This is a genomic window from Delftia sp. RIT313, from assembly GCF_000632165.1.
In the GTDB taxonomy this organism is placed as follows: Bacteria; Pseudomonadota; Gammaproteobacteria; order Burkholderiales; family Burkholderiaceae_C; genus Comamonas; species Comamonas acidovorans.
The window spans coordinates 1-56824 of sequence record NZ_JFYT01000038.1 but is presented as its reverse complement, the minus strand read 5'-3'; the positions used below and the strand labels follow the sequence as shown (position 1 = coordinate 56824).

46 protein-coding genes (1 of these 46 cut by a window edge) are annotated in these 56824 nt (G+C 68.1%); 12 read left to right on the top strand and 34 right to left on the bottom strand.

Annotation, left to right across the window (positions count from 1 at the left end; translation table 11 throughout):
- From BW39_RS09955 to BW39_RS09940, 4 genes are all read right to left on the bottom strand, one after another.
- A protein-coding gene (locus tag BW39_RS09955; RefSeq protein WP_043821477.1) for a beta-ketoacyl-ACP synthase III crosses the window boundary here: on the bottom strand, positions 1-873 show its 5' portion. The gene continues 105 nt to the left of window position 1, outside the view; only the first 873 of its 978 coding nucleotides appear in the window; it begins with the start codon at positions 871-873; the stop codon falls past the left edge of the window.
- A 5-nt stretch (positions 874-878) separates the two neighbouring features.
- Entirely contained in the window at positions 879-1919 is a 1041-nt protein-coding gene (gene plsX, locus BW39_RS09950; protein ID WP_043821475.1) for a phosphate acyltransferase PlsX, read from the bottom strand.
- Positions 1920-2032: 113 nt separating this feature from the next.
- Positions 2033-2215 (bottom strand): 50S ribosomal protein L32, encoded by a 183-nt coding sequence (gene rpmF, locus BW39_RS09945; protein ID WP_012207072.1) that lies wholly within the window; start codon positions 2213-2215, stop codon positions 2033-2035.
- Positions 2216-2352: 137 nt separating this feature from the next.
- Entirely contained in the window at positions 2353-2910 is a 558-nt protein-coding gene (locus BW39_RS09940) for a YceD family protein (RefSeq protein ID WP_034396686.1), read from the bottom strand.
- A 25-nt stretch (positions 2911-2935) separates the two neighbouring features.
- On the opposite strand from BW39_RS09940, the gene BW39_RS09935 reads away from it, so the two are divergent.
- Positions 2936-3556, top strand: a complete 621-nt coding sequence (locus tag BW39_RS09935; RefSeq protein ID WP_043821473.1) for a Maf family nucleotide pyrophosphatase — start codon at positions 2936-2938, stop codon at positions 3554-3556.
- On the top strand, positions 3553-4344 hold the full coding sequence (locus BW39_RS09930; protein WP_043821471.1) for an SAM-dependent methyltransferase: 792 nt from the start codon (positions 3553-3555) through the stop codon (positions 4342-4344). The genes BW39_RS09935 and BW39_RS09930 overlap by 4 nt, the downstream gene beginning before the upstream one ends.
- An 85-nt stretch (positions 4345-4429) precedes the next feature.
- Here BW39_RS09930 and BW39_RS09925 read toward each other — a convergent pair whose 3' ends face one another.
- Genes BW39_RS09925 through BW39_RS09910 form a run of 4 tightly spaced genes read right to left on the bottom strand, consistent with a single transcriptional unit; the run spans position 4430 to position 7668 of the window.
- Positions 4430-5476, bottom strand: a complete 1047-nt coding sequence (locus BW39_RS09925; protein WP_012207076.1) for a S49 family peptidase — start codon at positions 5474-5476, stop codon at positions 4430-4432.
- Between the two features lies 1 nt (position 5477).
- Positions 5478-5846: a Rieske (2Fe-2S) protein gene (locus BW39_RS09920; protein ID WP_013800985.1), complete on the bottom strand. Its 369-nt coding sequence runs from the start codon at positions 5844-5846 to the stop codon at positions 5478-5480.
- Positions 5847-5895: 49 nt separating this feature from the next.
- Positions 5896-6582, bottom strand: a complete 687-nt coding sequence (locus BW39_RS09915) for an HAD family hydrolase (protein WP_043821468.1) — start codon at positions 6580-6582, stop codon at positions 5896-5898.
- Positions 6583-6606: 24 nt separating this feature from the next.
- The gene (locus BW39_RS09910; RefSeq protein ID WP_034396692.1) at positions 6607-7668 is read right to left on the bottom strand and encodes an RluA family pseudouridine synthase; all 1062 of its coding nucleotides are present in this window, start codon (positions 7666-7668) and stop codon (positions 6607-6609) included.
- Between the two features lie 535 nt (positions 7669-8203).
- Between BW39_RS09910 and BW39_RS09900 the strand changes: the two genes are divergently transcribed.
- From BW39_RS09900 to queF, 4 genes are all read left to right on the top strand, one after another.
- Entirely contained in the window at positions 8204-11329 is a 3126-nt protein-coding gene (locus tag BW39_RS09900) for an Rne/Rng family ribonuclease (protein ID WP_043821466.1), read from the top strand.
- Positions 11330-11447: 118 nt separating this feature from the next.
- Complete coding sequence (gene yaaA / locus BW39_RS09895; protein ID WP_043821465.1) at positions 11448-12233, top strand: peroxide stress protein YaaA; 786 nt, start codon at positions 11448-11450, stop codon at positions 12231-12233.
- Between the two features lie 78 nt (positions 12234-12311).
- Positions 12312-13196: a 2OG-Fe(II) oxygenase gene (locus tag BW39_RS09890; RefSeq protein WP_043821464.1), complete on the top strand. Its 885-nt coding sequence runs from the start codon at positions 12312-12314 to the stop codon at positions 13194-13196.
- Positions 13197-13352: 156 nt separating this feature from the next.
- On the top strand, positions 13353-14201 hold the full coding sequence (gene queF / locus BW39_RS09885; RefSeq protein ID WP_043821500.1) for an NADPH-dependent 7-cyano-7-deazaguanine reductase QueF: 849 nt from the start codon (positions 13353-13355) through the stop codon (positions 14199-14201).
- 23 nt (positions 14202-14224) lie between these two features.
- On the opposite strand, the gene BW39_RS09880 is transcribed toward queF, so the two are convergent.
- The 5 genes from BW39_RS09880 to BW39_RS09860 form a co-directional block, all read right to left on the bottom strand.
- Positions 14225-15784: a methyl-accepting chemotaxis protein gene (locus tag BW39_RS09880; protein ID WP_043821463.1), complete on the bottom strand. Its 1560-nt coding sequence runs from the start codon at positions 15782-15784 to the stop codon at positions 14225-14227.
- A gap of 191 nt (positions 15785-15975) precedes the next feature.
- Positions 15976-17295: a DNA polymerase IV gene (gene dinB / locus BW39_RS09875; RefSeq protein WP_043821462.1), complete on the bottom strand. Its 1320-nt coding sequence runs from the start codon at positions 17293-17295 to the stop codon at positions 15976-15978.
- A gap of 41 nt (positions 17296-17336) precedes the next feature.
- Positions 17337-18275 (bottom strand): DMT family transporter, encoded by a 939-nt coding sequence (locus tag BW39_RS09870; RefSeq protein ID WP_043821460.1) that lies wholly within the window; start codon positions 18273-18275, stop codon positions 17337-17339.
- A gap of 232 nt (positions 18276-18507) precedes the next feature.
- Positions 18508-19335, bottom strand: coding sequence for an anti-sigma factor (locus BW39_RS09865; protein ID WP_043821459.1), 828 nt, complete (start codon positions 19333-19335; stop codon positions 18508-18510).
- A 37-nt stretch (positions 19336-19372) separates the two neighbouring features.
- Positions 19373-19957, bottom strand: a complete 585-nt coding sequence (locus BW39_RS09860) for an RNA polymerase sigma factor (protein ID WP_012207088.1) — start codon at positions 19955-19957, stop codon at positions 19373-19375.
- Positions 19958-20270: 313 nt separating this feature from the next.
- On the opposite strand from BW39_RS09860, the gene BW39_RS09855 reads away from it, so the two are divergent.
- Positions 20271-20819: a DUF3455 domain-containing protein gene (locus BW39_RS09855; protein ID WP_043821458.1), complete on the top strand. Its 549-nt coding sequence runs from the start codon at positions 20271-20273 to the stop codon at positions 20817-20819.
- A 17-nt stretch (positions 20820-20836) separates the two neighbouring features.
- On the opposite strand, the gene BW39_RS09850 is transcribed toward BW39_RS09855, so the two are convergent.
- Positions 20837-21688 carry an AraC family transcriptional regulator gene (locus BW39_RS09850; protein WP_043821499.1) on the bottom strand — a complete coding sequence of 284 codons (852 nt, stop codon included), beginning with the start codon at positions 21686-21688 and terminating at the stop codon, positions 20837-20839.
- 297 nt (positions 21689-21985) lie between these two features.
- Between BW39_RS09850 and BW39_RS09845 the strand changes: the two genes are divergently transcribed.
- Positions 21986-23686 carry a 2-isopropylmalate synthase gene (locus BW39_RS09845; protein WP_043821456.1) on the top strand — a complete coding sequence of 567 codons (1701 nt, stop codon included), beginning with the start codon at positions 21986-21988 and terminating at the stop codon, positions 23684-23686.
- Between the two features lie 63 nt (positions 23687-23749).
- Here BW39_RS09845 and BW39_RS09840 read toward each other — a convergent pair whose 3' ends face one another.
- Positions 23750-24925: an alpha-hydroxy acid oxidase gene (locus BW39_RS09840; RefSeq protein ID WP_043821454.1), complete on the bottom strand. Its 1176-nt coding sequence runs from the start codon at positions 24923-24925 to the stop codon at positions 23750-23752.
- A gap of 219 nt (positions 24926-25144) precedes the next feature.
- Between BW39_RS09840 and BW39_RS09835 the strand changes: the two genes are divergently transcribed.
- Positions 25145-26803 (top strand): L-lactate permease, encoded by a 1659-nt coding sequence (locus tag BW39_RS09835; protein ID WP_013800968.1) that lies wholly within the window; start codon positions 25145-25147, stop codon positions 26801-26803.
- A gap of 155 nt (positions 26804-26958) precedes the next feature.
- Positions 26959-27960, top strand: coding sequence for a bifunctional helix-turn-helix transcriptional regulator/GNAT family N-acetyltransferase (locus BW39_RS09830; RefSeq protein WP_043821452.1), 1002 nt, complete (start codon positions 26959-26961; stop codon positions 27958-27960).
- 1 nt (position 27961) lies between these two features.
- On the opposite strand, the gene BW39_RS09825 is transcribed toward BW39_RS09830, so the two are convergent.
- Positions 27962-28513, bottom strand: coding sequence for a cupin domain-containing protein (locus tag BW39_RS09825; protein WP_012207095.1), 552 nt, complete (start codon positions 28511-28513; stop codon positions 27962-27964).
- Between the two features lie 25 nt (positions 28514-28538).
- Entirely contained in the window at positions 28539-29483 is a 945-nt protein-coding gene (locus BW39_RS09820; RefSeq protein ID WP_012207096.1) for a tripartite tricarboxylate transporter substrate binding protein, read from the bottom strand.
- Positions 29484-29611: 128 nt separating this feature from the next.
- Between BW39_RS09820 and BW39_RS09815 the strand changes: the two genes are divergently transcribed.
- The gene (locus tag BW39_RS09815) at positions 29612-30280 is read left to right on the top strand and encodes a TetR/AcrR family transcriptional regulator (protein ID WP_043821450.1); all 669 of its coding nucleotides are present in this window, start codon (positions 29612-29614) and stop codon (positions 30278-30280) included.
- Positions 30281-30297: 17 nt separating this feature from the next.
- Here the strand turns inward: BW39_RS09815 and pbpC are convergent, their stop codons facing one another.
- From pbpC to BW39_RS09745, 14 genes are all read right to left on the bottom strand, one after another.
- Positions 30298-32634: a penicillin-binding protein 1C gene (gene pbpC, locus BW39_RS09810; protein WP_043821448.1), complete on the bottom strand. Its 2337-nt coding sequence runs from the start codon at positions 32632-32634 to the stop codon at positions 30298-30300.
- Between the two features lie 33 nt (positions 32635-32667).
- Positions 32668-33228 (bottom strand): HdeD family acid-resistance protein, encoded by a 561-nt coding sequence (locus BW39_RS09805; RefSeq protein ID WP_043821447.1) that lies wholly within the window; start codon positions 33226-33228, stop codon positions 32668-32670.
- 94 nt (positions 33229-33322) lie between these two features.
- Positions 33323-34192 (bottom strand): endonuclease/exonuclease/phosphatase family protein, encoded by an 870-nt coding sequence (locus tag BW39_RS09800; RefSeq protein WP_043821445.1) that lies wholly within the window; start codon positions 34190-34192, stop codon positions 33323-33325.
- On the bottom strand, positions 34189-34578 hold the full coding sequence (locus BW39_RS09795; protein ID WP_012207101.1) for a VOC family protein: 390 nt from the start codon (positions 34576-34578) through the stop codon (positions 34189-34191). Before BW39_RS09795 ends, BW39_RS09800 begins: the two co-directional genes overlap by 4 nt.
- Before the next feature lie 48 nt (positions 34579-34626).
- Positions 34627-35475: a carbohydrate ABC transporter permease gene (locus BW39_RS09790; RefSeq protein WP_043821443.1), complete on the bottom strand. Its 849-nt coding sequence runs from the start codon at positions 35473-35475 to the stop codon at positions 34627-34629.
- Complete coding sequence (locus tag BW39_RS09785; RefSeq protein WP_043821441.1) at positions 35472-36368, bottom strand: carbohydrate ABC transporter permease; 897 nt, start codon at positions 36366-36368, stop codon at positions 35472-35474. The genes BW39_RS09790 and BW39_RS09785 overlap by 4 nt, the downstream gene beginning before the upstream one ends.
- A gap of 21 nt (positions 36369-36389) precedes the next feature.
- Entirely contained in the window at positions 36390-37685 is a 1296-nt protein-coding gene (locus tag BW39_RS09780) for an ABC transporter substrate-binding protein (protein WP_013800961.1), read from the bottom strand.
- 100 nt (positions 37686-37785) lie between these two features.
- Positions 37786-38853, bottom strand: a complete 1068-nt coding sequence (locus BW39_RS09775) for an ABC transporter ATP-binding protein (protein ID WP_043821440.1) — start codon at positions 38851-38853, stop codon at positions 37786-37788.
- 94 nt (positions 38854-38947) lie between these two features.
- Complete coding sequence (locus BW39_RS09770; RefSeq protein ID WP_043821438.1) at positions 38948-40348, bottom strand: amidase; 1401 nt, start codon at positions 40346-40348, stop codon at positions 38948-38950.
- Positions 40349-40479: 131 nt separating this feature from the next.
- Positions 40480-41424 (bottom strand): helix-turn-helix domain-containing protein, encoded by a 945-nt coding sequence (locus BW39_RS09765; RefSeq protein WP_043821497.1) that lies wholly within the window; start codon positions 41422-41424, stop codon positions 40480-40482.
- Positions 41425-41519: 95 nt separating this feature from the next.
- A complete protein-coding gene (locus BW39_RS09760) occupies positions 41520-43616 on the bottom strand; it encodes a BCCT family transporter (protein ID WP_013800957.1) in 2097 nt (698 codons plus the stop codon).
- A 186-nt stretch (positions 43617-43802) separates the two neighbouring features.
- Positions 43803-44099, bottom strand: coding sequence for a hypothetical protein (locus tag BW39_RS09755; RefSeq protein WP_081816177.1), 297 nt, complete (start codon positions 44097-44099; stop codon positions 43803-43805).
- A 39-nt stretch (positions 44100-44138) separates the two neighbouring features.
- Positions 44139-44645 carry a DUF2867 domain-containing protein gene (locus BW39_RS09750; protein ID WP_043821495.1) on the bottom strand — a complete coding sequence of 169 codons (507 nt, stop codon included), beginning with the start codon at positions 44643-44645 and terminating at the stop codon, positions 44139-44141.
- Between the two features lie 89 nt (positions 44646-44734).
- On the bottom strand, positions 44735-50797 hold the full coding sequence (locus tag BW39_RS09745; RefSeq protein ID WP_043821436.1) for an alpha-2-macroglobulin family protein: 6063 nt from the start codon (positions 50795-50797) through the stop codon (positions 44735-44737).
- Positions 50798-51217: 420 nt separating this feature from the next.
- On the opposite strand from BW39_RS09745, the gene BW39_RS09740 reads away from it, so the two are divergent.
- Entirely contained in the window at positions 51218-52543 is a 1326-nt protein-coding gene (locus tag BW39_RS09740) for a tetratricopeptide repeat protein (protein ID WP_043821435.1), read from the top strand.
- Here the strand turns inward: BW39_RS09740 and BW39_RS09735 are convergent, their stop codons facing one another.
- The 3 genes from BW39_RS09735 to argH are packed head-to-tail and all read right to left on the bottom strand — an operon-like array spanning position 52544 to position 56561.
- On the bottom strand, positions 52544-54034 hold the full coding sequence (locus tag BW39_RS09735) for a rhomboid family intramembrane serine protease (protein ID WP_043821431.1): 1491 nt from the start codon (positions 54032-54034) through the stop codon (positions 52544-52546).
- A gap of 21 nt (positions 54035-54055) precedes the next feature.
- Positions 54056-55054, bottom strand: coding sequence for a Bug family tripartite tricarboxylate transporter substrate binding protein (locus BW39_RS09730; RefSeq protein WP_043821430.1), 999 nt, complete (start codon positions 55052-55054; stop codon positions 54056-54058).
- A gap of 25 nt (positions 55055-55079) precedes the next feature.
- Positions 55080-56561, bottom strand: coding sequence for an argininosuccinate lyase (gene argH / locus BW39_RS09725; RefSeq protein ID WP_012207114.1), 1482 nt, complete (start codon positions 56559-56561; stop codon positions 55080-55082).
- Positions 56562-56824: the final 263 nt, after the last annotated feature.

The following is a 56824-nucleotide window of genomic DNA, read 5'->3' as shown; positions in this document are numbered from 1 at the left end:
CGCCAGCGGGATCGAGGCGGCCGAGGTATTGCCATGCTGGTCCACGGTCACCACCACCTTGTCCATGGACAGCTTGAGCTTGCGCGCCGTGCTTTGCATGATGCGGATGTTGGCCTGGTGAGGGATCAGCCAGTCGATGTCGGCATCGGTGAGCCCGGCCTTGTCCAGCGTAGCGCGGGCGGCCTTTTCCAGCACGCCGACCGCCAGCTTGAACACGGCCTGTCCATCCATCTTCAGCAGCGGATCGCCGAGCACCTGGCCGCCGGACACATTGCCCGGCACGCAGAGGATGCCGACATGCTTGCCATCGGCATGCAGGTCGGACGCCAGGATCCCAGGCTGCTCGGACGCCTCCAGCACCACCGCGCCGGCGCCGTCGCCGAACAGCACGCAGGTCGTGCGGTCGTTGAAATCAAGGATGCGGCTGAAGACTTCGGAACCCACCACCAGCGCGCGGCTTGCGGCGCCGGACTGGATCATGGCATCGGCCACCGTGAGAGCGTAGACAAAGCCGCTGCACACAGCCTGCACGTCAAAGGCCGCGCAGCCATTGGCGCCAAGCTTGTTCTGCAGGATGCAGGCCGTGGACGGGAAGACCATGTCGGGCGTCGAGGTGGCGACGATGATCAGGTCGATGTCCTGCGGCTGGCAACCAGCGGCCTCCAGCGCCCTCTTCGACGCCTCCAGGGCCAGATCGCTGCTGGCCACGTCGGGCGCGGCAAAGTGACGGGCATGGATGCCGGTGCGCTCGACGATCCACTCGTCCGAGGTCTCGATGCCACGCTGGGCCAGTTCGGCTGCCAGATCGTGATTGGTGAGTCGGCGGGGTGGCAGGTAGCTGCCCGTGCCGGTGATGCGTGCGTAGCGTCTCATCTGTATTAGGGCGCCGACGGTCCCGATTCCGACTGCGCAGCCAGCAAAAGAGGCAGGACTGCGGAGATGCGGGTACGGACACGGTCGAGCAGGTTGTTGCGGGCCGCATCATACGCGCGGTTCAGCGCGTGCTCGAAAGCCAAGGCATCGGCTGACCCATGGCTTTTGAACACCAGCCCACGAAGGCCCAGCAGCGCCGCACCGTTGTGACGCCGATGGTCCACGCGATTCATCAGCGCAGTTAGCACCGGATAGGCAACGATTGCAGCCATTTTGGTGAAGATGTTGCGCTTGAACTCCTGCTTGAGGGCATTGGAGATCATGGACGCCACCCCCTCGGAAGACTTGAGGGCCACGTTGCCCACAAAGCCGTCGCAGACCACGACCTGGGTCGTGCCCTTGAAGATATCGTTGCCTTCGACGTTTCCGTAGAAGTTCAGGTGACCGGCCTTGCCTGCCGCGCGCAACAGTTCGCCCGCACGCTTGATGACTTCACTGCCCTTGATCTGCTCTTCGCCGATATTGAGCAGGCCCACCGAAGGCGCCTCTTCGTTGTTCAGCGCAGACACCAGAGCCGAGCCCATGACGGCGAACTGCAGCAGATGCTCAGCCGAGCAATCCACGTTGGCACCCAGGTCCAGCACCGTGGTGGCACCACCCTTGGCATTGGGCAACTGGGGAGCGATGGCGGGACGATCGATGCCATCCAGCGTCTTGAGCAGGTAGCGCGAGATGGCCATCAGCGCACCCGTATTCCCAGCCGACACGGCAGCAGCAGCCTGGCCATCCTTGACCTGCTGGATGGCGACGCGCATCGAGGAATCCTTCTTCCTGCGCAGCGCCACCTCGATCGGGTCATCCATGCCGACGACTTCCGAGGCCGGCACCACGCTGGCGCGCTCATGCGCAAAGCCAGCCAGCGCATCGGGCTGGCCGACCAGCAGCAGCCGGGCGTCGGAATGGGAATCGAGGAACTGGCGGCACGCCGCGAGCGTGACGCGGGGGCCGTGATCACCCCCCATGCAGTCAACGGCCAAAGTGATCATGAGCGACTGGCAAGCCTGTTGCGAGGCCTGGAAAGATAGGAACGGCCATCAGAAAAAACAAAAGCCCGCGCTACGAAAACTGTAGCCGCGGGCTCTGCGGGAACGGTCGAAGGTCAGGCTTCGGACTTGTTCTTCAGCACTTGACGGCCGCGGTACACGCCGTTGGGGCTGATGTGGTGACGCAGGTGGGTTTCACCCGTGGTGGGTTCCACGGCGATGCCAGGCACATTCAGTGCATTGTGCGAACGGTGCATACCGCGCTTGGAGGGGGACTTCTTGTTCTGCTGAACAGCCATGATGGCTCCTGTGTATCTGAAAAGGGTTGGTAAAAAACGCGATCAGCCCATTAAAGACACGAGGGGGTTTCGCGCGAAGCCCTTGATTATAGCGCAATCGCTTTTCCCGGCCTCGACCTTTTTTCCGGGCATCTCGATCAGTCTGCGGATTTGCCCACATCCAGGCCGCGAAGGACGGCGAACGGGTTGGGCTTGTCCTCGATGGCCTGCTCGAAGTCCGCGTCGCTGGACTGCAAGCTCACAGACTCGGGGCAGACATCGTGACGCGGCACCACGGGCAGTTCCATGAGCAACTCGTCCTCTATGAGTTCGAGCAGATTGAACTCGCGGCTGAGCACCAGCAGGTCCTCATCGCTTTCGTCGTCCTCGGACTCGGCTGTGGCTTCATCCGCAACAAAGCGAAAAGACCGATCAACCTGCAGGGTGATGGGCGCCAGGGCCAGGCAGCGCTGGCACACCATGGGCACGACGGCATCGGCCTGCAGATGCAGCCACACCTGACCGGGGCCGCCGGTCTGCTCGACCAGCTCGCCGTCCGCCTGCCAGTGCACCTGGCCGTGCGTATCACCGGCATCCGGCTGCGCATCCTGGGCCAGACGCGGGAAGACTGACAGTGTTGTCTGGTCCTGAAGATGGCCCTGCGATTGCGCGAAAGCGCGAACATCGAGGCGGGCCGCAGAAAATTCCTTGCTCATGCGGGCAGTGTAAGAGAATCCGGGCATGCAAGCTCCCCACCCCGCCTTAGCCCAGGCTCCCGGCCTGGCGCGTCCCCTGATCCTTGGCTCCACCTCACGCTACCGCCGCGAACTCCTGGAGCGGCTGCGGCTGCCATTCCAGACCGTCTCCCCGGAAGTCGATGAAACACCTCTGACCGGAGAGACACCGCACGCCCTTTCCCTGCGCCTGGCCCTGGCCAAGGCCCAGGCCGTGGCTGCGCTGCACCCCGGCGCCGTTGTCATCGGCTCCGACCAGGTGCCCGAGCTCGATGGCCTGCCGCTGTCCAAGCCCGGCAACCATGAACGCGCCACCGAACAGTTGCGCCAGATGAGCGGGCGCCAGATGAATTTCCACACTGCCGTGAGCGTGGTCTGCCAGGAAACCGGCTTTTCCGAGACCGACGTGGTGACGGTTCAGGTGCGCTTTCGCGATCTCAACGATGCGGAAATCGAGCGCTACCTGCGCGCCGAGCAGCCTTATGACTGCGCAGGCAGCGCCAAGAGCGAGGGCCTGGGCATTGCCCTGCTCGACGCCATCGTCAGCGACGACCCCACGGCACTGATCGGCCTTCCGCTGATCCGCACATGCCAGTTGCTGCGCGCCGCAGGAGCCGTGCTGCCATGAGCGATGCCATCACCAAGCCCCTGACAGGAACGCTCTACCTGGTGCCCGCGCCGCTGGACTTCGGCTGCGATGAGCAAACGCCGCTGACGCAGGTCCTGCCCGATGGGACACTGCGCACCGCTGCACGGTTGACCCACTGGATCTGCGAAAACGCCAAGAGCACACGCGCCTATCTCAAGCGCATCGACGCGCTGCATGCACTGGCCCAGCCCTTGCAGACACAGCAGATCACCGAGCTGCCGCGCGAGGCCCACAAGAAGGGGGACCATGGCGACAAGGGTGCCGCCGTCTTTGACGCCAAGCCACTGCTCGCCCCCTTGCTGGCCGGACACGACATGGGACTGGTCAGCGAGGCCGGAATGCCCGCCGTGGCCGACCCCGGCAGCTCCATCGTGCGCGCCGCGCACGATTTGGGCATACGTGTCGTGCCGCTGATCGGACCCGTATCGCTGCTGCTGGCACTGGCCGCCAGCGGGCTCAACGGACAGAACTATGCCTTTGTGGGCTACCTGCCCCAGGATGCCGGCGGACGGGTACAGCGCATCAAGGAGCTTGAAGCCCTGGCATTGCGCCAAGGCCAGACCCAGCAGTTCATCGAGACGCCCTACCGCAACGCCGCGCTTTGGCAAGCCCTGCTGCAGACGCTGCAACCCCATACCCGTTTGGCGTTGGCCTGCGGCTTGACGCTGGAAAGCGCCCGCATCGAAAGCCGGCTGGTGCGCGAATGGCGCCAGCACAAGGACGCGCCGGACAACCGCACGCCGGTGGTGTTCTCCATCGGCCGCTGAAGCCGCCCACCAGCGAAAAAGCCCGCCTTCGACAGGAAGGCGGGCTTTTTCGTCTTGGCAGGCCGAGCGGGAAACCCCGCAAGAATCAGCGCAGAGCCGGGAGGCTGGAACGCAGTGCCTGCACCGCACCACCGCCAAAGGCCGCGCCGAAACGCTTGGCCAGGCGCTCGGCCACGTTGTCGCGGCGCGTGTAATCCACCACCTCTTCCGCCTTGACCACTTCACGGGCCACATAGTCAAGACTGCCCAGCTTGTCGGCCAGGCCCATCTCCACCGCCTGCTGGCCGGTCCAGAACAGGCCGCTGAAAGTCTCGGGCGTCTCATGCAGGCGGTCACCACGGCCAGCCTTGACCACGTTGATGAACTGCGAGTGGATCTGGCCCAGCATCTTGTGGGCATGTTCGCGCTGCCCTTCGGACATGGGGCTGAACGGGTCCAGGAAACCCTTGTTCTCGCCAGCCGTCAGCAGGCGGCGCTCCACGCCGAGCTTTTCCATGGCGCCGGTGAAGCCAAAGCCATCCATGAGCACGCCGATGCTGCCCACGATGCTGGCCTTGTCCACAAAGATCTCATCGGCGGCAGCAGCAATGTAGTAGGCGGCCGAAGCGCAGGTCTCTTCCACCACGGCATACAGGGGCTTGTCGTACTTGCCCTTGAGCCGCACGATTTCGTCATTGATGATGCCGGCCTGCACAGGGCTGCCGCCCGGCGAGTTGATCAGCAGCACCACGGCGCGCGAGCCCGAATCCTCGAAGGCACTGCGCATGGCGGCCACCACGAATTCCGCGCTGGCGTCGGCACCTGCGGCGATCTCGCCCTTGACCTCGACCACGGCCGTGTGCGGGGAGGAACTGGTCGTGGTCGCCGTGTCCTTGGCAAACAGCACCCACAGCACCACGAGGATGAGCGCCGTCCACAGCAGGCGGCCAAACAGGCGCCAGCGGCGCGAGGCACGCTGCTCGTTGATGGTGGCGAAGACCAGCTTTTCCAGCACCTCCCGCTCCCAGCCGCTCGATGCCGCCGTGCGCGCATCGGCAGCCGCCGTGGCGGGCGTGGCCCGGGCCCACAGGTCCGCCCCCGGGGATGGGTGCGATGCGGAGCCAGGATTTTCCGGAGGTATGGGGGAAGTCATGTCAGAACTCGACGGGTTTCAGGTTATCGGCAGTATGCCAGTGCACCACCCCCGCGCTTTCGCTCAGGGAGATTTTCACAAGGCCGCCACGGCAGGGCCCGCCAGCGCAGGCGCCGCTGTCGGGCGCGTAGGCCGCTCCATGGGTTGCGCACAGCAGCCAGCGTCCGGTGTCATCGAAAAAGCGGTCCGGCTGGTAGTCCATCTCCATGGCCACATGGGTGCAGCGATTCAGATAGGCGTGCACCTGTCCCTCGAAGCGGATGGCGAATGCGCGGCAGGCATGACCCGCGTAGACCACGTCGAAAGGCACGGCATTCGCCCCTTCCTGCAGGGCATCGCTGGCGCACAGAACGATGCGTTCAACGGTCAACGGCACACCTCACGAGCATGAATCCACGCGCTGACGCGGGCATGACGACTCAGCCATGGGCCAACAGCCACTGATGCAAATCCGCAACACTCTGCGCCACATGCAACGGCTTCAGCACGCCAAAGCCGTCGGTGGGATGCGCGCCATAGCCCACGCCTACGCTGGCACAGCCTGCATTGCGGGCCAGTTCCAGGTCGTGCGTGGTGTCGCCGATCATCAGCACCCGCGAAGGGTCCGCACCAAATTCGGCCATCAGCTCCTGCAGCATCAGCGGATTCGGCTTGCCGGCGGTCTCGTCCGCCGTGCGCGAGCTGTCGAACATGCCGCGCAGCTGCGGGTCCTGCAGCGCATCGTTCAGACCACGGCGGCTCTTGCCCGTGGCCACGGCCAGCAGGTGCCCTCGCTCGCGCAGCGCCGCCAGCATGGGCAGCACGCCGGCGAACAGGCTGATGTCGTCCTGGTGCTTGATGAAATGGTGGCGATAGCGGTTGCCCAGCTCGGGGTATTTTTCGGGCGGCACATCGGGAGCTGCACGCGCCAATGCGGGCATCAGCGCCATGCCGATCACATAGGACGCCGCCTCATCGCTGGGAGGCGCGCCCCCCACATCGGCCACGGCCGCCTGAATGCACTTGACGATCACCGCGGTGGAATCCGACAGCGTCCCATCCCAGTCGAAGGCAATGAGATCGAAGCGGCGCGCACGGTGCATCTCGGAAGAACCAGGATTTGTCATATTTACAAGGAGTCGGAGCCAGCGTCAGCCGGCGAAACGGGCCAGTTCTTCGGGAAGCTCGGCGCGCAGCTCCACCCGCTCGCCACTGGCCGGGTGGGTGAACTGTAGCCGCCATGCGTGCAGGAACATGCGTTTGAGCCCCTGTTTCTGCAGGCGTCGGTTCAGGTCGAAGTCGCCATATTTGTCATCGCCCGCAATCGGGTGCCCCTGGCTGGACAGGTGCACGCGGATCTGGTGCGTGCGCCCGGTCTTGATGGTCACCTCCAGCAGGCTCATGGCCGGCAGTCCCAGCAGAGGCTGGGGCGCCAGCGTGCTGCGAACGCGCACCAGCGTGACGGAGCGCATGCCGTCAGGATCATCGGCCGTGGTCACCCGCACGCGGCGTTCGCCGTCGGCCTGCAGGTATTTGTGCAGCGGCAGATCAATCACCTTGTGGTTGGCCGGCCAGGTGCCCTGGACCAGGGCCAGATAGGTCTTGCCGGTCTCGCGTTCGCGGAACTGGTCCTGCAGATGCGTCAGCGCCGAGCGCTTCTTGGCCACCAGCAAGATGCCGGATGTCTCGCGGTCGAGCCGATGCACCAGCTCCAGAAAACGGCTTTGCGGCCGCGCCTGGCGCAGTTGCTCGATGACACCAAAACTCACACCCGAGCCGCCATGCACGGCCACACCGGCGGGCTTGTCGATGGCGATCAGGTGCTCGTCTTCCAGCAGACTGGGGAAATCCCTCGCTGGCGCTGGCCGCTCGGCCTTTTCGGCGACTTTTTCGGAAATGCGCACGGGCGGTATGCGGACGATATCGCCGGTAGAAACGCGGGTTTCCGCACTGACGCGCCCTTTGTTGATGCGCACTTCTCCACTGCGGATGATGCGATAGACATGGGTCTTGGGAACGCCCTTGAGATGGCGTATGAGAAAGTTGTCCAACCGCTGTCCGGCCGAATCGTCATCGACTTCGATCAGCCGCACTGCGGCAGTGGCTGCGTTCAGGGAACGGTCGTCTGCCGGTTTGCCCTCTATAATGTGTTTCACCTGTGCCGAACTATTTATAAGTGGTTGATTCTCATGGAGTTTAGTCCAAACAACCATTTCCCCGCACAGGCAGGTCGATGCCATCCGGTGTCATGCACGCGAAACAGCAGGAAAAGATGGCCTGCGAAGTTCGTCGTTGCATCGGTTGTGGCTGACGAATTGAAACACTGATACGGAATCTCAAGCTGGCAGAAGGGGTCGGACCCGGCGTCCACCGCTGCCAGCGGATCAAAAGCGAGCATGTGGATCTTTTGGGCATGGATGGTCACGCTGTGGAGCAGGAAAACGCCTGCGCCCAGGATCATTGCCGCCCCCAAGCCTCCCGCCTGCCCCGCACGTGCAGCAGCTTCGCTTGAAGCTGGACGGCGTGCCTCTCTCATCGCTCTCGTCCCCCTGCCCTTGCCCCCATTGCTGACTTGAGCCAGGTCTCAAGCATCAAGGCATCCGGCGATTCCTTTCGTTTCGACGCGTCAGTCCGGCATCTCGGCTCCCTCGCGAGCCTGTCTTTGATTACGAGTCAAAGGCGTGACGGTCTGGCAGCAGAGGCTGCACTCCGGCGCGCCCCAGAGAAAACGAATAAAGGAAACGCATCATGAAACGGATGCTCATCAACGCCACGCAGTCGGAAGAACGTCGCCTTGCCATCGTCGATGGCCAGAAGCTGCTCGACTACGAAATCGAAATCGAAGGGCGCGAGCAGCGCAAGGGCAACATCTACAAGGCCGTGGTCACGCGCGTGGAGCCCAGCCTTGAGGCCTGCTTCGTCGACTACGGCGAGGACCGCCACGGCTTCCTGCCCTTCAAGGAAATCTCCAAGCAGTATTTCGCCGAAGGCGTCTCCCCCAGCCAGGCCCGCATCAACGAAGTCATCCGCGAAGGCCAGGAACTGATCGTCCAGGTCGAGAAGGAAGAGCGCGGCAACAAGGGCGCGGCCCTGACCACCTTCATCTCGCTGGCTGGCCGCTACGTGGTGCTGATGCCCAACAACCCGCGCGGCGGTGGCGTCTCGCGCCGCATCGAGGGCGAGGACCGCGCCGAACTCAAGGAGGCAATGGACCAGCTTGAGTACCCCAAGGGCATGTCCATCATTGCGCGCACCGCCGGCATCGGCCGCACCGCACCCGAGCTGCAGTGGGACCTGAACTACCTGCTCAAGCTGTGGAACGCCATCGATGGCGCCGCCAAGTCGGCCAAGGGCGCCTTCCTGATCTACCAGGAATCGAGCCTGGTGATCCGCGCCATCCGCGACTACTTCAACGGCGACATCGGCGACATCCTCATCGACACCGACGACATCTACGAGCAGGCGCAGCAGTTCATGCAGCACGTCATGCCCGAGCATGCCGCCCGCGTCAAACGCTACCGTGACGACGCCCCGCTGTTCAGCCGCTTCCAGATCGAGCACCAGATCGAATCGGCCTACGCACGCACCGTGACCCTGCCCTCGGGCGGCGCCATCGTCATCGACCACACCGAAGCGCTGGTCTCCATCGACGTGAACTCGGCCCGCGCCATCAAGGGCGGCGACATCGAGGAAACCGCCACACGCACCAACCTGGAAGCCGCCGACGAAGTCGCGCGCCAGATGCGCCTGCGTGACCTGGGCGGCCTGATCGTCATCGACTTCATCGACATGGAGGAGAGCAAGAACCGCCGCGAGGTCGAGAACCGCCTGCGCGACGCGCTGCGCCAGGACCGTGCCCGCGTGCAGTTCGGCACCATCAGCAAGTTCGGCCTCATGGAGATGAGCCGCCAGCGCCTCAAGCCCGCCCTGTCCGAAGGCGCGCACATCAACTGCCCGCGCTGTGGTGGCTCCGGCCACGTGCGTGACACGGAAAGCTCGGCGCTGCAGATCCTGCGCATCATCCAGGAAGAGTCCATGAAGGACAACACGGCCGCCGTGCACTGCCAGGTGCCCGTGGAAGTGGCCAGCTTCCTGCTCAACGAAAAGCGCGGCGAGATCACCAAGATCGAACTCAAGCAGCGCGTCAACGTGATCATGGTTCCCAACAAGTCCATGGACACGCCGCACTACAAGCTCGAGCGCCTCAAGCACGACGACGTGCGCCTGGAAAGCATGGAAGCCAGCTACAAGCTGGCCGAGGAGCTGGACGCGGAAACCACGGTGACGCGCCGCTCGCAGGAGCCCACCAACAAGCAGACGCCCATGATCAAGGGCGTGCTGCCCGACATGCCGGCCCCCATCGCCGAGCCCCGTCCCGAAGGCAGCCGCAACCGCCCGGCCAACGGCCAGCAGCGCGATGCCAAGCCTGCGGCAACCGCTGCAGCGCCCGCACCGGCCGTCGCCCCCGTCGTGGTACGCGAGCAAGGCTTCTTTGCCTGGCTCAAGAGCCTGTTCGGCTTTAGCGCGGCACCTGCGCCGGTCGCAGCGCCCGCTCCGGCCGCCGAAGCCCCCGCTCGCGAAGCACGCCGTGACGGCCGCAACGACAACCGTGGCCGCCGCAACGAACGCAATGGTGAGCGTGGCGAGCGCTCGGAGCGCAATGGCGAGCGCGCTGGCGCCCCCAATGCCGAACGCCAGGCCGGCAACGGTGACCGCAACCGCCGCAATGCCGAGCGTGGTGAGCGCACTGAACGCGGTGAACGCCCGGAGCGTGGAGAGCGCCCGGATCGTGGCGAGCGCGGTGAGCGCGCCGACCGCGGCGAACGCCGTGGCCGTGGTGAACGCAGCCGTGACGGTGAAAGCCGCCAGCCGCTGGAAGCCGTGAACGGCGTGGCCGCTGTCGCTGCAGATGGCAGCACCATCGAGCAGCGTCCCGAGCGCGCCCCGCGTGGCGAGCGCCAGGAGCGCGGTGAAGGCCGCCGCGAACGTGGCGAGCGCGGTGAACGCGCCGAACGCAGCGAGCGCCAGCCCCGCCAGTTCGAAGTCGCTCCCGAGACCGAAGAGAACCTGGACAACCAGGCCCAGCAACAGGACCCGTCCCTGGACAACGCTGCCCCCGCCTCCGGCGAAGAGCAGCCGCGCCAGCGCCGTTCGCGCGACCGCTATGGCCGTGACCGCCGCGAGCGTGGCGATCGCGGTGACCGTGCAGAGCGCGCACCGCGCGAAGCGGAGGGCGAAGCCGTCCAGTCCTTCGAAGCCGCCGCTCCCGAGCAGGACCAGCCTGCCCGCCGCAGCTACTTCAACGCAGCCAGCCCTGCCGCCGAAGCCCAGGCTTCTGAAGCCATGGCCGAAGCGCAAGTGCCTGCGCAGCCCGCAGCAGCTGCAGCAGCCCAAGCGGTGCAGCAACCCGTCGCGGCCCCCGTGCCCGAGCAGCAGGTTGCCGCTCCCGTGCCCGTGGCTGCGGTGACCCCCGCGCCGGTCGCACCCGCCCCCGTGGTGGCACCCGTGGCAGCACCTGCACCCGTGGCCGCTCCTGCCGCAGTGGCAGTCGCGCCCGCAGCAGCCAAGGCCGTTGAAGCAACCGCCGAACGCGGCCTGCCCAAGGTCCAGGCCTACCAGTTGCCCATGTCCGAGTTGCAGGCGCTGGCCGCCGCTTCGGGTCTGCAATGGGTGGGCTCCGATGCCGACAAGGTGGCGGCAGCCCAGGCAGCCATCGCCGCCGAACCGCAGCCCGAGCGCGTCGTGCGCGAGCGCCCGCCCGTCGTCGCTCTGGATGACGGCCCGCTGATCCTCGTGGAAACACGCAAGGACCTCAGCGAGCTGCAACTGCCGTTCGAGCAGCAGCCGCAGCCACAGGGCGCGGCCCAGGTCTGACCACAGACAGTGACAACACAGGGGCCCTCGCGGCCCCTGTTTGTTTCCGCCTCCGCCCTCACCTCATCCGTCTCCCCACGCCTTCCGTCCACCTCTTTCCAGGAGCTTCCGTCCCGCCATGCTGTTGCTGCTCTCCCCCGCCAAATCGCTGGACTACGACACCCCACTGCCCCCGAAACTGCCGCACACGCTGCCCGTCTTCTCCGAACAGCCGCTGGAGCTGATCGAAGTGCTGCGCCGCCAGTCGCCCCAGCAACTGTCGGAACTGATGGGTATCAGCGACAAGCTGGCCGCGCTCAACGTGGCGCGCTACGAGGCCTTCAGCCCGCGCTTCACGGCCACCAACGCCCGGCAGGCGCTGCTGGCCTTCAACGGCGATGTCTACGAAGGCCTGCAGGCACGCAGCCTGGATGCCGAGGACCTGGACTGGGCACAGCAGCACCTGGCCATCCTCAGCGGCCTGTACGGCGTGCTGCGCCCGCTGGACCGCATGCAGCCCTACCGCCTGGAAATGGGCTCCCGGCTGGAAACCGCGCATGGCAGCAACCTCTACCAGTTCTGGGGCAGCCGCATTGCCGAGCACCTGAACCAGCGCGCGGCCAAGCAGCCGGCGGGCGAACGCGTCATCGTCAACCTGGCTTCGCAGGAATACTTCAAATCGGTAGACTTGAAGCACCTCAAGCCCCCGGTGGTGGAATGCGCATTCGAGGATTACAAGAACGGCGCCTACAAGATCATCAGCTTCCATGCCAAACGTGCGCGCGGGCTGATGGCACGATTTGCCATACAACGACGCGCTCGCAGCGCGGCTGAACTCGAAGCCTTCGATCTGGAGGGCTACGCGCTGGCGCCAGCTTCCTCGACGCCTGCGCGCCTGGTGTTCCGTCGCAAGACCGCTGACTGAGCCTCGCCGGCCACCGGCCGGCCCCGGCCTCGATGCCTTTGGAGTCCATTCACTGCGGCAAGGGCCGCACTGCACGCCATGAGCCTCAAATCCTCACCAGATTCCCAGACCACCGCGCAGGATCTGCCCGTCGGTCTCACGCCTGAACTCATGCAATGGGTGCGCGACCAGCGCGCATCCGGCATAGGGCCTGCGGCCCTGCTGCGCTCCATGCGCGACGTGGGCTGGAGCGAAGAACTGGCAAGGCGGGCGCTGGACCTGCCCGAACAGGGCGAGGTGTCGCCACCGGCCGTCGTCGTCTCGGCCTCGAGCCTGCCCGAACCGGACCTTGCCCAGGACCCCAGCAGCATCGATGTCGGCGACCGCCAGGTCCAGGTACTGGTCAGCATGCGCAACCCGCGCATCGTGGTCTTCGGCAACCTGCTCTCGCATGAGGAGTGCGACGCCATCATCGCTGCCGCACGTCCGCGCATGGCGCGCTCGCTCACCGTGGCCACGCAAAGCGGCGGCGAAGAGATCAATGACGACCGAACCAGCAACGGCATGTTCTTCCAGCGCGGGGAAACCGGCATCGTCAGCCAGCTGGAAGAACGCATTGCCCGCCTGTTGCGCTGGCCGCTGGACCATGGCGAGGGCCTGCAGGTGCTGCACTACGGCCCGGGCGCCGAATACAAGCCCCACCACGACTACTTCGCGCCTGGCGAACCCGGCACGCCCACCATCCTAAAGCGCGGCGGCCAGCGCGTGGGCACCCTGGTCATCTACCTGAACGAGCCCGAGCGGGGCGGCGCAACCATCTTCCCAGAAGTGCCGCTGCAAGTGGTGCCGCGCCGGGGCAACGCCGTCTTCTTCAGCTATGAGCGCCCCGACCCCTCCACGCGTACCCTGCACGGCGGCGCGCCCGTGCTGGCCGGCGAAAAATGGATCGCCACCAAATGGCTGCGCGAGCGCGAATTCCACTGAATAGCCAGCGAACCCGGGCGCACCGACCCTTATTGACCTTATATGGCCGCCCATGCCTGCGGGCATGGAAATTCAGTTAGCTTCAAAGCCTGGGTCCACGCGCTCCGCGCGGACCGTCCAGGCTTGACCAGCGCCGGCACGGCCGGCCCTTTTTCCATGAACACTCCCGAACAATCCCAGCTGGGCAAAAGCTCCGCCTACATCGACCAGTACGACCCCTCGCTGCTGTTCCCGTTGCCGCGTGCGCCCAAGCGCGAAGAGATCGGCCTGCAGGGCGGCCAGATGCCCTTCTTCGGCGCCGACCTGTGGACGGCGTTCGAGCTGTCCTGGCTCAACCTGCGCGGCAAGCCGCAGGTGGCGCTTGTGCATTTCACGATTCCCTGCGAGACCCCCAATCTCATCGAAAGCAAGTCCTTCAAGCTCTACCTCAACAGCTTCAACAACACCCGCCTGGCCGACGCGGCCGAAGTCCAGGCACGCCTGCGCACCGACCTGGCCGAAGCGCTGTGGCGCGGCAGCGAGCAAAAGGGCAGCATCGGCGTGAAGATCATCGGCCTGGACCGCTTCGACCAGGAAATGGTGCAGGAGCTCGACGGCCTGCTGCTGGACCGCCTGGATGTGGAGTGCACGCAATACCAGCCCGCCCCGGAGCTGCTGCGCGCCAACCATGAAGAAGGCCCCGTCACCGAGACCCTGGTCAGCCACCTGCTCAAGAGCAACTGCCTGGTCACGGGCCAGCCCGACTGGGGCAGCGTGCAGATCCGCTACAGCGGCGCGCAGATCGACCAGGAAGGCCTGCTGCAATACCTGGTGAGCTTCCGCAACCACAACGAATTCCATGAGCAATGCGTGGAACGCATCTTCATGGACATCTGGACCCGCTGCCGCCCCCTCAAGCTCTCGGTCTACGCACGCTACACGCGCCGTGGCGGCCTGGACATCAACCCGTTCCGCACCAGCCATCCTGGCGCCTTGCCGGCCAACGTGCGCTCGGCGCGGCAGTAAAAGAGGCGGCCGGCCCCTTCCCCTCACCGCAACGTAAACACCTCCAGCGACCGCTCCAGCGACTGGGCGCTGGCGCGCAGCGAGCCCGCCGCGCCGGCCGATTGTTCGACCAGGGCGGCGTTTTGCTGGGTGACGGAGTCGAGCTGGGCCACGGCGTCGTTGACCTGGGCGATGCCTACGGATTGTTCACGCGTGGCGATGCTGATCTGGTGGACCAGGTCGCTGACGCGGCCCACGGCGTCGACCATGCCGTCGATGGTGCGGCCGGCGGCATCCATGCGGGCGTTGCCGTCGTTGATGCCGTCCACGGTGCGGTTGATGAGGCCGCTGATTTCCTTGGCGGCGGAGGCGCTGCGCTGGGCGAGGGCGCGCACTTCGCCGGCCACGACGGCAAAGCCGCGGCCCTGCTCGCCTGCGCGTGCCGCTTCGACGGCGGCATTCAGGGCCAGCAGGTTGGTCTGGAAGGCAATGCTTTCGATGACGCCGATGATCTCGCCCATGCGGCGCGAAGAGCCGCGGATGTGCTCCATGGCAGAGCCCACTTCCTGGATGGCGGCGCCGCTCTTGCCGGCAACCTGGCGGCTCTGGTCGCTTTCATGGGCCATGAGCTGGGCCGTGTCGGCGGTCTGCGCCACGGTGCCCGATATCTCTTCCATCGAGGCCGCCGTCTGCTGCAGGCTGGTGGCCTGGGATTCTGTGCGCTGCGCGAGGTCGAAGCTGCCCTGGGCGATCTCGTGGGCGGTGGTGGCAAAGCCGCGCATTTCGGTACGCACGTCGCCGACCACGGCGCGCAGGTTGATCTGAATCTGCTGCAGCCGCTGCATCATGGCGCCCATGGGGCCGCTGTAGTCGTGCTGCATGTTGGTGCCCAGCTGGCAGCTGGCAATGTCGGCGGCAAAGCCGCTGGCCTGCTCCAGGCCCGCCACGCAGCGCTGCTGGAAGCGCCACAGCACAAAGCTGCCTCCCGCCAGCAAGGCGGCCAGGCGCGTGCCCCAGGCTGCGGCGCCCTGCCAGCCCAGCAGGTCGGGCAGCATGGCGGCCAGGCCCACGCCGCCCAGCATCAGCGCCATGCGGGCTGTCAGGCCCAGGTCGCTGCGGCGGTCCCACAGGCCTGCCAGGCCCAGGCGGCGCAGTTCGCCGCCGCGCAGTCGCAGGGTTTCCTGGCCGGCATCGGCTTCGGCGCGCATGCGGGCATAGAGGGCTTCGGCGGCCTCGATCTCGTCCGGCCGGGGCTTGGTGCGCACCGACAGGTAGCCGCGTGGCCGGCCGCCTTCCATGATGGGCGTGACGTTGGCGCGCACCCAGTAGTGGTCGCCGTTCTTGCGCCGGTTCTTGACCAGGGCAGTCCACGGGTAGCCGTGGGCGATGGTGCGCCACATGTCCTTGAAGGCGGCGGCCGGCATGTCCGGGTGGCGGATCAGGTTGTGCGGCTGCTCGATCAGTTCCTCGTAGGAATAGCCGCTGACCCGCACGAAGGCCGGGTTGCAATGGGTGATCTCGCCCTTGGTGTTGGTGACGGATACCAGCAGCTCATCGCCCGGAAAGTCGTAGTTGAGCTGGCTGACGGGCAAATTCACGCGCATGGGTACCACTCCTTTGGGATGTCTCTTGTTCTTGTGAAATGGCATGGCAAAACGCTCAGAAGCCACCGGAATCCATCAAACGGAAACACAAATTCACATTTCCAAATCATCTCACAGCACGGCAACCGCAGTCCCATGCTCGGAACTGGTGCATGGTTTTACAGCGTGTGCGCCAGATTCGTGGTGATGATTCAGAACAGTTGAGGTGTAAAGGGATCGCTGTCCGGCGCGGGCTGGGCCGGACCCCTGAGCAGTTGCTCGCGCGCCAGCGGGTCGTGGGCGGTGGCATTCCAGTCGGCCGTGCGAACGAGGTTGCCCACGCGCACGCCCAGCAGGCGCAGCCGCTTGGCCAGGGGCACGCGCTTGAGGCATTGGCCTGCGGCGCGGCGCAGGGTGGCGGCATCGGCCATGGGCAGCTCCAGCGTGTGGTCGCGCGTGGCGGTCTTGAAGTCGTCGTAGCGCAGCTTGATGCCGACGGTGCGGCCCATGTAGCCCTTGCGCTGCAGGTCCTGGGCCAGGCGTTCGCACAGGTCGGTGAAGATGGCGCTCAGTTCGGCCCGGTCGCGCACGGCGTGCAGGTCGCGCTCGAAGGTGGTTTCGCGGCTCATGGAGACGGGCTCGCTGTGCGTGACCACGGGCCGCTCGTCGCGCCCCCAGGACACGCCATGCAGCCAGTTGCCGTAGGCGCGGCCGAACCACTGCACGAGCTGGGGCAGGCTTTGCGTGGCCAGCTCGCCAATCGTCTGTATGCCCAGCGATTGCAGCTTGGCATCGGCCTTGGGGCCTATGCCGTTGATCTTGCGGCAGGCCAGCGGCCAGATCACGGCCTGCAGATCGTCGGGCTGGACGATGGAGATGCCGTTGGGCTTGTTGAATTCGCTGGCCATCTTGGCCAGCAGCTTGTTGGGCGCCACGCCGATGGAGCAGGTCAGGCCCGTGGCGTCGGTGATGGTTTTCTGGATCAGCCGAGCCAGCACGCGCCCGCCCTCGCGCTGGCCGCCAGGCACGTCGGTGAAGTCGATGTAGACCTCGTCCACGCCGCGGTCCTCCATCAGCGGGGCGATGGAGACGATGATTTCCTTGAACATGCGCGAGAAGCGCCGCACCTCGGCAAAGTCCACGGGCAGCAGGATGGCCTGGGGACACAGGCGTGCGGCCTTCATCATGCCCATGGCCGAGCCCACGCCGAACTGGCGCGCCGGGTAGGTGGCCGTGGTGATCACGCCCCGGCCCACGTAGTCCTTGAGGCGCGAGAACTCGTCCACCGGAATCTCGTGCAGCCGGCCGGCGTAGCGCGCATCCAGCGCCTCGTCGTGCGCGCGGCGTCCGCCGCCGATGACCACGGGCAGTCCCTTGAGCTGCGGATAGCGCAGCAGCTCCACCGAGGCATAGAAGGCGTCCATGTCCAGGTGGGCGATGCGGCGCGGGAGCGCAGCATCGGCAGGGCTTGCGGGTGTGGATGTCGTTGGTGTCGTTTCAGGCACGCCGCCATTATTGCGGCAACTGTGCATTCATACAGCCCACAGGGCTTGTCACACAGGCCCCGGACCATTCATCCCTGCAGGCAGATGAGGACCAGTCCGAGCACCATCAGAGCCATGCCGATCATTTCCTGGCGGCTCAGGCTTTCGCTGAGCACGCGGCGCGAGACGATGTAGCTGAACACCACCTCGACCATGCCCAGCGTGCGCACGGGTGCCGCGCCCTGCATGGCGTAGGCGGTGAACCAGGCCAGCGAGGCGGCCGCGCCCATGCCACCGGCCAGCAGCGAGACGCGCCAGGCGCGGAAGATGGGGCGCAGGCCCTGCGCGTGGGTGCGCGCGATCCAGGCGCCCAGGCCCAGGGTCTGCATGAGCTGGGCGATCAGCACGCCCCAGGCGCCTGACAGCCAGGGAGATATCTCGCCCAGGCGCGCCAGTTCCACGGCGCCGCCCCGATATCCCACGGTGGCGATGGCAAAGCAGGCACCGCAGGCCAGGCCGTAGAGCGCCGATCGGCTGGCCCAGGCCGACAGCGACAGCATCTGGCCGCGCGGCGGCAGCGACAGGATGAGCACGCCGAAGGTGGCCAGCGCCATGGCCGCCAGCGCCACGGCGGTGGGCAACTCATGCAGGAAGATGCCGGCGAACAGGGCCACCTGCAGCACCTCGGTCTTGGACAGGGTGACGGCCACGGCGAAGTTGCGCTCCTTCATGGCCAGCAGCAGCGCCGCCGTAGCCGCGACCTGGAAGAAGGCCCCCAGCGCGATCCAGCCCAGGTAGGCCCATGAGAACCGGGGCAGCGACCAGGCGCCATCGCCTCCCAGGTACAGCGCCAGCAGGTAGATGCCGGCAAACGGCAGGCCGTACAGAAAGCGCACCAGGGTGGCCGGCAGGGTGCCGAGCTCGGCGGTCAGCGAGCGCTGCGCCGTGTTGCGCACGGTCTGGGCGGCTGCGGCGAACAGCACCACGGGCACCCACAGCCAGGTCAGGTCTTGGAGGGAAGAAAGCATGTCGGCAAAAAAGGGAAGGCACCGCCGGCAAGGCGCGGGCGACTGAGTGCCGGCCAGCATAGCCGCCGGTTTGGCACCAGGCGCACGCGCTTGGAGAAGGCTGCCGCGCCCGGCAGCGAAACAGAGGCCGGCCAGCCAGCACTGCACGCGCGCCCTGCTCTGGCCAGGGCAAGCAGGCTGCGTTGTGCAGCAGCACGGCCGTCGCCAATGGCGAGCGGGCCTGCGCTGCGCGCTACAGGTCGCGCCGGATCAAAGCGCCCTTGAACAGCACCGGCCCCGTGGGCCCGGTCTGGCTGGGCACGCCGCCCTTGGGCTCCAGGCTGATGGCCAGGGCAGGTACGCCCTGGACCTCGGCGGCCGCGGCGGTCAGCTTGACCAGCTTGTCGCGTCCCAGCACGCCCAGCGATTGCGGGCCGCCCTGGGGCGGCAGGGCCCACAGCTGCAGTGATTTGTCGGAGGCCTCATGGAAGTCGCCCACGCGCTGCAGCACCAGGGTGTTCTTGCCGGGGTCGAAGGTCACGAGCATGGAGGCATCGGCCTTGTCGTCGGCCAGCACGGCCACGTACTGGATCTGGGGCGCGGCCTGCAGCGCAGCCTGGGTGGCCTGCAGCTGGTTGTTCAGCACGGCCAGCTGGCGCTCGCCGCTTTGGCGCAGGTCCTGGTGCGACCACAGCCCCACGGCCACGGCCGCCACGGTGGCGCAGGCGCCCAGCACGGCGGCGCCGCGCCACCAGGCCAGGGCGCGGCCCACGGCGGATTCCGTGCGCCGGGCCATGCCAGGCGCATCGTCGGCGCGCCGCCGGTGCGCCTGGGCGGCGCGGGCCTTTTCGGCCTGCAGCAGGTTGTCGATACGGACCCAGACCGCATCGTCAGGGCGTACGGGCGCCTGCATTTCGGACAGGGCCGACCAGCGGCCCTGCCACAGCAGGGCGGCGGCGCGCACCGGGGCCTGGTCACGGGCCAGTTGCTCGAAGCGGCGGCGCGCCGCGCCCCGCAGCGTGCCCAGGGCGTAAGCGGCGGCCAGCCGGTCCAGCAGTTCGGGGTGTCGGGAAATATTCATGGCAAATCCTTTGGCCGCTCAGAGCATGTCAACTGCTTCACGCATGGCGTGACAGGCAGCGGCGCAGCTGCTCCAGGCCGCGCCGTATCCAGGTCTTGACCGTGCCCAGCGGCAGTTGCAGCTGGCCCGCCAGCTCGCCATGGCTGAGGTCGCGCAGATAGGCCAGGCTGACCACCTCACGCTGGCGGCCTTCCAGCCGCTCCAGGCACTGGTACAGCGCCACGGCCTGTTCGCTGGCCTCGGCCAGTTGCAGCGGGCCCTGGCTTTCATCGTCCCCGCCGCCATGGGCCGCCAGTTGCGCCTCGTCGAACTCTTCGTTCAGGTGCAGGCGTTCGGCGCGGCGCCGGCGCAGAAAGTCCAGGGCCCGGCTGCGCACCACCAGGCCCATCCAGGCCAGCGGCGGGCTGAGCGTGCCCCGGTAGCCCGAGGCGCTGCGCCAGATGTGCAGGTAGCTGTCCTGCAGCACGTCTTCGGCCCAGTCCTTGTGCCGCAGGATGCGCAACGCCAACCCGTACAGCCGGGACGAGGTGGCCTCGTACAGGCTGCGGAGCGCGGGCTCGTCCTGCGCTGCGATGCGGTCCAGAAGGTCCATCAGCTCTTGGTCGGTTGGTGTGGTGCCCATGCACGCATTGTGGGCGAGCGGGCGGCCCCGTGGCCCGCACTGTTGCGTGGCCGCCCGGGGGCTTGTTCTGTCTTTCGATCGGATTCAAGGGGCATATCGGTGCTCAGCCGGGGGGTTGCAGAAGGTCTGGCATGGGTCTCCCGGCTTGCACCGGCCCTCCGTGAGCAATACGCAGCGCATTGCGAACCGGATGCGGATAAATTTTTTTTCCATTCAGGTGAATCCAGCCGCTGCCTTGCTGCGTATTCCCTGTGTCGCGCCCCGGAAAGCGGTCCAAGGCGACACCCCTCAACCCATCGACCTGGAGACCTTCATGAGCTACATCCTCCCCCTCGGCCTGGCCACCATGGCCGCACTGACCCTTGGCGCCTGCTCCTCCATGGACGTGGGCAAGAGCTATTCCCAGTCCGACCTGCCGGCCGCCGTGCAGGTGCCCGCAGGCCACAAGGTTGCCATGGAGACGGTGGGCATAGGCCAGATCACCTATGAATGCCGCGCCAAGAAGGACCAGGCGATGGAGCAGGAATGGGCCTTTGTCGGCCCCGATGCGCGTTTGACGGACCGCCAGGGCCGCGTCATCGGCCGCTACTTCGGCCCGCCCGCCACCTGGGCGCACCAGGACGGCTCCAAGGTCACGGCCACCCAGGTCGCCGTGGCGCCGTCCAGCGCGGGCAACATCCCCATGCAGCTGGTCAAGGCCGAGCCCGCCACCGGCATGGGCGCCATGCAGGGCGTGACCTATATCCAGCGCGTGGCCACGCGCGGTGGCGTGGCCCCTGCCATGGCCTGCAACAGCTCCACGCTGGGCCAGAAGCAGGTCGTGCAGTACCAGGCCGACTACATCATCTGGAAGGCCGCCTGACGCGGCCCGGCCCCCCCCTACGGCCTGTCGCCCCTGGCCCCGAAGGCCGAGGGCGGCATGCCGAACTGGCGCCTGAAGGCCAGCGAATAGGCGCTGTGGCTTTCATAGCCGGCCTCCAGCGCCACCTGCACGATGGGCCTTCCGGCCAGCAGCGCCTGCATGGATGACAGCAGCCGTGCGCGCTGTCGCCAGCGGCCAAAACTCATTCCCGTGGCCTGCAGAAAGTGGCGATGGAAGGTCTTCTCGCCCATGGCCAGACGTGCGGCCCAGTCGGCGGCTGTGGCAGTTGCGGCGGCTGCGGCGGCAAAGCCATCCGCCCCGTCTCCTTCGGCCAGCGCATGGCAGACAGCAGCCATGCGCGCATCCTGCGGCCAGGGCAGATGAAACGGCACCACGGGCGGCTGGCGCAGCTCCTGCAGCAATAGCTCGACCACCATGGATTCACGCCGCCCCGGCGGTATCGATGCAGGCCAGCGCGCCACCTCGCTGATGAGCTCGCGCAGCAGGGGAGAGACCTCGATCACGCAGTCCGTACCCGGCAGGTCTGCAGCGGCCTGCGCATCGACGAACAGGCTGCGCACCTGTACCGCGCCGCGCATGCGCAGGCCGTGGGGCACGCCCGAGCGCAGCCAGACGCCGCGCGTGGGCGGCACCACCCAGCGCCCGCTGCCTGCGCGCACCTCCAGCACCCCCTGCACGGCGTAGAGCAACTGGCAGCATTCGTGGGAGTGTTCCTCCACCTCCAGCCCCGCCGGATAGTCGGCGGCCACGCCCGTGACCGGCAGCGGTGCGGCGGCCTGCAGCTCGGGCAGCCCGGTATGGCTGCAGGGAACGGCGGCTGCCGAAGCCGGGGCATGGGTCGTGCGCATATTGTCCAGATCCATATAGAAAATGAGAAATTCTATAAAGACAGACAAGCACCCTGCCCGCAAACTGGCATCCGTTCCCTGTGATTCACCGCCATCGCACCATGCACTGCCTGCCCTCGCCCTCCCTACTATCCCTGGCCCATGGCCGGGGTCCGGGCGCCTGCGCAGGCGCCGCATTTCGCACCGACTCTCCCTGATCCCGGCCTGGCGCAGCTTCCCCCCCACCGGGAAGCCAGGAGAGCGGGGCCGCCGGCCGATCCGGTGGCTGCAAACCCCAGCGTTTCCTGCGAGGCCCGCATGCTGAAGAATCCCGCGTCCAGATACCTTCCCTTCCCCGCCGTCGACCTGCCCGAGCGCCAATGGCCCTCACGCCAGCTGAGCCAGGCGCCCGTGTGGCTGTCCACCGACCTGCGCGACGGCAACCAGGCCCTGTTCGAGCCCATGAACCGCGAGCGCAAGCTGCGCCTGTTCCACGAACTGGTGCGCATAGGCTTCAAGGAGATCGAGGTGGGCTTTCCCTCGGCCTCGCAGACCGACTACGGCATCGTGCGCCACCTGATCGACAACGGGCTGATCCCCGGCGACGTGACGCCCATGGTCATCACCCAGCTGCGCGAGGACCTGATCCGCGCCACGGTGGACAGCGTGGCCGGAGCGCGGCGCGCCATCGTGCACTTCTACAACGCCATTGCCCCGGCCTGGCGCGAGATCGTCTTCGGCATGCAGGTGCCCGAGATCATCGCCATGGTGGAGCACCACATCGCCCTGCTGCGCGAACTGACCGATGCCCACCCCGAGACCGAATGGGTGCTGCAGTACTCGCCCGAGACCTTCTGCATGGCCGAGCTCGACGTGTCGCTGGCCGTGTGCAACGCAGCCATCCGCGCCTGGGATGCAGGCCCCGCGCGGCCCATGATCATCAACCTGCCGACCACGGTGGAGGTGAGCACGGCCAATGTCTTCGCCGACCAGATCGAGTGGATGCACCGCCGCCTGGAGCGACGCGAGCACATCGTGCTGTCCGTGCACCCGCACAACGACAGAGGCACGGGCGTGGCCTGCGCCGAGCAGGCGCTGCTGGCCGGCGCCCAGCGCGTGGAAGGCTGCCTGTTCGGCAATGGCGAGCGCAGCGGCAACCTCGATGTGGTGACGCTGGCGCTGAACCTGTACACGCAGGGCATCGCGCCGGGACTGGACTTCTCGGACATCGCCGCCGTGGCGCGCATTGCGGAGGAATGCACGGCCCTGCCCATCCACCCGCGCCACCCCTATGTGGGCGACCTGGTATTCACGGCGTTCTCGGGCTCGCACCAGGATGCCATCGCCAAGGGCTTTGCGGCGCAGCGGCCAGATGCGCCCTGGCGCGTTCCCTACCTGCCCATCGACCCGCAGGACCTGGGCCGCACCTACGACAGCATCGTTCGCGTCAACAGCCAGTCGGGCAAGGGCGGCATTGCCTTTTTGCTGCAGCGCGACCATGGCGTGACCATGCCGCGCCGCATGCAGGTGGAGTTCAGCGCCGTGGTGCAAAAACAGGCGGACGCCTGCGAGGCCGAGCTGGCCAGCGACGACCTGTGGAAGCTGTTCGAGGCCACCTACCTCGCACCCCTGCAGCTTCCCTGGCACTACCGCAGCCACCACCTGTTCGACAGCGCCCAGGGCCAGGGCATTGCGCTGGAAGTGGTCCGGCCAGACGGCCTTCGGCTGCAGCTGTATGGCGAAGGCAGCGGCCCCATCGATGCCGTGGCCGCCGCCATCGGCCAGCACCTGGGCGTGGCGCTGCGCATTGACCACTACGAGGAGCGCAGCCTGGGCCAGGGCGCCGGGGCCATGGCGCTGGCCATCGTCGAGGCCGCCCTGCCCGGCGTGGCGGGCACGCGCTTCGGCGCGGGGCGCCATGCCAACATCGTGACCGCGTCCATCCTGGCCGTGCTGCATGCGGCGGGCCGGCTGGTGGCGGCGCAGCCGGAAAGCCGGCGCGTACCTGCCCAAGCCTGAGGCGCAGCCTGAAAGGAAAAAGGACCGCCGAGGCGGTCCTTTTTTCGTGCGGCTTTTGCCGGTTCAGCGCACGGCGCCCGGATAGGTTCCGGGCAGCAGGATGCTGCAGTCCACGGTATCGATCTGCGTATGGCCGCAGAAGGCCATCGTGGTCTCCAGCTCCTTCTGGATGATCTGCAGTGCACGCGTCACGCCGTCCTGGCCATAGGCGCCCAGGCCGTAGAGGAAGCTGCGGCCGATCATGGTGCCCTGGGCGCCCAGGGCACGCGCCTTGAGCACGTCCTGGCCGCTGCGGATGCCGCCGTCCATCCAGACCTCGATGTCCTTGCCCGCCGCCTCGGCAATGCCGGGCAGCGCCTCGATGGACGAGGGTGCGCCGTCGAGCTGGCGGCCGCCGTGGTTGCTGACGATGAGCGCATCGGCGCCGCTGTCGGCCGCCAGTCGCGCATCCTCGGCGTCCATGACGCCCTTGAGGATGAGCTTGCCGCCCCAGAGCTTCTTGATGCGCTCCACATCGCCCCAGTTCAGGCTGGGGTCGAATTGGCTGGCGGTCCACGACGACAGCGAACTCATGTCGGCCACGCCATCCACATGGCCGACGATGTTGCCGAAGGTGCGGCGCTTGGTGCCCAGCATGCCCAGGCACCAGTGCGGCTTGGTTGCCAGGTTGGCCAGGTTGCGCAGCGTGGGCTTCGGGGGCGTGGACAGGCCGTTCTTGATGTCCTTGTGGCGCTGGCCCAGGATCTGCAGGTCCAGCGTCAGCACCAGGGCCGAGCAGTTGGCGGCACGGGCACGCTCGATCAGGCGCTCCATGAACCGGCGGTCGCGCATCACATAGAGCTGGAACCAGAACGGATGGCGGGCCGTGTGTTCGGCAATGTCCTCGATGGAGCAGATGCTCATGGTGGACAGCGTGAACGGAATGCCGAAGGCCTGGGCCGCGCGCGCGCCCAGGATCTCGCCATCGGCGTGCTGCATGCCGGTCAGGCCCGTGGGCGCAATGGCCACGGGCATGGCCACCTGCTGGCCGATCATGGTGGTGCGCGTGCTGCGCCCCTCCATGTTCACGGCCACGCGCTGGCGCAGCTTGATCTTCTGGAAGTCGTCCTCGTTGGCCCGGTAGGTGCCCTGGGTGTAGGAGCCCGAGTCGGCGTAGTCATAGAACATGCGCGGCACGCGGCGCTGGGCCACGACGCGCAGGTCTTCGATGCAGGTGATTTTGGAAAGGTCGGTGGACACGTTTTCTGGCTTTCTGGAACCCGCATGCCGCGGGACTGCCGAGCATGGTAGTGCGCAGGGCGCATTCCAGTCACCCGTTCGGGTTTGAAGTGATTTGTGCGCCGATTGAAATTTTCTCTCTCGCAGCCCAACCGAGGGCTAACGCTAGTGTGCCAACCAGCCATGAGAGCGACGATCCGCCCCGCACAACATCCTAAAAACTCTTCAGGAGACGCTCCTATGGTTTGGCAGCAGGTCTACGACCCTCTTTCCAACATGTGGCTGTCCACACTGCTCGCGGCCATCCCGGTCGTGGTCATGCTGGTGGGATTGGGCTTTTTGCACATGAAGGCGCACCTGGCGGCCGGCGCCGGGCTGATTGCGGCGCTGGTGATCGCGGTCTTCGTCTACAACATGCCGGCAGGCATGGCCGGGCGCGCGGCGCTGTTCGGCGGCTTCACGGGGCTGCTGCCCATCGGCTGGATCGTCCTGAACATCATCTTCCTGCACCAGCTGACCGAGAAGAACGGCAGCTTCAAGATCCTGCAGGACTCCATTGCCGGCATCACCGAGGACAGACGCATCCAGCTGCTGCTGATCGCCTTCGCCTTCGGCGCCTTCTTCGAGGGCGCGGCCGGCTTCGGCACGCCCGTGGCCGTGACGGCGGCCATCCTCATCGGGCTGGGCTTTTCGCCGCTGGCCGCCTCGGGCCTGTCGCTGATCGCCAATACCGCGCCCGTGGCCTTCGGCGCGCTGGGCACGCCGGTGATCACGCTGGCCAAGGTGCACGGCTACGACCTGATGGAGGTCACCGCCATGGTCGGCCGCCAGCTGCCGTTCTTCTCGGTGCTGGTGCCGTTCTGGCTGATCTGGGCCTTTGCCGGGCGCAAGGCCATGATGGAGATCTGGCCCATCATTTTGGTGACCGGCGTGTCCTTCGCCATTCCGCAGTACCTGGTGTCCAACTTCATCGGCCCCGAGCTGGTGGACATCATCGCGGCCATCGTCTCCATGGTCTGCACGGTCGGCTTCCTGCGCATGTGGCAGCCCAGGACCATCTGGCGCTCGACCTCGCTCAAGGGCCATGAGAACAGCGGCGGCGAGGCCCAGGCGCCCCGCGCCGTGACCCAGCACCCGCGCGCCGACGTGATCCGCGCCTGGACGCCCTGGGCCATCCTCACGGTCTTCGTCTTCATCTGGGGCCTGCCCTCGGTCAAGGCCGCGCTCAACGGCCTGTTCGCCCCGGCCTTTCCCATGGAAGGCCTGCACAACCTGATCGAGAAAGTGCCGCCCGTCGTGCGCCAGCCCACCAAGGAAGGCGCCATCTACACGCTGAACCTGCTGTCGGCCACGGGCACGGGCATCCTGCTGTCGGCCATCGTGGGCGGCCTGGTCATGAAGTACAACCCCGTGCAGCTGGTCAGCCAGTTCGTGCGCACCATCTGGCTGGTGCGCTATTCGCTCATCACCATCGTGCTGATGCTGGCCCTGGGCACGCTGACGCGCTACTCGGGCACGGACACCACGCTGGGCCTGGCCTTCGCCAACACGGGCGTGTTCTACCCCTTCTTCGGCACCCTGATGGGCTGGCTGGGCGTGGCGCTCACGGGTTCGGACACGGCATCGAACGTGCTGTTCGGCGGCATGCAGAAGGTGGCGGCCGAGCAGCTGGGCCTGTCGCCCAACCTCATGGGCGCGGCCAACAGCTCGGGCGGCGTGATGGGCAAGATGATCGATGCGCAGTCCATCGTCGTCGCCTCCACGGCCACGCGTTGGTTCAACCATGAGGGCGACATCCTGCGCTACGTGTTCTTCCACTCCGTCGCCCTGGCCTGCCTGATGGGCATCTTCGTGACGCTGCAGGCCTATGTCTGGCCGTTCCGCCTGATGGTCAATTGAGCCTTGCGCATTTGCGCCAGGCCCCAGCCGCCCGCATGCGCCGGGCGGCTTTTTTTACGCCTGGGTACGCATCGCTGCATCAACAGATGCGCAGCGGCATTTATGGTTGTACCATGCAACCATATTCAAACCCTGCACGGCCCCAAGGAGCACCCATGCCGCAGCACGATCTTTCCCTGGTGGATGGCATCCGCGCCGCCTCGCGCCAGATGGTGCGCGAGCTGGGCTTCATGCAGGCCACGCTGGCGGCCACGGACTATCCGCCCTCGGCCGTGCATGCCATCCTGGAGATCGGCGCACAGGGGCGCATGGCGGCCTCGCAGCTGGCCCTGGTCCTGGGGCTGGAGAAATCCAGCGTCAGCCGCATGGTGCGCAAGCTGGTGGAGGCGGGCGAGCTGAAGGAAGCCGCCGATGGCGAGGATGGCCGCGTCAAGCAGCTGGCCCTGACCGCCAAGGGCCGGCGTACGCTGGCCGCCATCGAGGCCTTCGGGCGCCAGCAGGTTACGGCGGCGCTGGACCGCATGCAGGCGCCGCAGCAGCAGGCCGTCGCCCAAGGGCTGGCACTGTACGCCCGGGCGCTGCAGGCGCACCGGCAGGAGGAGCCCCTGCCCCAGCCCGTGCCCGCACAGATACAGGTCCTGCCCGGATACCGGCCCGGCTGCCTGGGCCGCATCGTGGACATGCATGCGCGCTTTTATGCGCGCCACGCAGGCTTTGGCGTCTTCTTCGAAAGCCGCGTGGCCAGCGGCCTGGCCGAGTTCGCCGGCCGGCTGGACAAGCCCTGCAACCAGCTGTGGACGGCGCTGGACGGCGACCGCATCGTGGGCTCCGTGGCCATCGATGGAGAGGACCTGGGCAAGCACCCCGAGGACCGCCAGGCGCATCTGCGCTGGTTCATCCTGGAAGACGGCCTGCGCGGCGCCGGCACGGGGCGCCAGCTGCTGCAGCAGGCCTTGGCGTTCTGCGACCAGCAGGCCTTCGAGGCCACCCAGCTGTGGACCTTCCGGGGCCTGGATGCAGCACGCCGGCTCTACGAATCGTCAGGCTTCACCCTGGCCGAGGAATGGCCGGGCCAGCAATGGGGCGAGCCAGTGATCGAGCAGCGCTTCGTGCGGCCACGCCCTGCCGCGGCGGCATGGGCAGGCCAGGCCCCCTGAGTCAGGAGCCCTGCTCGCCCGCCACCAGCACGAAGGCAATGCGCGCAGGCCGGCCCGAGCGGTTGGCCCAGGCATGGTTGGTGCCGCGCTGTATGAGCACGTCACCGGCGCGCAGCACGGTTTCCTGGCGGTCCAGGATGGCGACCAGCTCGCCCTCCAGCATCAGCGCGTAGTCCACGGTATCCGTGCGGTGCATGCCCGGATGCTCGCCGGGCTGCACGTTGCGGTGGGCGTCGCCGTACATGCGTGTAAAGGTGGCATGCAGGGCGCGCGCCAGCTCCTGCGGATCGGCAGGTTCGGGCGGAATGTCCAGGATGCGCAGCACCGTGCCATAGGGCGGCGGTGCCACGCCCTGGTGGATGGCAATGGTGTCGGGCGCATTGATCTGCGCGGGTGAGGCATCGGTGCGCCACAGGTTGGTGATGCGGTAGCCGGGGCGTTCCTCGACCAGGCGCACGGCGGGCGAGGCGCCGTCCTCGGCAATGAAGGAGCGGCCCTGTGCGTCGTTGGCCGTGATCACGCGGCGGATGGGGGGCAGGCTGGAATCGGTCATGGATGAAGAGATGGCGGAAAGGAGGTCACTGCGCATGGCGTTCGGCCGCTGCGCCCTGTTTGCGGAATTCGTCGTGGATGCGCCGGTCCCACTGGCGGCGGTCCTGGTGGAAGACCACCTGGTCACCGCGCTGGGCCACCTGCCTGACGGCATCGGACCGCGCGGCGGCGGCGCAGGCGGCGTCCAGCCGGCCCAGCACCGCCTCGGGCACGCCACGCGGCACGAACAGGCCCGCAAACGATTCCTCCTGCACCGCCATGCCCAGTTCCTTGAAGGTGGGCACCTCGGGGAAGGCCGGGTGGCGGCGCTCCGAGGCCACGGCCAGCAGGCGCAGCTTGCCCGCGCGTATCTGGGGCGCAGCCGAGGCCGCGATGCTGCTGACGAAGTCCAGCCGCCCGGCCAGCAATTCCTGTATCGAGCCGGCATCGCCCTTGTAGGGCACATGCACGAGCTTTAGGCCCTGGTCGCGCTCCAGCTGGTCCATGGCCAGAAAGGGCGCCGAGTTCGGTCCCGGCGATCCATAGCTCAGCGAGCCCTTCTTCGCCGCCGCCACCAGCTCGCCTATCGTCTTGAAAGGGCTGTCTGCGCGCACGCTGACGCCCAGGATGTTCTCCGTCACGCCGCACAGCGGCTGCACGCTGTCGGGCCCCAGCTTCAGGCCCTTGACGTAGTGGGGCTGCACGGTGATGGGGGTCATGGGCGTGAAGGCCAGCGTCAGCCCGTCGGCCGGCGCCTGGGCCAGCACATTCATGCCGATCACGCCCGAGCCCCCGTCGCGCGAGACCACGACCACGCTCTGGCCCAGCTGCTTGCGGAACTCCTCGGCCAAGGTACGCGCCATCACATCGGTGGAGCTGCCCGCCGCCCAGGGGTTGATGAGGGTCAGCGGCCGCGACGGGAACGGCTCCTGCGCGGTGGCCAGGGTGCAGCCCAGCGCCATCAGGGCGCCGAGCCACTTGCGGGTGGTCATGCTGTGTCTCCTTGTCGTTGTGTGATGGCTGCGCATGTTAATTCAGTCAGTCGACTGAATCAATCCATGTCACCACCATGCCATGGTTTGGTGCGGCAAGGGCCTGGCGCTGTCTATGATCCGCAGCCATGACGTCCAGCACCGATGACACCGCGGCCGAGGAACCCCGCGCCCAGGCCCGCGAACGCCTTCTGCAAGCCGCCGAGCAGCTGTTTGCGCGGCATGGCTACGCGGGCACGTCGCTGCGCGCCGTCATGGCGCTGGCCGAGGTGGACACGGGCGCCATCCACTACCACTTCCGCAACAAGCTGGGCCTGCTCAAGGCCTTGTTCGAGCAGCGCGTGATGGCCGTCAACGGACAGCGCCATGCGCTGCTGCAAAGGCTGGAGCAGCAGTCGCCGCAGCCCGCCGTGGAGGACATTCTTCGGGCCTTCATCGCCCCTGCGCTGCGCGCCGCCCACAGCGAGGGCGAGGCCGACTTCAACCGCGTCACGGCCCTGTGCTCGGTCGATCCCGACCAGGCAGTCAGGGAGGTGGTGTTTGCCGCCTACGACGAGGCCGCCAAACGCTTTGCGGCCCTGCTGCGCCAGGCTCTGCCGCAGCTGTCGCAGCACGATTTCCAGTGGCGCCTGGAATGCATGTACGGCGCCATGATGTACATCCGCTCCGACAACGGCCGAGTCAGCCGCATGCTGGGCGGCGGCCACCGCGCCGACCCCGTGGAGCATGTGATCGACGAGCTGGTGGCCTTCACTGCGGCGGGCTTCCGTGCGGCGGGCCCCTGCGCTGCGCAGTGATCACGACCGGCGCCTGATCAGCGCCCGCCCGCGCGCGAAGCCACCACACCGGCGCCGCGCACCTCCACCTGCACGCTGTCCAGCACCTGCCCCTTGGCATCGACCAGTTCCAGCCGGTGGCGGCCGGGCCAGGGCATCCAGGCGGCGGCAGCACCCCGTCCGATCTCCTTGGGCGCAGGCTCGGCCGCGCCGGGCGGGGCGGCGCTGACCATGCGCCAGCGCAGGCTGGCGTCCTGCCATTCCTGCGTGGCGGCCGTGCCCGAGGGCCGGGCCGACAGCTGCACGCGCTGGCGGTCTGGCGGAATGTCGGGGTCCAGCGCGAGGATGGTGCCGTTGGCCGGGCGCGCAATGCGCACGGGCGAGGCTGCCGAAGTCCCGCGTGTTGATGCGGATGCGGCAGGCAGGCCGCTGCCCGCCATGGCGAACAGGCTCTGCTGCGTGCCCGCCACGAACCACTCGCTGCGTGCGCTCTCCAGCGGCAGGCCCGAGGAATCGGGACCGAAGCGCACCGCCTGCTGCAGCACGCCCGCCGGCGCCTTGGGCGCGCGGCTGGGTGTGCGGGCATGCAGGAAGCCCATCACGGCGGCCCAGACAGGTGCCGCGCCGCTGGTGCCGCTGACCGAGTGCATGGCCTCGCCGCGCGCATTGCCCACCCACACGCCCACGGTGTAGCGCTGCGACCAGCCCACGGCCCAGTTGTCGCGCATGTCCTTGCTGGTGCCGGTCTTGACGGCCGACCAGAAGCGCGTGGCCAGCACGCTGTCCGTGCCGAAGGTAGGCGCGCGCGCCATGGGATCGGACAGGATGTCGCCCACGATGAAGGCCGCGCGTGCGTCGATGGCCTGCACGGCGGCACCGGCCTTGGCCTGGGTCTTCGGCACGGCAGCCGGAGCGGGAGCCGGGGCTGCCGCCCAGCGCACGGGCGTCAGTTGCCCGCCGTTGGCCAGGGCGCGGTAGGCATTGGTGAGCTGCAGCAGCGGCACCTCGGCGCTGCCCAGCGCCAGGCTGAAGCCGTGGTAGCCGCCGCTTTCGCGCAGCGGCAGGCCCAGGCGCTGCAGTTGCGAGAAGAAGGCATCGGGCGTGACCATGACCAGGGTGCGCACGGCCGGCACGTTGAGCGACGACGCCAGCGCCGTGCGGGCCGAGACCCAGCCCTTGAAGCGCCGGTCGTAGTTCTGCGGAATGTAGAGCCCGTTCTGCGTGGGAATGTGGGCCGATGAATCCTCGATCAGCGAGGCCGCCGTCAGCCGCCGCTCGGCAATGGCCTGGGCATAGAGAAAGGGCTTGAGCGTGGAGCCGGGCTGGCGCATGGCCGTGACGCCGTCCACCTCGGCCGCCTGGCTCAATTCGCCCGATGAGCCCACCCAAGCCAGCACCTCGCCCGTGGCGTTGTCCAGCACGACGATGGCGCCGTCCTCCACATTGCGGCCCTGCAGCTCGCGCAGTTGCTGCTGCAGGCTTTGCACGGCAAAGCGCTGCACGGGCGCGCTCAGCGTGGAGCGTACGCGCGCCTGGCCTTTGGACTGCGGCTCGGCCAGCAGGCGGCGCGCCAGATGCGGGGCCTGGCCTTCGCTGGCCGCCCATTGCCGGCGCAGCAGCACGCTGGCGGTGAGCAATTCCATGGCCGTGCAGTCGCGCGCCGCCGCGTCCTCGGGCGCCAGCGACTGCAGCACGCCGCAGGCGCGCCGGCCCACGCGCTCGGGCGAGGCGTTGGGGGCGCGCACCAGGGCGGCGGCAATGGCGGCCTCGCGCGCGTCCAGCCCGTGCGCGGCCTTGCCGAACAGGGTGCGCGACAGCGCATCGATGCCCACGATCTCGCCCCGGAAGGGCACCAGGTTCAGGTAGGCCTCCAGGATCTGGTCCTTGCGCCAGCGCCGGTCCAGCACCTGGGCCGACACGGTCTGGCCCAGTTTCTGCACCACGCTGCGCCCGCCCGGGCCCTGGCGCCAGTCGCCGTCGAGCAGGCCCGCCAGCTGCATGGTGATGGTGCTGGCGCCGCGCGTGCGCTGGTTCCAGAGGTTGCCCCAGGCGGCGGAGGACACGGCGGCCCAGTCCACGCCGCTGTGTTCGTAGAAGCGCTTGTCCTCGCTGACGACCAGGGCCGTGCGCAGCGCGGGCGAGATGTCGGCCAGGGCCACCCAGTCGCCACGGCGCACGCTGGCGTCGGTGCGCTGGCGCTGCAGCACCTCGCCCTCGCGCGAGAGCAGTTCGGTCTCGGAGGAACGGTGGCCTTCGCGGACCTCGGAAAAGCTGGGCAGCGCCTGGGCGGCACCGGCCGCCGCGAACAGCAGCGCGGCCGCCAGGGCCGCGCGGGGAAGACGCATGAAGGGAGAAGGTCGCCGGGATTCGATCATGGAGCCGGCATTGTCCGCCTTTGCACCAGCGGCTCAGGAAGAATGGCGTATGCCCTTCTTGAGCTTGAAGGACAGCAGCACCATGAGCACGCCGAAGACCACCGCATACGTGGCCAGCACCCAGAGCATGGCCATCATGCCCGCGCCCGGCTGGGCCAGCACGAAGGCGCCGAACAGCACGGACAGCACGCCGCCCAGAATCAGCAGCCACTCGCCCGTGATCTCCTTGCGCAGCCGCACGGCCGTCACGATCTGCAGCAGGCCCGTGACCAGGGCCCAGGCACCGATGTACAGCGTCATCACCAGCGCCGTGACGCCGGGCGCGACCACGGTGAGCACGCCCACCACCACGCCGGCCAGGCCCCACAGCAGCAGCACCCACCAATGGCGCATCTGGTCGCGCCCCTGGATGGCGGAGTACACGCCCAGCAGGCCATCGACGAAGGTGAAGGCGCCGAAGGTCAGCACCAGCGCCGCCAGCGATACCGCCGGCTGCGCCCAGGTCAGCACGCCGAAGGCGATGGCGACCAGGCCGCGCAGCAGCAGCACCCACCAGGTGCGGTGAAGAATCGTGGACAGCGGATTGGGGCTCATGGATGCTCCTTCAAAACAGTCCCCATGACCTTGGAGCAGGCCCGCCACACTGTCTGTAGGCGAAGGCCGGCTTGGCGGTGGACCCTGACCTGGATCAATCCAGTTGCAGCAGCACGGGCTGGTGGTCCGAGAGCCTTGTGTCGCTGTCCACGGCCCAGCCACGCACATGGCCGCGCAGGCTGTCGCTGACCCAGGCGAAATCGCAGGCGCCGGGCTCGGGGCCCCACTGGCGGTCGAACAACCGGAAGGTGGGCGGCTGGGGCTGGTCCGGGTGCAGCACGCTCCAGCTGTTGTGCCACTGGCCGGCACTCACTGCGCCCTGCTCGCCGGCCGCCCAGGGGGCGGACAGGCCGGCGTATTCGTCCTCGTGCGGCTCGAAGTTGAAGTCGCCGCAGAGCACGGCATGCGGCGTGTGCGGCTTGGTCTGCTGGGGCGAGCCGTCGCTGGCGGGCTGGGGCGGCGCCTCGGCCTGGCCCAGCGCCTCGATCTGCAGGGAACGCAGCGCCAGCGCCTGGGCCATGCGCTGGCGGCGCGAGAAATATTCGAGGTGGGTGCTCATCACCCGCACGGGGCCCAGCGCGGCATCCATCACCGTGGCCGCCGTGCAGCAGCGCGGCATGCTGCGCACGCCGCCATCGTGCGGATACGGCAGGCGGTGGTGGGCCAGTTGCAGCACCGGCAGGCGCGTGGCCACCAGGTTACCGAAGCGCTGCCGGCCCACGGCCGTGAACTCGTCCACGGCGGCGCCGAAGAAGACCTTCCAGCCTTCGGGCAGGGCCTGGCGGATCTGCGCCACCTGGTCGCCGGGCGCGCCCTGCAGGCCGGGATAGTGGATGGCGATTTCCTGCAGGCACAGCACGTCGATATCGGCCATGGACAGCGCATGCGCCACGATGCGCTCCGGGTCCATGCGGCCGTCCAGGCCCAGGCACCATTGGGTGTTCCAGGTGAGGATCTGCATCATGCGGGCAGCGGCTCGCGCAGCTGGAACAGGTTGCCTTCGGGGTCCATGGCGTTGCAGACGCGAAAGCCCGGACCCTGCCAGGACTGCTCCCACAGCTGGCCGCCATGGGCGATGACCAGGGGTCGAACGGCCGCGAAGCTGGTCACGGTGGCAAAGAATTTGAGGGCCACGTTCTCGCGCGGCTGGGGTGGCTCGGTGATGGTGATGTGCCGCGCAATCGCCTCGGGAATGGCGTGCAGCACCAGTTGCAGGTCCGGCGACTGCAGCACCATGAGCTCGCTGGTGTGGTGCAGCATGCGCATGGCCAGCACCTCCATGTAGAACAGCGCCAGCCGGTCAGGCTGCTTGGCGTAGATGAACAGACCTGCGGATGCGGGACCGGACATGGTGGACCTCGGGGTGAAAGGCTGGGACAAGGAACTTTAGCACCGCCCTCACTTGATCCCCGCACGCATGAAGCTCTGCACGAACTGGCGCTGGAACAGCACGAAGGCCACCAGCAGCGGGCCCGAGCTCATCAGCGTGGCGGCCGTGATGGTGGCCCATTCCACGCCAGACTCCACGCTGGAGAACACCTGCAGCCCCACGGTGAGCGGGCGCGCCTGCACGCTGTTGGTGATGATCAGCGGCCACAGGAAGTTGTTCCAGTGAAAGCTCACCGACACCAGCGCAAACGCCAGGTACACGGGCCGCGCCAGCGGCACGTAAACGCGCCACAGGATCTGCAGGGTGCTGGCGCCCTCCACCCGCGCGGCCTCGTCCAGTTCCCGGGGAATGCCCAGGAAGGTCTGGCGCAGCAAAAAGATGGCAAAGGCCGATGCGAAGTACGGCAGGCCGATGCCCAGCAGCGTATCGACGGCGCCCAGGCGCGACAGGGTCTGGTAGTTCGCCACCAGCAGGATGTCCGGCATGATCATCAGTTGCACCAGCACCAGGGCAAAGGCCAGGCCCTGGCCGCGAAAGCGGTAGCGCGCAAAGACATAGGCGGCCAGCGTGCCCAGCACCAGCTGGGCCGCCAAAATCATGACCACCAGCACGGCCGTGTTCAGGAAATAGCGCGCAAAGGGCGCGGCCTGCCAGGCACGGCGAAAGTTCTCCAGCGTCCAGGGCGCGGCCAGGTCGAAGCGTGCCGAGTATTCGGGCGGATGGAAGGCCGTCCAGAACGCATAGGCCAGCGGCAGTATCCACAGCAGGGCCAGCAGCCAGGCGGCCAGCGTGTCCAGCCAGGTGGCGCCGTACAGCGCGGGCGGCGCATGGCGCGGGGCAATGGGTGCGGCACTCATTGGTAGTGCACCTTCTTGTCGAGCACGAAGAACTGCAGCAGCGCCACGGCCGCCAGCACGGCGACAAGCACCACGGTGATGGCGGCCGCATAGCCCGTGTCCCAGAACTTGAAGCCCACTTCGTACAGGTGATAGAGCAGCAGCGTGGAGGCGTTGTCCGGCCCGCCGCGCGTGAGGATGAAGAGATGGTCCACCAGGCGGAAGGCATTGATCACCGCATTGACCAGCACGAACAGCGTGGTCGGCATCAGCAGCGGCCACTGCACGCGGCGCAGGAAGTACCAGCGCGAGGCCCCCTCGATGGCCGCCGCCTCCTTGAGGCTGGGGTTGAGCGTCTGCAGCGCGGCCAGGTAGAAGATCATGAAAAAGCCTGCCTCCTTCCACACCGCCACCACGGTCACGCAGGCCAGCGCCGTGGACGGGTCGCCCAGCCAGTTGTGCGCGGGAAGGCCCAGTGCGCCGCGCAGCTGCTCCAGCAGCCCGTACTGCGGCGTGTAGAAGAACAGCCAGATGTTGGCCACGGCAATCATGGGCAGCACCGTGGGCGTGAAATACGCCATGCGCACGAAGGCGCGGCCGGCCAGCCTCTCGTTGACCCAAAGCGCCATGGCCAGCGCCAGTGCCATGGACAGCGGAATCGTGGCCGCCGCAAACCACAGGTTGTTGCGCACGGCCTGCCAGAACACCGGGTCGTCCACCATCACGGCGTAGTTCTCCAGCCCCACCCATGGCCCCGGCTGGCCGCCGCGCGGCGTGGCATGCAGGCTGTCGATCAGCGTGGCCACGGCCGGCCAGTGCGTGAAGGCCACCAGCAGCACCAGCGCCGGCAGCAGCATCAGCCAGGCATGGACGGCCTGGCGGCCGCGGACAAGGGAGGCGGGAGCGGAGCTCATGCGGTCAGCGGCACTGCGCCATCACTTGTAGCGGCGCAGGATGCGGTCTGCTTCCTTTTGCGCATCCTGCAGGGCCTGGGCCGAGGTCTTGCTGCCGTTGAGGGCGGCCTGCACGGCGTCGTTCAGCACCTTGGTCACGCGCTGGTTCTCATGCGTGGAGAACTCGGCCACCGATACCGGCAGCTGGTCGCGCGCCACCAGGGCCTGCGGGAAGTCCTGGCCGTACTTCTTGAGCGCGGGCGTGTCATAGGCGGCGGGCGAGACGGCAACGTAGCCGCTGTCCATGCTCCACTGCGCGGCCAGCGGGGGCTGGGTGACCCACTTCATGAACTGGAAGGCCGCCTCCTGCTGCTCCCTGGGCGCCTTCTTGAACAGGTAGAAGTTGCCGCCGCCCGTGGGCGAGCCCTTGCGCACGTTGCCTGCGATCTGGCCCACGCCGAAGTCGAATTTGGCATTGGCGCGGATGTTGGTCAGGTTGCCCGTGGTGGTGACGATGATGGCGGCCTTCTTTTCCATGAAGTCCTTGGGCGTCGTGCCCCACTCCACCACGCCGGCCGGGTGCACGCCTTCCTTGACCAGGCCCACCCAGAAGTCCAGCGCCTCCACTACCTTGGGGCTGTCCAGCGTGACCTGGGTGCCGGCCTCGTTGGCCAGCAGCACGTCATTGGGCGTGGTCAGCGTCTGCAGCATCCAGTAGGCAAAGCCCGTGGACGGGATCTGGATGCCGTACTGCACGACCTTGCCGCTGGCGTCCTTCTTCGTCAGCCTGTGGGCGGCTTCCTTGAGTTCCTTCCAGTTCTGCGGCGCCTTGTTCGGGTCCAGGCCGGCTTCCTTGAAGGCTTCCTTGTTGTAGTACATGACCACGGTGGAACGCTGGAAGGGCACGCCCCAGGTCTTGCCGCCCGCCTGGCTATTGGCCATGAAGGCCGGGTAGAAGCCCTTGAGCCAGGCCCGGTCGGCATCGGTCTTCACGAAGTCGTCGATGGGGGCGATGGCGTCCTCGTCGATCAGCGTGAACATGTCGGTGGACAGCAGCACCGAGCTGGCCGGCGGCTTGCCCGACTTGTGGGCCGTCAGCGCCTTGACGATGGTTTCCTGGTAGGTGCCCGCATAGACGGGCGTGATCCGGTACTGCGGATGGGCCTTGTTGAACTCGGCCGCATAGCCGTCGATCACCTTGGTGATGGGGCCGCCCACGGCCACGGGGTAGTAGAACGGCACCTCCAGCGGCGTCTGCGCGCTGGCGGTGTTCAGCAGGCCCGTGGCGGCCAGGGCGGCAGCGGCTGCGAGGGTTTTGAGGAAGGCATGGCGTTGCATGGCGGACTCTCCTGGAAGGTGCTTCGGGTGCGAAAGCCGGAACGGCTGAAACGGCTGAAACGGTGAATTGGCGAAGGAATTGGGGGCCGGTGCCTCGGAATCAGGCCGTGCAGCGCCGCCCCTTTTCGTCAAAGAAATGCGTGGCCTCGCGCGCCCAGCACAGGCCCACGAGCTGGCCCGGCTGCAGGCCGCCGAGCTGGCTGCCAGCGGTGCGCACCATCAGTTGCTCGCTGCCCACGCGGCAGCGCAGCACCAGGTCGGCGCCCAGGTATTCGAGGCTTTCGATGTCGGCAGCCACCACGGGGCCGCTGCCGACATCGCCCTGGAGCGACAGGCGCATGTCCTCGGGCCTGACGCCCAGCCAGCGCGCCTGGCCCGGCTGCTGCAGGCCGGCGGGCGCGGCGCTGGCATGGCTGCCCGCGATGTGCAGGCCGTCGAGGCGCGCGATGTTCATGGCCGGCGTGCCGATGAAACGCGCCGCAAAGGTGGTGGCGGGCCGGCTGTAGATCTCCTGGGGCGCGGCGCACTGCTCCACGTGCCCCTGGCTGAGCAGCACCACCTGGTCGGCCATGCCCATGGCCTCGGCCTGGTCGTGCGTGACATAGACCACGGTCAGGCCCAGGCGCCGCTGCAGCTCGCGCAGCTCGGTGCGCATTTCCTGGCGCAGCTGGGCGTCGAGGTTGGACAGCGGCTCATCCATCAGGCAGACCCGGGCGCGGGCCACCAGGGCGCGGCCCAAGGCCACGCGCTGCTGCTGGCCACCCGACAGCTGGCCGGGCCGGCGCGCCAGCAGCGCGTCCAGGCCCAGCAGCGCGGCGGCCTCGTCGATGCGCCGGCGCGCCTCGGCCGCCGGGACCTTGCGCACGGACAGGCCGAAGCCGATGTTCTGCGCCACCGTCAGGTGCGGGAACAGCGCGTAGTTCTGGAACACCATGGCAATGCCGCGCCGTGCGGGCGGCAGATGGGTGACGTCCTGCCCGTCGATGCGCACGCGGCCCGAGGTGGCGCTTTCCAGGCCCGCGATGATGCGCAGCGTGGTGGACTTGCCGCAGCCCGAGGGACCGAGCAGCACGCAAAAGGATCCGGGTTCAATGCGCAGATCCAGCGCCTGCAGTGCCGTGGTGCCGCCCCAGGACTTGGCGACACCTTCCATCTCGATCAAGGACATCACGCCAGTCTAGGAAGGCTGTGTGACAGGCCCGTGTCGCGCCACCGGACTGGCGGCCCCGCGCAGCTCAGGCAGCTCAGGCAGCTCAGGCAGCTCAGGCAGCAGGGTGCCGTCTGTGCCAGTCCGTGGCCTGCTGGAACGCCCAGCCCGCGCGCACCAGCAGGTCTTCGCGGAAGTCGGGGGCCACGAACTGGAAGGCCACGGGCGCGCCCTCGGGAGTGCGTCCGCCGGGCAGCGTGATCGTGGGGCTGCCCGTGAGGTCGAAGGGGCAGGTGTAGCGCAGCATGCCCGAGAACAGCTCGGCATCGGAGCCGAAATGCGCCATGCGTTGCAGCGTGGGAGCCGCAAAGGCCGTGGCGGGAACCAGCAGCAGGTCCACCTGCGCGAAGAGTGCACGCACCCGGCCCGTGAAGTCCGCGCGGCGCAGCAGCAGCCGCTGGTAGTCGGTGGCGGACAGGCCCAGCCCCAGGTCGATCAGCCCGGCGAGCCCGGGGCCATAGGCCTCGCGCAGTGCAGGGAAAGTGGCGCCGTGCGCCACGGCGGTCTCCACCGCGCACAGCGCCGGCCAGTCCTCCACCGCCTGGGTGGCATCGGGAAAGCGGACTTCCTGCACGCTGGCCCCCAGGCGCTGCGCCACCGCCAGGGCCTGCTCCACCGCCTGGCGGGAGGGGGCATCCACGCCGTCCAGTGCCCATTGCCGGTCCATGCCCAGGCGCAGGCCGGAGAATCCGCGCGTCATCATGGCCAGATAGTCGGGCACGCTGCACTGGCTGGCCGTAGGGTCCAGCGGGTCCGCCCCGGCGATGGCCGCGAGCATGGCTGCGGCATCGGCAGCACTGCGCGCCATCGGGCCTATGTGGTCCAGGGACGCGGCCAGTTCGAAGGCGCCGTGGCGGCTCACCCTGCCCCAGGTGGGCTTGAGCCCCGTGATGCCGTTGGCGGCCGATGGAAAGCGGATGGAGCCCCCGGTGTCCGTGCCCAGCGATCCGAAGCACAGCCCCGCCGCCGTGGCCACGCCCGAGCCGCTGGACGAGGCCCCGGGCCACAGCTGGGCGCCCCAGGGGTTGACGGGGGCAGTGATCTCGGGATGGTGGTCGGCGAAGGCGCCTTCGGTCTGCTGCAGCTTGCCCAGGATGACGGCGCCGGCCTCGCGCAGCCTGCGCACCACGGTGGCATCTTCCGTGGGGCGATGGTCGCGGTGCAGCGTCATTCCATGCGTGGTGGGGACGCCCCGGGTCCACAGCAGGTCCTTGAGCGCCAGCGGCACGCCGTGCAGCGCACCGCGGCGGCGGCCCTGCGCGATCTCGGCGTCGGCGCGGCGGGCGTCCTCCAGCGCCTGCTGCGCCATCACCGTCACGTAGCTGTGCAGCCGCGCATCCACGGCCTCGATGCGCGCCAGCATGTGGCGGGTCACCTCTTCCGAGGAAATGCGGCGGGACTGGATCTCACGCCCCACCTCCAGCAGTTCGAGATGGTGCAGTTCGCTGTCGTTCATGGCATGTCTCCCGGCGCCCGGCTCCGGGGCGCCACCGTTGTTGCACTGGAAAAGCCGCACGGGACGCACGGCAGGCCCATGCTAGGGAGCCGGCGGCACGCACGCTTGTTCGTGAGGGTCAGCGACCTTGCTCAGGCGGCCAGCAGGCTGCGGGGCGTGCAGCCGAACGCCTTGCGAAAGGCTCGGCTGAAGTGCGCCGCATCGGAGAACCCATGCGCGAAGGCCGCCTCGGTCACGCTGGAGCAGCGCCCCTGCATCAGGGCCTGGCGGCTGGCCTGCAACCGCAGCTGCCATACCAGGCCCATGGGCGTCTGGTTGTGCCGCGCAAAGGCCCGCGTCACGGTACGGGGCGAGACGTTGTGCTGCTGCGCCAGCCATTGCAGCGACAGCTCGGGCGAGCCCAGGTTGTCCTGGATAAACGCCTGGATGCGGCCGTGCAGGTCCCGTTCCGAGCGGGGCTGCACGGCCATTTCCTGCATCTCCAGCGCCAGGGCCAGCACATCGAGCAGCGCCATGCCGAAGCGCTGCGCCAAGGCATCACCGTGCGGCGCAGGCGGCATGGCGATGGCCTCGCCGAGCATGGCCCGCAGCGGCGCCACGGCCGGGGCATGGCCATGCAGCACCCGGCCCGCGTGCGAGGGTGCACGGGCAAAGCGATTCAACAATTCGCTGCGCGGAATGCGCATCAGCAGGATATCGCGGGGCGCCACCGAGAATTCGAAAGGCTGCGCAGCGTCATAAAGCACCAGATTGCCCGCACTCAGCCGGGCCACTTGCCCGCCCTGGCGCACCTCGGCCTGGCCCTGGAGCAGATAGCCCAGCCACAGCTCGTCGCGCGCATGCAGGCGCAGGTGGGCTGCGTTGCGCACCCAGCGGTGGCTGGGCGCCGACATGGCACTGATCTCCAGCAGTCCCAGGGACCGCACGGACAGCGTGGCCCCGAAGCCGCCGGGACCGGCACCATCCCCCTGCGCGCGGTGGCTGTCGGCCGGGATGCAGTGGCGGCAGACCACCTCGTGCCAGTAGTCGAAACGATGGCGTGGCTCCTGCGAATGGGTAGAGTATTCGAGCTGCATGGCAGCGCCCAGTATCCGCAGGCGGCCGCCGGCTGGCACCCCGGTGTTTACCCAAAGGCCCGGGGTGCCGCGACGGCGGCACTGCGCAGCACGGCTCAGCTGTGGCCCGGAGCCCGGTTCAGCAGATGCGTGCGCTGGTCGGCGCTCAGCGACAGGTAGCGCTCGTAGTGGCGCAGGATGTCGGCGATGACTTCCTCGCTGCGCAGGTACTGGATGTCGTGGCCCAGGCGACCGTCCTCGAAGAAGGTGATGGGCTCGTAGACATGGCGGCGCTCCTGCTCGCTGGCCGCCTCGCTCACCAGGAAGGTGGGCACCGTGCGGCGCGTGGCGCGCACGCCGTAGACGAAGTCGCGCAGCGAGGGATCGGGCACGGTCAGGCGCACGGCGCCCTCGCCATCCAGGTCCTCGGTGACCACGGCCTGCACTCCGCGCCTTTGCATCTCGGCGGCCACCTCGTTCATGGCGGGCAGCACCACGCCGGCCAGGAACCTGCGCACATCGGCGCGCGAGGGCTGGTGCACGATCTGCTCCAGGCGCTTGCGCCAGTGCTGGCCGCTCCAGAAGCTGGTGGCCGGGGCCAGGTCAGGCGAGAAGTGCGCGCGGTCGGCCTGCAGCCCGCGCCACAACCCGTAGCACAGGGCCAGCATGATGACGGCCACGGGCAGGGCCGCCACCAGGGTCATGGCCTGCAGCGCCTTGAGGCCGCCGGCCAGCATCAGCACCATGGCCGTCACGCCCAGCACGGCAGCCCAGAACAGCCGCTGCCAGACCGGCGAACGCGCATGGCCGCGCGAGGCGATGTTGTCCACCACGAAGGCCCCGGAGTCCGCCGAGGTGACGAAGAACACCGCGATCAGCACGATGGTGAGCCAGGCCACGGGCTTGAACCAGGGCAGGTACTCGAAGAAGCGGAACAGCAGCGCATCCACGTTCGAGGCCGTCTGCCCCAACGCGCCCATGGCCACGTGGGTGTCTATCCAGATGGCGCTGTTGCCGAAGGCCGTCATCCACAGCAGGTTGAAGGCCGTGGGCACCAGCAGCACGCCGGTCACGAACTGGCGGATGGTGCGCCCGCGCGAGATGCGCGCGATGAACATGCCCACGAAGGGCGACCAGGAGATCCACCAGGCCCAGTAGAGGATGGTCCAGCCGCCGAACCAGCCTTCCTGGCTGGGCGGCTCGTAGGCGAAGGTGCGGAACGACAGCTGGACCAGGCCAGACAGGTAGTTGCCGATGTTCTCGCTCAGCGCCTCGAAGAGGAAGACCGTGGGCCCGGCGACGATGACGAAGGCCAGCAGGATGAAGGCCAGCACGAGGTTGAACTCGCTCAGGCGGCGCACGCCCTTGTCCAGGCCCGAGACGGCCGACAGCCCGGCCAGGCCGACCACGATGACGATGACCGAGATGCGGAACAGCGCCGTGGAGGTGTCCCATCCCGTCAGCGTGTGCAGGCCGGCGGCCAGCTGCAGCGCGCCATAGCCCAGCGTGGTGGCGATACCCGCGATGGTGCCCACCAGCGCGAAGGCATCCACGCTGTGGCCGATGGGGCCGTTGATGCGCTTGCCCAGCAGCGGGTACAGGCCCGAGCGCATGGTCAGCGGCAGGTTGTAGCGAAAGCCGAAGTAGGCCAGCACCAGGCCCATGGTTCCGTAGACGGCCCAGGCATGAAAGCCCCAGTGGAAGAAGGTGGACTGCAGCGCCTCGCGCGCGGCAGCCGGCGTGGAAGGCACGGCCGTGGGCGGCTTGAGGAAATGCTGCAGCGGCTCGCCGACACCGAAGTACATCAGGCCGATGCCCATGCCGGCGGCGAACAGCATGGCGGTCCAGGAGATGAAGCTGAACTCGGGCTCCGCATCATCAGGACCCAGGCGGATATCACCGAAACGGCTGGACGCGACGAAGATCAGAAAGACCAGGAACAGCGTGACCGAGACGGCATAGAACCAGTCCATGTGCCCCACCACCCAGGCCTGGGCGCTGGAGAACAGCCGGTCGGCGCTGTCGGGCATGAGGCCGCAGTACAGCAGCAGCAGGCCCAGCACCAGCAGGGAAGGAATGACGACGGGGCCGGAGAACGTGATGCGCGGTGCAGGCTCGGCAGGCGATGGCGTGGCCGCCTGCGGTGCATCCGGTGGCGGAGCCACTGGTGGCGCGGGTGGCGCCGGTCGGGGATCGGTGGTCGTGTCTGGCATATACCCTCTCTCTTGTGATCAATGGTGTGCCCGGGAACCGATTCGCAATGGTGGCGGCCCTGCCCTTGTGGGGCGGGCCGCGTTCCCTGCTCGGGGGATGTCCGCCGGGCAAAGGCCGCAAGTATGCAAGGGCGGCGTGGAAGCAGGCGTCGGACGCCAACGCCAAAGGCTTCCGATTTGCTGACTTCAGGGCCGACGCCCCAGCACGCTGCTCCAGCGCGCCAGCGCAGCCAGTACGGCGGGCCAGAACACGGTATTGGCAATGTCGTGCAGGCTGGCGCCCCAGCGCCAGTACCCCAGGCTCGCGATATCGTCGCGCATGTCCAGCAGCTCGCCCGTCATGGCCACCACCAGGGCCGCCAGGAGGGGCGTCCAGCTGCCCAGGGGTCTGCGCAGCACGGCGCAGGCGACCAGCGCCACCGTCAGGCCCACGTAGATATGCAAGGCGTCCTTGGACAGCCCCGAGGCACCCACGACGGCCATTTTGATGGCCTGGACAGCCGACGGCTCCATCCGCAGCTTTCAGCCGGCCAGCTTGGCCACCACGGCCGGGGCGATGACGCGGTGCGCCGGCGCCACGCCCAGCATGTAGATACGGCCCAGGGCATTGTGCACATGGACCACGGTGGACATGGCGGCGGTGAAGGTGCCGGACGGCGCGCCCTCGGGGCTGGGCAGCCGCATGAGGGAGACCTGCACGTCCAGATGCCTGTCGCTGTCGCTCAGGGCATGGACACGGAAGATGCCGGCGCGGTCGCCCACGCGGTAGCTCGATGGCTGGCGCTGCGCATCGACGCCGCTGAGCGTGCCCAGGTCCTTGATGCCGAAGGGCGCCACCACGCGGTTGCGCAGGCGCATCAGAAAGTCGATCCAGCCCGGCGTGCGGCCCACGCAGCGCAGGTACAGCGCCATGGGGCTGCTGCCGTCGTCCGGCAATTGCAGCTGGTAGCTGTCGTGGAAATGGGCGGTCTTGAGGCGGTCCTGCAGGGCGCTGCCTGCGGGAACCGGAGAGAGGATGACTTGTGCCATGGAGCGGAGGGTGATGAAAAAAGGGGGCGGTCCTGCAGCCATCATAGGCCGCAGGGCCGCCTCCTTGTCAGGGCGCCATCAACGCTGCATCAGCGCTTGTCGCTCACCTTGATGCGGGCGTTGGGAACCTCGCCGAACATCTCGGGCGCATACAACGCCTCCACCCGCGTGGGCGGCAGCGCGAAGTCGCCGGCATTGTTCAGCCGCACGGTGTACTCCACGCGCGTATTGCCCTTGGGCAGGTACTGGTAGTAGGCGCGGTAGGCCTCGAAGCTGCGCTCTTCATAAGCCAGCCAGCCCGCGCCTTCTGCGCGCTCGCCGCCCGAGGCGATCTCCGAGTCGCGCCCCAGGCCGCCGCCCAGGATGGTGGCGCCCGTGGGCACGGGGTCGGTGATGGCCACCCAGGTCATGTCGGTGCGGGCCTGCACCTCCAGCGTGACGCGCAGCACGTCGCCGCGCGAGTACTGGCCTGCGGGCAGGCTCTTGTCGGCCTGCTCCACGGGCTTGACCGTGCGCGTGACGGTGTAGCCGGCGCTGAACGGCGCCTTCAGCTGCACGGCCGCCACCGACTGCAGCGTGAGCCAGGGCTTGCCGGTGCCCTGCTGGGTCACCGTCAGCTGGCCCTTGCGGGCATCACCCACCGCGCTCCAGGGCAGGAACATGGTGTTGTTGCGCAGGCCGCCGACCACCGTGGTCGCGCCGAAGCTGGACGCCTGGTGCGCCGCGCCCTCGGTGTCGCTGGCGCGCATGCGCGTGACCTGGCTCCACTCCACGCGGGCCTGGGACGCGCCCAAAGCCGCCTGGGTGGCGCCCGTCACGGGCGTGGCCTCGAACTGCTGCGAGAAGCGCTGCAGTGCCAGCGCGCCCCACAGGTTGGCCGTGGTCGTGCCCCAGGCGCCGTTGCTCTGGCGCGAGATGAAGCCATTGGCCAGGCGCGGCAGCTCTTCCTTCCACGTCGGGTCGTCCATGTTGACCAGCATCAGGCGGGCCAGGTTGACCTCGGGGCCCTGCATCAGCCACCACCACTGGTCGTCCTGCTCATTGCTGAAGGCCACGCGCGTGCCCTGGTAGCTCAGGCGGGCGCGCAGGATCTGCTGGGCCTGGGCCAGCTGCTGTTCGCGCTGGGGCAGCTCGCGCATGTGCTTGAGCAGGGCCACCCAGTCGATGACGGCATGCGTGGGCCAGTCGTTGGGCGCGATGGTGATGCTGTCGAGCATGCGCGGATTGGCGCGGCCCGTCAGCGCCAGCGCCTGGATGGCGGCCAGCTTGCGCATGTCCAGATCCTTGCGCGGGCTCCAGAAGCTGCGCTGGATGCGGCCTTCGACGAAGGCGATCAGGCCGTTTTCCATGCGCTCGCGCTCGGCCGCCGGCAGCACGAAGCGCTTGTCCACGCCCTGTGCCAGTGCCGAGAGGTTGAGCAGGTGGGCCGTCAGCGTATCGCTGCCGCGGGCCGCACGGCCCGAACCGTCGCCTGCCAGCGGAAAGTAGCTGGCCAGGCCGTCGCTGTCCAGGTAGCTGGGCAGTTGGCCCATGGTGGACTGCCACAGCGTGGCGTCGCTCATGCCCACGGCCTTGCTGGTGACCTGCTCCAGGCAGCTGTAGGGATAGCGCGCCCACCAGTCGCGCACGCCGGGCAGGCCTTCGGCCAGCTTGGGCGCCAGCGACATGCGCAGGCCGCCGCGGCCGGACAGCGCATCGGCCGGCAGCTGCACGGGCAGGTTGATGCTGCCATCGACCTGCATCAGCGTGCCCTGCTGCACCGTGAGCGGCACGGCCGGGATGATGCGCTGGCTGACCTTCAGCCTGTCGCTGGCCGGCTTGTCACCGCCTGCGGTGTCGCGAGCCTCGATCTCCCAGATCAGCGCCTCGGCGCGCGTCTGGCCCAGCTGGGCCGGCGCCGTGACGTTCCAGGCCACCTCGCGCGCCTCGCCCGCGGGAATCTCCACGGTCTGCGCTGCCAGCTCCAGCAGCGTGGCACGCGGCGTGACCTGCACCTTCATGGCCTTGGCCGAGGTGTTGCGCAGCGTGACCATGGCACGGAACTGGTCCTCCTCGCGCACCAGCGGCGGCAGGCCACTGATGATCTGCAGGTCCTGGGCCGTGCGGATGGGCGCCTGGCCCGTGCCGAACATCGACACGCCATGGTCGGCCACCGCCACCACCTGGAAGGTGGTCAGCGAGTCGTTGAGCGGCACGCTGACCTGGGCCTTGCCCTGGGCATCGAGCACCACGCTCGGATTCCACAGCAGCAGCGTCTCGAACAGCTCGCGCGTCTGGCTGCGGCCACCGCCGCCGCCAGCGGCCACGGCCTTGCGGCCGTAGTGGCGCCTGCCGATCACCTCCATCTGCGCGGTCGAGGTCTGCACGCCCCACTCGCGGCGGCGCAGCATCGCGTCGGCCAGCTGCCAGCTGGTGTTGGGCATGAGCTCCAGCAGGGCCTGGTCCACGACCGCCAGCGCCACCTCGGCACCAGCGGCGGGCTTGCCGTCGGGCAGCGTGGCGCTGATGGTGACCTTGGCGGTGCCGCGCACCTGGTAGCTGGCCTGGTCGGCCGTGACCTTGACGTCGATGCGATGGGCCTTGGTGCCCACGCGGATCTCGGCCATGCCCAGGCGGTAGGCGGGCTTGGACAGGTCGACCAGGGCCGTGGGCGCGATGTACTCCTTGCCCTCGTGCCAGAAGGCGTTCCACCACTCGCGCGGCGCCTTGAAGCCCCAGGTGAAGAAGCTGTACCAGGGCACCTCGCGCAGTCGCCCGCGCAGGGCCAGCACGCTCACGTAGACGTTGGGGCCCCAGTCGGGCTGGACCTTCAGCTCCACGGTGGGGTTCTGGCCATTGAGCTGCATGACCTGGGTGCTGACGATGCCTTCGCGCTCCACGGCGACCAGGGCCGTCGCATAGCGGAAGGGCATGCGCACCTGGAAGCGCGCGGTCTCGCCGGGCTCGTAGCTGCGCTTTTCGGGCAGCACGTCCATGCGGTCATGGTCCTCGCCGCCGAACCACAGTTCGCCCTGGCGCGTGACCCAGACGCTGGAGGCGGCCTGGGCGGGCCGGCCGTCCTTGTCGGAGGCGGTGACGATCAGCTCCACCTCGCCGGGCTGCGACAGCTGGGCCTCGCACTGCACCATGCCCTGGGCATCGCTGTTGCCCGTGCACACCGTGCCCATGGACTTGAGCGTGGTCTGGTTGTCGTAGCTGTAAAAGCCCCCCACCAGGCGCTTGCGGCTGCTGGTGGTGACGCGGGAGATGGCCTCGACCTTGACCGGCACGCCGGCCTGGGGCTTGCCGTCCACGCCCAGGGCCAGCGCCTGGAACTGCAGCTTGCGGCCCGTGGTGATCCAGCTTTCGGCGCGCACGCCGGCCACGATGGCCGCGGGCCACAGCATCTGCGTGCTGCGCAGGGTCTGCACCTCGCCATTGGGATCGGCATAGGTGGCCTCGATCAGCAGCTCGCGCGGCTCGCGCAGCTTGGGCAGGTTCTCGATCTTGAGCTTGCCCAGTCCTTCACGGTCCAGCGTCACGGGCAGCTTGTCGGCCACCACCTTGCTGTCCTGGGAGGCCGTGGCCTCCTCGTCATCGCTCTGGCCCGTGTCCTGGGCGCTGCGCGGTGCCGAGAAGCTGAAGCCCTGCCAGTCGCTGCGGTCCATCCAGGTGGAGCGCACCAGGGCGGACACGCGCACCGGCAGGTTGGCGGCCGGGCCGCCGGAGACGTAGTTCACCTGCACCTGCACCGGCAGGCTGGAGACGCCGACCAGGGCCTGCTTGCTTTCGGGGCCCACACGGCCTTCGAGCACGGGCAGGCGGAATTCCTCGACACGGAAGCTGCCCGTGCCGAAGCGGTTGTTGCGCCCGCGCGAGCCATTGCCATCGCCGCGCAGCTCCACGGAGTACGAGCCGAGCTTGGCGCCCTTGGGCACAGAGAAGCTGTTTTCCGCACTCAGGCCGCCGGTGCCCGTGGAACGCCACTGCAGCGGCTGCGTGTACTGCTGGCCGCTGCCTTCATGGGTGATGACCAGTTGCGTGGGCCGCTGCTCGGGCAGCGCAAAGCCGCCCTGCCCCTGGCCGATGCCGGTCTGGGTGCGCATCAGGTGCTTCATGGACACGGTCTCGCCGGCGCGCAGCAGCGTGCGGTCGAAGATGGTGTGGGCCACCTCGTCGCGCTGGGCGCTGCGGCTGGTGGGCACGTTGAAGCGCCAGGACTCGATGCCGCGCTGCCAGTCGCTCCAGGTGAAGGCCAGCTCCTGCTGGCCGTCCTTGCCCTGGGCGCGTGCGCTGACGAAGTAGGCAGGCGAGCGGTAGCCTACACCGCCCGTGCACTGGGGCGGCTCGGGCGACAGGCCGTCCAGGCGCGCCACGCCACTGGCGTCGGTGGTGGCCGAGGTCAGCACCTTGCCATTGCAGTCGGAGACCTGGATCTTGGCATTGGCCACGGCCTGGCCCTTGTCCAGCGTGGTCACCCAGGCGGCCGCGTTCTCGCGGCCGAGCTTGAAGTGCACGGACAGATTGGTCACCAGGGCGGAGGTGCGCACATACATGCTGCGCGCCGAGCCGTAGCGCTCATCGAGCAGCGACTGGCCCAGCAGCGGCGAGGCGATCTCGACCACGTGAAAGCCCGGCGTGAGCGGAATGCCCACCACCTCGAAGGGGCGCGGATCGCCCTTGACGGGCTTGGGCAGCTCCAGCGTCTTGACGTCGCCCTGGCCGGCCAGCAGCGACAGCATGCGCGTTTGCACATAGTCGCGGTTTTCGTTGTCGATCACGGGCGGCAGCGGGCCCTTGATGTCGCGCGAGGCGCGCTTGCGGTCCATGTCGGAGGACTCGTAGTCGGCCACACGGCGCATCCAGGCGATGATCTCGGCATCGCTGCCGGGCTGCTTGGTGCTCACGCGGCTGGCATCCAGGGACTTGGTGGCCAGCTCGGACTCCACATTGCGCAGCGTCACGGGCAGCAGGGCCGGGCCGTCCGGGCCTTCGGCATAGCGCTCGACGATGCCGAAGGGCGAGGCCGCGAACTTGGCCAGTGGCGGCAGCGCGCCCGTGGCCACCTGCAGCGGGAACATGTCGGCATTGCTCAGGCTGCGGCCTGCCGCGTCCTTGAACTGCGGAGGCAGCTCCACCGTATAGCGCGCCTGGGCCTGCATGGTGGCCGGGAAGCTCAGGTTCTGCACCAGCGAATCCTCGCTGAGCTTTTCGCCGTATTCGCCGTCGATCACGGGCGCCACCTTGGAGGCGCCGCTACTCAGGCGAATGCCCTCGGCCAGCTTGCGCGGCACGGGGGCATTGAAGCTCAGGCGCATGGGGCGGATCGGCAGGCAGGCGGCCTTGGCGTTCTCGCGCTCGCAGCTGAACTCGGCCGCGAAGGGCTCGCGCACGCGGTACTCGAAGCGCTTGTCCTGGCGGCTGGCCACGCCATTGGGCGTGGCGATGCCGGCGCCAAAAACCAGCTTCATGGTCGTGCCCGCCGTCAGGCGGCGGTTGCAGGCCAGCGTGGCGTACTGCAGCGGGTTCTTGGCGGCGGCCTTGTCCCAGCCGCGGTGCTTGAGCAGCTCGTCGCGCTCCTTGCCTTCGATCAGGCGCACGGGTATGCGCTCGCCCACGCCTTCGGCCGTGCACCACATGTGCTGCTGCAGGCTTTGCACGGTGGCCGGGCCCGACAGGCGCAGCGCGAAGTACTGCTCCTCGTCGATCTGTTCATAGGTGTCTGGCGCCATGTCCAGCACGGCCGGGCCGCCGGTCTGGAACTGGTAGCTGGCAGCGCCCGTCACGGCCGTGCCCGCAGGCGACTTGTAGCCGGCCACCAGCTGGGCCGTGCAGCGCACGCCGGGCGGCAGGGCCTGCTTGAAGTCGAACACCCATTCCCGGTCGCTGTTCCAGCGGCCCGTGCCCTGGGTGGCCGCCGCATCGCTGCAGCTGAGCGTGACCGGCGCGGCCGCCTTGGGGTCGCCAAAGCGCACGGCCGTGCCATCGAATTGCACCACCACCTGCTCGACCTTGGCCACCTCTCCCTGCGGGCTGAATTGGCGCACGCCCACGGCCTGCGCCGTCAGCGCCGCCGATCCCAGCAGCAGCCCCAACCCCCACCGGCTCCAGGGCCGGCTGTGCGCCGGAGCCCCCTGCAACCCACTGATCGCTTTCGTGCGAAGCACCCCCATGGCAATCCCTTCTGTCGGGCTCAGATGGCCCGCTGTTTTCTTGGAATGAGCAGGCTTTCAGCACTGCGACGCGAGCTGTCCGCATGACACGCTGCAAATGAAAAACCCTGCGCTGCAGGCAGGGCTCGGCGGCAAGGGCTGAAACAAGGCGCAGGCCTGTCGCCCGCATGCACCGAATGCAGGGCCGCATCCGCTGCGGCTGAAAACCACTGCGCGGGATGATACCGGCCCGCATCCGCTGCAGGCCCTGCTGCGGGTGCCCGGAACCGGGTCTGCGGTGTATCCATCTGTAAGACATCGGCGCATCAACGCGTCATATCCGTGAGATCACAGGGCTCACCTCCCACCACAGGCCCCGTCAGACTACATACAGCGTGCTGCCTATACTGCGCGGATACAACACAGGGAGAGAGTCCGTCCATGAAGCCGAACCACGTTGCCGTGCCTCAGCCGTTCTGGCACCGGATCAACCAGTTCTTCGCCTTTCCGTTCCAGTCACAGCCGCTGGGCTATGCGCTGCTGCTGTCGCTGGGCAGCCTGCTGTTCAAGGCGCTGTTCTTCCTGCCCGCACCCCTGGCCATCGGGCTGGTGCAGATCGGTATCCTGCTGGCCGCCAGCCGCTATGGTTTCAAGGTGGCAGCGCTGGGTTCGCAGGGCATATCGCGCGCTGCGGACTATCCTCGCCACCTGGACCCGGACTGGACCCATCTGCCCTGGAAGCTGTTCGCCATTTTGGTGGTGCACGGCATCATCGTCGGCTGGTGTGCGCGGGTGAGCCTGGGCATGGCGCAGCTGGCCCTGCTGCTGCTGTCCTTTTTGCTGCCGGCCAGCATCATCGTGCTGGTGCAGACGACGGGCTTTTTCTCCGCACTCAATCCGCTGCTGATCCTGGACACGGTGCGCATCATCGGCAAGCCCTATGCGCTGCTGTGCTTTTTTCTGTTTCTGTTGAGCAGCGGTGCGCAGATCGCCATGTCGCTGCTGCTGCCGCTGTTCAGCGGGCTGATCCTGCTGCCGCTGTTCAACTTCGCCATGATCTATTTCGGCTGGGTCATGGCCAGCCTGCTGGGCTATGTGATGTACCAGCACCATGAGGCGCTGGGCATCGACGCCGTGCCCCAGGCAGACAGCGGGCCCGACGGAGCGCCTGCGCGCACGCCCGAACAGATCGCCCGCCAGCAGCTGGACGAGGACGTGGCCGAGCATGTGGCCGCTGGCGACCTGGCCGCCGCGCTGGGCCTGGCCTACGAGGACCAGCGCACCCACCCCGACGACACGCATGCCCAGCGCCGCTACCACCGCTTGCTGCTGCTGTCGGACAAGACGGCCACGCTGCTGGACCACGGCCGGCGCTTCATCGCCCTGCTGCTGCGCCAGGGCCAGACCGCAGAGGCGCTCAAGGTGTTCCAGGCCTGCCGCGCCAAGGAAGCGAGCTTTGCGCTGGACGATGCCGACCAGACACTGGCCCTGGCGCGCAGCATCTGGCGCGCGGGCGATGCACAGGCGACGCTGACCCTGATCTCGGGCTTCGACAAACGCTTCAAGGGCCATGCCGCCGTGCCCCATGCCTATGAACTGGCGGCGCGCCTGATGCTGCAGGGCTTCGGACGTCGGGACATGGCCCAGGGCATCCTGGCCACGCTGCAGGCGCGCCATCCCGACAGCGAGGCCACGCAGGAGGTGCGGTGGCTGCTGCGTGACCCGGAACCGGAACAGGGACCGAACCCGCGCCCGGCCCCGCACTGATCACGCCGTGGCCTGGGCGCGGGCCTGCCCGTCGAGCAACAGCCGGGTCACGGCCTCATCGGGCGCCCAGCGCTGCAGTTGTGGCAGCCAGGCGCGGGCGCGCTGTGCCAGCCCCTGCTGCAGCAGGCCGTTGACCAGCAGGCACAGCGTCTCGCCCAGGCCCGGCTGACCGGGTGCTGCCTGCAGCAGCGCGTGGCACAGCTTCTCGGCATCGTCGAACGCACGGGCACGCGTGAAGCGGCGCACCAGCCTGGCCATGTCCTCGGGCGCGATCCTGGCGCCTGGGCGGGCCAGGTCCAGATAGATGCGGTAGCTGTCGTGCTGCCAGGCCAGGGTGGCGGCATCACGGGCCGGCAGCCTGAAGATGCGCCGGGCCGCCCGGTGGAAGTCCTCGCTGGCAGGCGCATAGCGGGCCGCGGCAAACCAGGCCCGCAGCACCTCGGTGTCGGCAGGCCGCAGCTGGGCTGCGGCGCGCCAGGCGCGCAGGGCGCCCTCCATGTCCAGCGCCTGCCCCAGGCGTCGCGCGTTGGCGACATGTGCGTCGAAGCCATCGTCCGGCGCCGAGTGGCGGCCCGCCACCGCCGCCCGTGGCTTGCGGCGCAGATACAGGGCCATCAGGGTCGCGCCTGTGAGCAGGCCGCCCAGGTGGGCCATGTAGCCTGCGCTCTGGCCACTGAAAAAATGCTGCAGCACTTCATTGGCGATCCAGGCTGGCAGCAGGATCAAGGCGGGCGCAGTGACGTAGTTGAAATAAAAAAACAGCTGATAGAAGAAACGGACACGCCGCAGCCGGTACATGACGGCGTACATGCCCATCAGGGCGGCCACGGCGCCCGAGGCGCCCAAGCCGTAACTGCCTGTGCCTGCATAGGCCCAGCCCGAGAGCACCGAGCCACCCACGGCGCCCAGCAGATAAAACAACAGATAGGTGCCGCGCCCCAGCATCAACTCGACCGAGAAGCCGAACATGAAGAGAAACAGCATATTGCCCACCAGGTGGCTGGTGTCGACATGCAGGAACGCTGCGGTGATCCAGGTCACCGGGCGCATCGGCGCGTCCAGCGCATAGTTTTTGGCCCAGCGCGTGGTGAAAGGTTCCGGCTGCAACGCCTCGTAGCGGCTGCGGTCGGTCTGCCAACGCTCGTGCAGGGGATCGCTTGCGGGCACGATCTGCCCGCTGCGCAGCAGCGCCAGGAATTTCGGCTCCCGCTCCATGCGCTGCAACAGCGGCTCGACCAGGCCTTTTTTCTGCAGCGCCTTTGCCTGCTTTGCCATCGGCGAATCCGTGCGCTGCAGCCAGTCCACGAAGCGCGGCAACTCGATGCCCGGCAGCGCGCTGGCGGCATAGAACTGCGCCGCCGCCTGCTGGGCGCGCTCCTCGGAGCGCTGCGGCCCGAAGAACACCAGCACGTTCACGAGGATGATCAGCAGCGTCATCCACGGCGGATTGCTCCAGCGGGGCCGGTCCTCCAGCGGAATCGCGTAGAACATGCGGGACCGCTGGACGCGCGCTTACTGCGGCTGGAAGCCGCTGGTCTGGATGATGCGTTTCCAGACCTGGGTATAGGCCTGCTCGCGCTCGGCCAGCTGTGCGGGCGGCATGTGGCCCACGGTCAGGCCCAGGGCGGTGAGCTGCTCGTGCACATCGGGCTGCTTGAGCACGGCGGCCACGGCGGCGGAGAAGCGGTCGATGAAGGCCTGGGGCGTGCCGCGCGGCGCGTAGATGCCGTAGTAGGGCGTGTCCTCGAAGCCCTTGACGCCCTGCTCGGCCAGCGTGGGCACTTCGGGCATGGTGGCCTGGCGGCGCGTGCCCAGCACGCCGATCACGCGCAGCTTGCCGGCCTTGTGGTTTTCCATGAAGTCCTGCACCGAGGCGATGCCGGCCGGAATCTGGTTGCCCAGCATGTCGGCCAGCATGGGCGCGCTGCCCCGGTAGGGCGCGGCCACCAGGTCCAGCTTGTAGTGCTCGCCCAGCAGCCTGACCAGGAATTCCGGCGTGGACGCGGGCGCGGGTATGCCGATGCTGCCGCGCTTTGCGCCCTGGCGCACCCACTCCACATACTCGGCAAGGTTGCGCGCCGGCGTGCTGGCGGAGACCGCCAGCGCGTTCACGAAGGTGGCAAAGCCGGCCACGGGAACGAAGTCATGGCCAGGGTCGAAACCCGGCTTCTTCACCACCTGGGGCAGGATGGAGATGGTGTGGTCGTGCGTGAGGAACAGGGTGTGGCCATCGGCCGCAGCCGCCTTGAGCTGCTGCGCCGCGATCTGCCCGCCCGCGCCGGGGCGGTTGTCCACCAGCACCGTGGTGCCCAGCACGTCCTTGAGCCGGTCGGCCAGCAGGCGTGCGATGGCATCCGTGCCGCCGCCCGGCGGAAAGCCCACCAGGATGCGGATGGCCTGCCCGGGCTGTGCCCAGGCCAGCGGAGCCAGGGCCGACGAGGCGGCAGCGGCAGTCACTGCGCCGGCGGCGCGCAGCGCCCCGGTCAGCAGTTGGCGGCGGGAGGATGTCATGGCGTGGCTCCGGCGAACGGGGGGATCAGCCCAGGCGCGCGTTCAGGCGTGCATTCAAGCGCGCCTGGTGGCCTGCGAGCTGCTTGCGCACCTGGGCCGGCGCCGTGCCGCCCAGGGTGTTGCGCGCATTGAGCGAGCCTTCCAGGCTGAGCGCCTCGAAGACATCGGCCTCGATGCCGGGATTGAAGGCCTGCAGTTCGGCCAGCGGCAGCTCGGTCAGGTCCACGCCCTTTTGCGAGGCCAGCTTGACCGCATGGGCCACGGTCTCGTGCGCATCGCGGAAGGGCAGGCCCTTCTTGACCAGGTAGTCGGCCAGGTCGGTGGCCGTGGCATAGCCCTTGAGTGCGGCGGCGCGCATGGCTTCGGCGTTGACGGTGATGCCGCCCTTCTTGCCGCCCGTGGCCGGGTCGGCCTGGCCGCCGATCATCTCGGCGAAGATGCGCAGCGTGTCCTTCAGGGTGTCCACCGTGTCGAACAGCGGCTCCTTGTCTTCCTGGTTGTCCTTGTTGTAGGCCAGGGGCTGGCCCTTCATCAGGGTGATCAGGCCCATCAGGTGGCCGACCACGCGGCCGGTCTTGCCGCGTGCCAGCTCGGGCACGTCGGGGTTCTTCTTCTGCGGCATGATCGACGAGCCCGTGGTGAAGCGGTCGGCGATGCGGATGAAGCCGAAGTTCTGGCTCATCCAGATGATCAGCTCTTCGGACAGGCGGCTCACGTGCACCATGCACAGGCTGGCGGCCGAGGTGAATTCGATGGCGAAGTCGCGGTCGCTGACGCCGTCCAGCGAGTTCTGGCAGACGCCTTCCATGCCCAGGGTGCGGGCCACGCGCTCGCGGTCCAGCGGGTAGGTGGTGCCGGCCAGGGCGGCGCTGCCCAGCGGCAGCACGTTGACGCGGCGGCGCAGGTCCAGCATGCGCTCGGCGTCGCGCTTGAACATTTCCACATAGGCCAGCAGGTGGTGGGCAAAGCTCACGGGCTGGGCCACCTGCAGGTGGGTGAAGCCGGGCAGGATCACGTCAACGTTCTTCTCGGCCACTTCGACCAGGGACAGCTGCAGTTCGCCGAGCAGGCCTTCGATCAGGTCGATCTCGCCGCGCAGCCACAGGCGCACGTCGGTGGCCACCTGGTCATTGCGGCTGCGGCCCGTGTGCAGGCGCTTGCCGGCGTCGCCGACCAGCTGGGTCAGGCGGGCCTCGATGTTCAGGTGCACGTCTTCCAGGTCGAGCTTCCACTCGAACTGGCCGGACTCGATTTCCTGCGTGATCTGCGCCATGCCCTTGCGGATGGACTCGTGGTCGGCGGCGGCGATGATGCCCTGGGCCGCCAGCATCTCGGCATGCGCCAGGCTGCCCGTGATGTCGGCCTGCCACAGGCGCTTGTCGAAGAACACGCTGGAGGTATAGCGCTTGACCAGATCGCTCATCGGCTCTTCAAAGAGAGCGGACCAGGCCTGGGCCTTGGTGTCGAGCTGGTTGTGCGAGGCGGACGTTGGTTGATTGGCAGACATGTGAGGACGCGATCTTCGATTAGGCGGTGCAGGCGGTGGGCGGCACGCCCCCGCGCGGGCAGGAAGCGAAGATTCTATCGACCTGGGCGGCGCCACGCCCGTGCAGGGGCCGGGCAGCGGCTGTGCAGGCCGGCCCGGCATGACCATAATCCGGGCATGCGGCGCGGAGCCATTGCGTCAATTTCCGCCCATTTCCGCCAATTTCCGCCGAATGCCCGCCGAACTCCGCCGCATTTTCGCCACAACACCCCATCACCCGCCCC

What these genes read in the sequence shown, in the direction of transcription:
- queF (WP_043821500.1), top strand. Translation starts at nt 13,353, where the DNA reads ATGAACACTCCCGAACAATCCCAGCTGGGCAAAAGCTCCGCCTACATC.
- BW39_RS09750 (WP_043821495.1), bottom strand. Translation starts at nt 44,645, where the DNA reads ATGGCACAAGTCATCCTCTCTCCGGTTCCCGCAGGCAGCGCCCTGCAG.
- BW39_RS09910 (WP_034396692.1), bottom strand. Translation starts at nt 7,668, where the DNA reads ATGGTTGTTTGGACTAAACTCCATGAGAATCAACCACTTATAAATAGT.
- BW39_RS09735 (WP_043821431.1), bottom strand. Translation starts at nt 54,034, where the DNA reads ATGTTCTACGCGATTCCGCTGGAGGACCGGCCCCGCTGGAGCAATCCG.
- BW39_RS09765 (WP_043821497.1), bottom strand. Translation starts at nt 41,424, where the DNA reads ATGCAGCTCGAATACTCTACCCATTCGCAGGAGCCACGCCATCGTTTC.
- rpmF (WP_012207072.1), bottom strand. Translation starts at nt 2,215, where the DNA reads ATGGCTGTTCAGCAGAACAAGAAGTCCCCCTCCAAGCGCGGTATGCAC.
- BW39_RS09760 (WP_013800957.1), bottom strand. Translation starts at nt 43,616, where the DNA reads ATGCCAGACACGACCACCGATCCCCGACCGGCGCCACCCGCGCCACCA.
- BW39_RS09855 (WP_043821458.1), top strand. Translation starts at nt 20,271, where the DNA reads ATGAGCTACATCCTCCCCCTCGGCCTGGCCACCATGGCCGCACTGACC.
- BW39_RS09815 (WP_043821450.1), top strand. Translation starts at nt 29,612, where the DNA reads ATGACGTCCAGCACCGATGACACCGCGGCCGAGGAACCCCGCGCCCAG.
- BW39_RS09865 (WP_043821459.1), bottom strand. Translation starts at nt 19,335, where the DNA reads ATGAATATTTCCCGACACCCCGAACTGCTGGACCGGCTGGCCGCCGCT.
- BW39_RS09930 (WP_043821471.1), top strand. Translation starts at nt 3,553, where the DNA reads ATGAGCGATGCCATCACCAAGCCCCTGACAGGAACGCTCTACCTGGTG.
- plsX (WP_043821475.1), bottom strand. Translation starts at nt 1,919, where the DNA reads ATGATCACTTTGGCCGTTGACTGCATGGGGGGTGATCACGGCCCCCGC.
- dinB (WP_043821462.1), bottom strand. Translation starts at nt 17,295, where the DNA reads ATGCACAGTTGCCGCAATAATGGCGGCGTGCCTGAAACGACACCAACG.
- BW39_RS09830 (WP_043821452.1), top strand. Translation starts at nt 26,959, where the DNA reads ATGCCGCAGCACGATCTTTCCCTGGTGGATGGCATCCGCGCCGCCTCG.
- BW39_RS09835 (WP_013800968.1), top strand. Translation starts at nt 25,145, where the DNA reads ATGGTTTGGCAGCAGGTCTACGACCCTCTTTCCAACATGTGGCTGTCC.
- argH (WP_012207114.1), bottom strand. Translation starts at nt 56,561, where the DNA reads ATGTCTGCCAATCAACCAACGTCCGCCTCGCACAACCAGCTCGACACC.
- BW39_RS09755 (WP_081816177.1), bottom strand. Translation starts at nt 44,099, where the DNA reads ATGGCCGTCGTGGGTGCCTCGGGGCTGTCCAAGGACGCCTTGCATATC.
- BW39_RS09890 (WP_043821464.1), top strand. Translation starts at nt 12,312, where the DNA reads ATGAGCCTCAAATCCTCACCAGATTCCCAGACCACCGCGCAGGATCTG.
- BW39_RS09880 (WP_043821463.1), bottom strand. Translation starts at nt 15,784, where the DNA reads ATGCGCGTGAATTTGCCCGTCAGCCAGCTCAACTACGACTTTCCGGGC.
- BW39_RS09775 (WP_043821440.1), bottom strand. Translation starts at nt 38,853, where the DNA reads ATGTCCTTGATCGAGATGGAAGGTGTCGCCAAGTCCTGGGGCGGCACC.
- BW39_RS09780 (WP_013800961.1), bottom strand. Translation starts at nt 37,685, where the DNA reads ATGCAACGCCATGCCTTCCTCAAAACCCTCGCAGCCGCTGCCGCCCTG.
- BW39_RS09795 (WP_012207101.1), bottom strand. Translation starts at nt 34,578, where the DNA reads ATGTCCGGTCCCGCATCCGCAGGTCTGTTCATCTACGCCAAGCAGCCT.
- BW39_RS09850 (WP_043821499.1), bottom strand. Translation starts at nt 21,688, where the DNA reads ATGCGCACGACCCATGCCCCGGCTTCGGCAGCCGCCGTTCCCTGCAGC.
- BW39_RS09845 (WP_043821456.1), top strand. Translation starts at nt 21,986, where the DNA reads ATGCTGAAGAATCCCGCGTCCAGATACCTTCCCTTCCCCGCCGTCGAC.
- BW39_RS09745 (WP_043821436.1), bottom strand. Translation starts at nt 50,797, where the DNA reads ATGGGGGTGCTTCGCACGAAAGCGATCAGTGGGTTGCAGGGGGCTCCG.
- BW39_RS09790 (WP_043821443.1), bottom strand. Translation starts at nt 35,475, where the DNA reads ATGAGTGCCGCACCCATTGCCCCGCGCCATGCGCCGCCCGCGCTGTAC.
- BW39_RS09900 (WP_043821466.1), top strand. Translation starts at nt 8,204, where the DNA reads ATGAAACGGATGCTCATCAACGCCACGCAGTCGGAAGAACGTCGCCTT.
- BW39_RS09820 (WP_012207096.1), bottom strand. Translation starts at nt 29,483, where the DNA reads ATGACCACCCGCAAGTGGCTCGGCGCCCTGATGGCGCTGGGCTGCACC.
- BW39_RS09730 (WP_043821430.1), bottom strand. Translation starts at nt 55,054, where the DNA reads ATGACATCCTCCCGCCGCCAACTGCTGACCGGGGCGCTGCGCGCCGCC.
- BW39_RS09770 (WP_043821438.1), bottom strand. Translation starts at nt 40,348, where the DNA reads ATGAACGACAGCGAACTGCACCATCTCGAACTGCTGGAGGTGGGGCGT.
- BW39_RS09825 (WP_012207095.1), bottom strand. Translation starts at nt 28,513, where the DNA reads ATGACCGATTCCAGCCTGCCCCCCATCCGCCGCGTGATCACGGCCAAC.
- BW39_RS09740 (WP_043821435.1), top strand. Translation starts at nt 51,218, where the DNA reads ATGAAGCCGAACCACGTTGCCGTGCCTCAGCCGTTCTGGCACCGGATC.
- BW39_RS09785 (WP_043821441.1), bottom strand. Translation starts at nt 36,368, where the DNA reads ATGAGCTCCGCTCCCGCCTCCCTTGTCCGCGGCCGCCAGGCCGTCCAT.
- BW39_RS09915 (WP_043821468.1), bottom strand. Translation starts at nt 6,582, where the DNA reads ATGACAAATCCTGGTTCTTCCGAGATGCACCGTGCGCGCCGCTTCGAT.
- BW39_RS09940 (WP_034396686.1), bottom strand. Translation starts at nt 2,910, where the DNA reads ATGAGCAAGGAATTTTCTGCGGCCCGCCTCGATGTTCGCGCTTTCGCG.
- pbpC (WP_043821448.1), bottom strand. Translation starts at nt 32,634, where the DNA reads ATGATCGAATCCCGGCGACCTTCTCCCTTCATGCGTCTTCCCCGCGCG.
- BW39_RS09935 (WP_043821473.1), top strand. Translation starts at nt 2,936, where the DNA reads ATGCAAGCTCCCCACCCCGCCTTAGCCCAGGCTCCCGGCCTGGCGCGT.
- BW39_RS09860 (WP_012207088.1), bottom strand. Translation starts at nt 19,957, where the DNA reads ATGGGCACCACACCAACCGACCAAGAGCTGATGGACCTTCTGGACCGC.
- BW39_RS09800 (WP_043821445.1), bottom strand. Translation starts at nt 34,192, where the DNA reads ATGATGCAGATCCTCACCTGGAACACCCAATGGTGCCTGGGCCTGGAC.
- BW39_RS09870 (WP_043821460.1), bottom strand. Translation starts at nt 18,275, where the DNA reads ATGCTTTCTTCCCTCCAAGACCTGACCTGGCTGTGGGTGCCCGTGGTG.
- BW39_RS09805 (WP_043821447.1), bottom strand. Translation starts at nt 33,228, where the DNA reads ATGAGCCCCAATCCGCTGTCCACGATTCTTCACCGCACCTGGTGGGTG.
- yaaA (WP_043821465.1), top strand. Translation starts at nt 11,448, where the DNA reads ATGCTGTTGCTGCTCTCCCCCGCCAAATCGCTGGACTACGACACCCCA.
- BW39_RS09925 (WP_012207076.1), bottom strand. Translation starts at nt 5,476, where the DNA reads ATGACTTCCCCCATACCTCCGGAAAATCCTGGCTCCGCATCGCACCCA.